This is a genomic window from Planococcus sp. TJ-201 (genome assembly GCF_058268495.1).
On the sequence record NZ_JBZDOG010000003.1, the window covers coordinates 115,343 to 171,110 of the forward strand.

The following is a 55,768-nucleotide window of genomic DNA, read 5'->3' on the forward strand; positions in this document are numbered from 1 at the left end:
AAAGGGGTTGAAGCCATCATTGTCGGTGCCGATCGCATTGCAGCCAATGGCGACACGGCAAATAAAATTGGAACTTATAATTTGGCCTTACTGGCTGCCGCCTTCAGCATTCCGTTTTACGTGGCAGCACCGGCTTCAACTTTCGATCTGTCGATAGAAGACGGAAGCGCGATTCCCATTGAAGAGCGCAACCCGGAAGAGATTACCCATATGAACGGACAACCGGTAGCGCCGCTTGGCACAAAAGTATTTAACCCGGCTTTTGATGTAACACCGGGACACTTGATTACCGCGATCATTACTGAAAAAGGCATTATCCAATCCGATTATCAAAAAAACATCCCTGATTTGCTCGGTGCATCTGCAGGAAAAGGAGAAAGATTATGAAAAAACAATCCATCTGGCTGCTAGCCGCATTATTATTTATCAGTATGTTTTTGGCCGCATGCCAACCGCAAGGGGACGTCAGTGAAGAAGAAACTTCTTCGGATACAGAAGGCGAAGCCTCTGATCATCCGCTTGCCGGCAAGGAAATTGCATTGATCATGCAAATCAACTTGGGTACATTTTCTGCTCAGTACATTGCGGGAGTAGAAGAGCAAGTTGAGAGTTTCGGTGGGAAAGCGACCGTTTTCACTTCAGAAGGCGATTTGGCGAAAATGGCATCTAACTTGGATGCAGCGATTAATCAAGGCGTCGACGGCATTTTGATTGACCATGGAACAAAAGAAGCGCTGAACCAAGGAGTTGAAAAAGCGCTGGAAGCTGGAATTCCGGTAGTGGCGTTTGATACGGGCATTGATGTGGAAGGCGTTGTTTCTTTAGAGCAGGGAGACCAGCAGATGGCGGAAATGACATTGGAAAAACTGGCCGAAGATAATGGCGGCGAAGCTAATATTGTCAAAATTTGGACAGCTGGCTTTGCACCAATGGAAAGACGCCAGATTGCTTACGAGAAATTCATGACGGACAATCCGGGCATCCAGGAAGTTACAGCATTTGGAGCTGCTACTGACAACACGGCATTGGATACACAATCACAGATGGAAGCTGTTTTGAAGCAATACCCGAACGAAGGAGAGATTACAGCGGTCTGGGCTTCTTGGGATGAGTTTGCAAAAGGTGCTGTCCGTGCCATTGAACAGGCAGGGCGTACCGATATCAAGGTCTACGGCATTGACATGAGCGATGAAGATTTGCAATTGATGCAAAAAGATGGCAGCCCGTGGGTAGCTTCTGCAGCTGTCGATCCAGCAGATATTGGACGCATTCAAGTGCGTTACCTCTATCAGTTGTTGAATGGTGAGGAGCCGGAAGAAAAAGTAGTCTTGGAGCCGGTGTTTATTGAGACGGAGAACTTGCCTGAAGAAACGGTGACAACAGATGAGTTGAGTGAATTTGTAGAAGGCTGGGGAGCAAGCGACCAAGGTTATACAGATGACCTGCGCGAATTGGAAGGCCAATAATCTTTACCAGTTCGAGCTGTCCTGAAAGATGGGGACAGCTCTTTTATCAGAAAGGGGCATTTCTATGGTAGAACCGTTGCTTTCGATGAATGCTATCGGAAAGAAATTCGGTGCAGTTACGGCGCTTCAAGGAGCAGAGTTTCAATTGAAAAAAGGCGAAGTCCATGCCATTCTCGGTGTTAACGGTGCAGGAAAAAGTACCTTAATCAAAATTTTGTCAGGCGTCTATCAACAGGATGAAGGATCGATTTATCTGGACGGTGCAGCCATTCGGCTGGAATCACCGAAAGCCGCCAAGCAGCAAGGGATCTATTGTGTTTACCAGGAAGTGGATACCGCCATTGTGTCCGAGTTGACCGTGGCGGAAAATATTCTCCTGGATACCTTTGCAGAAAAAGGAAAGCTGTTTGTTTCCAAGCAGAAAATCAATGAACAGGCTCGCTCGGTGCTGCATGAGCTGCAGGCAGAAAACATCAATGTTCAACAGAAAGCGGCACTCCTAACCTTGGCAGAAAAGCAGATGATACTGATTGCCAGAGCATTGGTTCATTCGGCAAAAATTATTATTTTCGATGAACCAACAGCACCTCTATCGATTCATGAATCGGAAAAGTTGTATACGGTGATTGCAAAACTAAAAGCACAAGGTGTCGGCTGTGTTTTCATTTCGCATCGCCTGCCTGAAGTATTTGAAATCAGCGACCGGATCACCGTCATGCGCGAAGGGACGCTTGTCCAAACTTACGATACGGCTCAGGCCGATCAGGACGGGGTCATCGAAGCGATGCTCGGTGCGGCGCTCAGCCATGAATTGGAGCCGCGTGCGCATGACATCGGAACCGGCTTGCTAGAAGTTGCTAATTTATCGGATGGCCAAAAGCTTAAAGACCTGTCGCTGACAGTAGCAGCAGGAGAAGTGGTGGGCGTTGTCGGGCTGGTAGGTGCGGGAAAAACGGAGCTGGCAAAAGCGCTGTTTGGCGGAACGCCTTTAACATCCGGAACAATTAAGCTTGCCGGGAAAAACGCTCTAATCAAACATCCAGCAGACGCCATCAAAGCAGGAATGGCGTTGATTCCTGAGGAGCGGCGAAAAGAAGGGTTGTTTGTTCAGGAATCACTGGAAGCCAACGCATCATTTCCTAACTTGAAAAAATTCTCTAAGCGCCTATTGATGGACCGGAAAGCCGAAAAGCGTTTTGCCAATGAAATCATTGAGCGGCTGCGCATCAAAACCGGCAGTACAGAAACACCGCTTGTTCATTTAAGTGGAGGAAATCAGCAGAAAGTGGCTATTGGCAAATGGATCTCACTCAATTCCTCCCTGTATTTGTTTGATGAGCCGACCAAAGGTGTCGATATTGGAGCAAAAGTTGATATTTTTAGGTTGATCCGCCAATTAGCCGAAAGCGGCAAAGGGTGTTTGTATTTTTCAAGCGAAATTCATGAAGCCATCGGGATTTCCGATCGCATTCTCGTAATGTACAATGGTCAAATCGTGAAAGAATTATCACGACAAGAAGCGACCCAAGAAAGGATTTTATTGTATGCAAGTGGCGGAAAAGAAGAGCTTGGGGAAAAACAAGAACTCAGTGAAGGAAAACGCGATTCAGTTTCTATTTAAATACGGCGCCATCGCTCTCCTTATTTTCATTATTTTTTATTTTAGTACCATTAGCGACTCTTTTTTCACATACGGCAACTTCTCAGACATTCTGCGCTCAATTTCCATTGTTACCTTACTTGCTCTGGGAGTGACATTCACGCTGGTGGTGGATGGCTTTGATTTATCTGTTGGTTCAACCATGTCGTTATCGACTGTTGTGTCCGCTTCGTTGATGGTCTGGTACGATATGCCACTATGGCTGGTACTGGTTTTGCCGCTATTGATCGGCGTTGTGGTCGGGGCGGTCAACAGCTTCCTCATTGTGGTTATCGGCATTCCGGATCTGTTGGCGACCTTGAGTATGATGTACATTGTGGCCGGACTGCACCGGACCTATACGGAAGGCTATTCAATCTACAACAACATGCCGTTGACTTCTGGTGGAACTGCACCCGGGCAATTATCGGAAGCCTTTTTGTGGATTGGCCAAGGACAAATGCTGGGTCTTCCGGTTCCGGTCTGGATCATGCTTGTTATGGTGCTCGCTTCTTACGTCGTGCTTAACCACACGCGTTGGGGAAGAGTGTTGTATATGACAGGCGGAAATGCTGAAGCGGCTACCTTGTCAGGTGTTAGCGTCAAAAAAGTGAAATTCACGGCGTATGTCATATCCGGTGTTTTTGCTTCAATGGCCGGCATCTTGTTCACGGCACGCGTTGGTTCAGGGCAGATTGATGCAGGAGCTCCATTGATGATGGAAGCAGTGGCAGCTGTATTTGTCGGCTACTCGGTTTTAGGAGCAGGCAAGCCGAATGCACTAGGTACATTTTTCGGCGCTGCAGTTATCGGCATCCTGTTGAACGGATTGACGATCCTGAATCTTCCTTATTATGCTTTTGATATTATCAAAGGCAGTGTTTTGGTTGCTGCACTGGCAGTTACGTATGTTTACGCCAAAAAGAAATTTTCTAAAGCATAAAGGCAAAACAAAAGGCTTCCAGATGGGAGCCTTTTGTTTTTGCCGTTATTTGTCTGGAGTGTAGCTGGCGATGAGGACCCCTGAGTCGGTTGAGCGAATTTCTTTTAGATTGAACATTTTCTGATCGGCATTTTCCTTGAACAGCCGTTTGCCTTCGCCTAAAATGAGCGGAAATGTCATCAAATGCAGTTCATCGATTAAATCATGCTTTAATAGAGTTTCAATAAGCTCTGCACTGCCGTAAACCAATAGCCGCTGACCGGTTTTTTTCAGCTTTGCCACTTCCTGTGCTGCATTGTCAGTAATCAAGCGTGCGTTCCATTCTGTACGCTTCAGGCTGGTGGAAACAACATACTTTGGCAGTTGGTTCATTCGGTCGGCAAAACCCTCTTCATCTTCAGCTGCTGGCCATGCTGCAGCGAATCCTTCGTATGTCACCCTTCCAAGCAGCAACGCGTCACTGCGAAACAATAAATCGAGTTGAAATTTGGCTATTTCATCATCCCAGTAGGGTGCAGTCCAGGATGGTTCTTCCATAACCCCATCAAGTGTCAAATACATTGCTACAATGATTTTTCCCATAACTATTCCCCTTTCTTTTAAGAGAGGCGTTGTTGAATCATATGCTTCAAAGTTAGAAAAAATAATAGTACAATGGTCCTTTTTTAGACGTGCTTCGATTTAGTAGCTCTCTAGAATTAATTCTAGCTTGAAAGAAAATATCCTTTAATTAAAAAAGATAACTGAATATTAGTATATGAAAAGGGTACAAAGTTAAAGAATGAAAAAAAATATTAATTTTTTGTCAAAAGACTAACAGTTCTTATTACTTATAAAGTAAACTATAAATACCAGAAAAGGAGGAGATGAAATATATGCAGTGTAATAATTGCTCAGTTACAGATATCAAATTTGAAATCCGGTTGGAAGGTGAAACGAATCTTTCAGCGTTACAGATAGTTATAGATCATTTGGAGAGAAGAGAAATCGAGGTCATCACCAAAGGAAATAAGTTGCAGATGAACGAGAAAGGTGCCAGAGAATTCCTGGACTTTTGCAGTGATTTATTGGATGTGGAACGAGTTGTGTTTCGCATTGATCAAGAAGCATGGCAGCCATTAAAAGGGATGGCGAATGTGTTCGCAACGGAATGGATAGACGACGTAATAAAAAATGAACGGCTTACGTGCCATTATCAGCCAATTGTGGATGCAAACGAAAGCATCTTTGCGTACGAAATGCTGGCGCGTTTCCAGAACGAAGACGGGTCGATGATTTACCCAAACGAAATTTTTCCAGCTGCTAAATCCCGAGGACGCTTGTATGCACTGGACCGGGTCTGCAGAATGACGGCTGTAAAATATTCCGCTGCGTTAAAAGGAGAAAAGGCATTCATCAACTTTATTCCGACTTCCATTTATTCACCTGAATTTTGCTTGCGCTCGACAATCGATTTATCTGAGCAATTAGGGGTAAATCCAAAATCATTGGTATTTGAAGTTGTGGAAACGGAAAAAGTAGATGATGTGGATCATTTGAGAGAAATTCTGACTTATTATCGAGAAAGAGGATTTGATTATGCACTGGACGATGTGGGTGAAGGGTACAGCACAATTGAACTTTTGGCGGATTTAAAACCAAAATACATGAAGCTGGACATGAAGTATGTCCAGAATGTCGTGAATGATGAAGAAAAACAGAGAATTGCCAATAGATTTTTAGAAAAGGCGTTGGAAGTCGGTTCGATCCCATTAGCGGAGGGCATCGAAACACGCGAAGACTTTAATTGGTTGAAAGAGCGCGGGTATCAATTATTCCAAGGCTATTATTTCGGGAAACCAGCATCCTCTCCTTTGTACGATCATCATATAGGAGCGTAAATCGGAATTCTCGTTTTTATATAAGAGGAACATCGTCAAATCATGCTTCCTCAAAAAAACACAGTAAGCTCCGAAGGGAAGCTTACTGTGTTTTTGTCTGTCATTTTTTTAACAACAAATAAATAAAATAAGGCGCTCCAATCAGTGCGGCCATAATGCCTGCGGGAATTCCAGCAGGTTCAAGCAAGTTCCGGCCGACGGTGTCTGCCAGCAGCAAGAGCCAGCCACCAATCAAGATAGCAAGCGGCAAGAACATTTGGTGGCGCGGACCGACGATGGCTTTTGCAATATGCGGAGCCATCAGTCCAATAAATGCAATTCCGCCGGTAACCGAGACAGCGGCAGCAGCAAGCGCAACAGCGGCCAGCAACAGCACGATGCGCTCTTTTTCAATGGAAACGCCGATGCCTACAGCGACAGAGTCACTAAGGCCAAGCACGTTCATGCGATTGGCTTTGTACATAGCAAATGGAATCAGCACCAACAGCCAAGGAAGAATGGCCACAATGAACGGCCAATCCGCTCCCCAAATATTGCCGGCCAGCCAGTTGGCGATAAAATCAACTTTTTCCGGTTCAGCAGAAGAAATTAAAACAATCATAACGCCCGACAATGCCATCGAAAACCCAATTCCGACGAGCACTAGGCGAATAGGCTGCAAACCGGTAACACGGGAATAGGAAAATGCGTAAATGAGTGCTGCAGTCGCCAGCGCTCCGCCAAACGCGACAAGTGGCAATAAATAAACAAAAGCGCCTGCTTCCACAGGAATGAACAAAAAGAAAACGGAGATCGCAACACCAGCACCTGAGTTGATGCCGATAATCCCTGGATCAGCCAAGTCATTACGCGTCACACTTTGCAAAATAGCGCCGGACAAAGCCAAAGCCATACCGGCCAATACAGTAATTAAAATTCGCGGCAAACGGATGGAAAACAGGATAAACTCTTCTTTAAATGTTCCTTGGCCAAAAATGGCCGGAATTAGTCTGTCGTAGGAGATAGGTGAATAGCCTAAACCCATGCTGGTGATTGCTGTCAGCAAGATCAAAGCAAGTAAGGAATAATACGATATTCGTTGTTTTTTGCGTAAACTTGAATGGATCATGCGAATGCTTTGCCTCCTTTACGGACAATAATCAGGAAGAACGGCAATCCGATGATCGCGATGATTGCTGCTACGGGTGTTTCAAAAGGTGAATTAATGGTACGGCCGATGAGGTCAGCCAGCAGCATGAAAATGGCTCCAGCAACAGCAGACATTGGAATGATAAAGCGGTAATCGGTCCCGACAACAGAACGGACAACATGGGGAATCATCAAACCGATAAAGGCCATATTGCCTGCAAGTGCAACGGCGGCTCCTGCAAGAAGCGTAATGACTACAAACAGAACGGCTTTGATTTGTGCCGTTTTTTGGCCAAGGCCAATTGCAGCTTCTTCACTTAAGCTGAGAATGGTCAATTGGCGTGACAGCATCAATGCAATCAGCAGTGAAACGGCGATAAACGGCACAACCACCTGCAGCTGTCCCCAGGAAGTGCCGATCAACCCGCCAGCTGTCCATTGGGAGACGTTTTTTGAGATATTGAAATACAGGCCAATCCCTTCAGCAATCGCTGTCAGAAAGGCTGAGATGGCGGCTCCGGCAAGGACGATCCGAAACGGCGAAAAGCCGCCTTTTTTGGCAGCACCGATGCCGAAAACCAATGCAGCACCAGCTGCTGCTCCGATAAAGCAGGCAATCATAATCCCGAAATAATTGGCAGCAGGAACAAAAGCTAACGTGAAAGCAAGCGCCGCATTGGCACCGGCGGTCAAACCAAGAAGACCCGGATCAGCCAGCGGATTGCGGGTCATGCCCTGCATCATTGCTCCGGACACTGCAAGTGCAGCGCCGACAAAAATAGCAGCAATTTCACGCGGCAGCCGGATTTCCCGAATAACCCCGATACCATCGCTGGAACTGGTTGAAAACAACGCCAGCCCGACTTCTTTTAAGCTAATATCCGCCGCTCCGAAAATCAGCGAGACGATGAGTGTCAGCACCAGCAGAAGCAGGCTTAAGATAAATTTAATTGGAAAGGAAACTTTAGGGCTCATTAATCATCATCTTTTCCTGAGAATAAAAGAGGAATTCTAAAATCAGAATTCCTCTTTTTTAGTATACAAGTTGAATGGAATTATTCGTTATATAAGTTGAACTACTGAATCGTACGCAGCAGATACTTCATTAAACATCGCTAATGAAGCAATTTCTCAGCGCTGGCGCGTCATAGGCTAGGCGAGAGCCATGCCCGAAGCGGCCGAGCGGTTTATAAAAGGATAATTCTAAAGCAATCTTACTGGCCTAAAAAGTTTTCGATAAAGAATTCCAATTGGTATTCCAAGGAAATTGGATCGTTAAAGTAAAATTCTTTGGCATCAGCTTCAAAGATTTGCCCGTTTTGAGCAGCAGGAGTGTTTTGGTACAGGTCCGTTTCCTGGAATGAGTTGTCTTGTGTGCTGTCTTTGCTGAAGATAACGTAATCACCCATGTATTCCGGCAGCACTTCCTGAGAAAGCATATAGTAACCGTCTGCTAAAGCCATTTCTTCCACTTTTGCAGGCATTTTCAATTTCATTTCCTGGTAAAGAATTTCTGTTCCGCGTCCCCAGTTGTCTCCGAATACATAGATTTGCTTATCGAAGTTTTCGATAACGGAAACAGTTGCGTCTTCGCCGATTTCAGCGCGAATTTCTTCGCCGGCTTGCTGTGCCCGTTCCTGGAAGTCGGTAATCCAAGCTTGTGCTTCATCTTCTTTGTTTAATACTTTGCCGATTTCCAAATGTTGCTCCAAATAGCCGACATTGCCGTAAGTGAATGTGACAGTCGGTGCGATTTCACTCAATTTATCGATATTGGGTGTAGTTGAAGCGCCAATGATTAAGTCTGGTTCCAATTCGATGATTTTCTCTAAATCTGTTTCTGCTACTTCTTCAATGTCTGCCAGCTCTTCTTCAAAACGCGGATTGTTTTTTGCCCAAGAAGTTACTCCTACCATAGGAACGTCTAAAGACATTGCGTCACCGGTGTATGAAGTGAGCATGACTACACGCTGTGGATCTGCAGGAACTTCGATAGGTCCGCTTTCCGATTCATATGTAATGGTATCAGAAGTTTGATCAGCCGTTGCACTTTCTGTTTCCTCAGTAGTTGACTCGGAATTGCAGGCGCCAAGAATCAGCAGCAAAGTAAATAAGAATAGAGGCAAAAATAATTTTTTCATGTCGGTTAGACTCCTTTGATTAAGTTATATGTGGTGCACATCGGTTTTTGTGTTCGCGGATCCAGCCCGATTTCAGCATCGATTCGGAATACTTCTTTTAAAACAGGTTGCGTAATAACTTCGTGGCAGTTGCCAGCTTTGACGATTTGGCCATCTTTCATGGCAATGATGTGATCGGCAAAACGCGCCGCTTGGTTCAGGTCATGGAGCACCATAATGATGGTCCGCTCCTGTTCACGATTTAGTTGCTGCAGCAGTTCCAAAATTTCCAGTTGATGGGCCATGTCCAAGTAAGTAGTCGGCTCATCAAGGAAGATCATTTCGGTTTCCTGCGCCAGCGCCATCGCAATCCAAACGCGTTGGCGTTGACCGCCGGACAAGGCGTCAACCGGATGGTATTTGAAGAATTGAGTGCCGGTGACGTCAAGTGCCCAGTTGATAATTTCGTAATCCCTTTTTGACAGTCGGCCAAAACCTTTCTGATAAGGAAAGCGGCCGTAAGAAACCAGCTCGCCAACCGTTAAACCAGCGGCACTGTCAGGTGTTTGCGGAAGAATGGCCATCTTTTTTGCCAGGGACTTTGTGTTTTCCTGGGCAATATTGCTGCCATCCAATACCACAGTTCCGGATTGATGCGAAATCACACGAGTTATCGCTTTTAGCAGCGTTGATTTGCCGCAGCCGTTAGAACCAATGATTGTCGTAATTTTTTTGTCTGGAATTTGGACGGTCAAATCTTTGACAATCAAGCGGTCTCCATAGCTGATATTTAGCTCCTCGGTGAACAAACGCACCATCCCAAAAACCTCCTTTTCTAAATTAAATATCTTTTTCGTTGATAATGATTCTCAATTTCAGTACAATCAATACTATAAGACTAATTTCAAGCATTGTCAATACGTAATATAGAGGGATAGGAGTGAAAATAAATGGTGAAAAACGAGCTTTTTGATGTAACGATTATAGGTGGGGGTCCTGCGGGGCTTTATTCGGCTTTTTACAGCGGTTTGCGGGAAATGAAAACGAAGATTATCGAATTCCAACCGCAATTGGGTGGCAAAATTCACGTCTATCCAGAGAAGATGATTTGGGATGTAGGAGGACAGCCGCCAATCCAAGGGGCAAAGCTTATCGATCAATTGGTTGCACAAGGGCTGACATTTCACCCGGAAGTTGTATTGAATGAAAAGGTAGAGTCGGTAGCGAAAAATGAAGAAGGACTATTTGAATTAATCGGTTCGTCTGGCCGCGTGCATTTATCGAAAACGGTCATCGTCGCAGTTGGCGGCGGCATCTTGAATCCGCAAAAGCTGAAAATTGAAGGCGCAGAACGTTTCGAAGTATCCAACCTGAATTACACAGTCAAATCACTAGGGCGTTTTAAAGACAAGACGGTCCTGATCTCCGGCGGCGGAAATTCAGCGATCGATTGGGCCAACGAACTTGAGCCAATTGCCAAGCAAGTTTATGTGACGTACCGTAAACCGGAACTGGCGGGTCACGAAGCACAAGTATCGCAATTGTTGAACGGTTCGGCTATTTGCTGCCTGAATACCAACATTACACGCCTGATTGCTTCAGACGATCGGGATGCTATTGAGTTTGTCGAACTGACTCATCAGGAAACAAGAGAAATCCAAGTGTTGCCGATTGATGAAATGATCATTAATCACGGCTATGAACGCGACATCAGTTTGCTTGGAAACAGCCCATTGGCTATTGAAATTGCGGATGACTATTACATTGCCGGTACGCCGAGCAGTGAATCTTCAGTGGCTGGCCTTTTTGCAGCCGGAGACATTCTCCAGCATGAAGGAAAATTGAATTTGATTGCCGGAACTTTCCAAGATGCGGCCAATGCAGTTAACAAAGCCAAGCATTATATACAGCCGGACGCCCACAAAATCGCGATGGTGTCTTCCCACAATGAAGTATTCAAAAAGCGCAACAAGGAATTGGTTAAACAATTATTGGTGTAGGCAAAATCTGTGCCGGATTGTTTGAAGCAGCCTAAACAGAGGTATAGAAGGCTGTTAAGAAAATTCGGAGGAGGAATTGGCAATGGAATTAAAAGATTATGGAGCAGAATCGTTCGTAGTAAATATTGAAGAAGCGACGAAACAAAATGATACATTCCGCACCGCATTATGGACAGGGAAAAACCTTCAGGTAACCGTGATGAGCATTGAAGCAGGGGATGACATCGGCCTGGAAGTCCATGAAGAAGGCGATCAATTCCTTCGGGTTGAAGCTGGAAAAGGATTTGTCCAAATGGGCGACAGCGAAGAAAACCTGACATTTGAAGAAAACGCCGAAGACGACTATGCCATCATGATTCCAGCAGGAAAATGGCATAACGTCACAAATACGGGCGATAAGCCATTAAAAATCTATTCAATTTACGCGCCGCCTGAACATCCACACGGCACGGTCCATAAAACCAAAGCGATTGCTGACAAAGCAGAAGAAGAGGAAGAATAAAAGCCATTGTAGCAAAGGAACTCCGCTTCCCATCGCAAGAGTTAATAATGTATACCAACTAACACTTCACACTGTAAAAAACTTCTGGTAACTCAGAGTTTCTGCGGTTGAAGTGTTTTTTTAATTTACAATGGATTTGGATTTTATTTGGAAAAAATGTATAATTTAATTAATGTAATATTTCGGTTTTTAAATAAGGAGTGTTTGGATGGCACGTTGTACTAATTGTAATCATAAATGGAAAGCGAAAGATATTTGGAAACTTGGAATTTCTAAGAACGGGAAAGAATGTCCAACCTGTAAAACTCAACAATATGTTTCCTTTCAAAATGGAGGACTTTTGATGGGGCTTGGATATTTGAGTGGAGTTGTGGGTCTTTTGCTAATCATCTTTTTCCCTTTCTACATTAAGCTAAGTGATACGAACGAAGCGCCGTTAGGATAACTGATCGGTGTTTTATTGGAAAGGAGAGAAGATAATGCCAACCTGTCAAAACTGCAATCACAAATGGAATTGGTCCAGTGCAGTCCTAATTGGTTTTAAAAACAATAAAAGTTGTCCGAACTGCGGAGAGCGGCAATATGTCATGCCAAAAACGCAATTAAGGATTTCTTTATTTCCCTTTCTTCCCTTGTTCTTACTTGTATGTTTAAATTCCTTTTTCGATTTAAATAATCTCTTGTTCGTATCTTTTGCGACTGTATTTATTCTTGGTATGTTTGTCTTTATTCCTTTTACAATCAAGCTATCAAATGAACAAAAACCGCTTTGGTGACATCGAACAATTAAAAACGCCCAACCGTAGAAATTCAGAATTTCTACGGTTGGGCGTTTTTGGTAAGAAGGCATTTCTATACAGATTGAACTAATGATTTTGACTTGCTTGGAATCTACTCCAACTCTTAGCATCCGCGCTTTCTTTTTTGCCGTGCAGCATATAGTACAGGAACGCGATTGCCAGTACTGCAAAACCGAGAATCCCATACAGCGAACTATAGCCGATCAGCGGAATCACGAAGCCCAAAAGATAAGGGCCAAAGCCGAGTCCGGCATCCATCGAAATGAAAAATGTTGAAGTGGCAAGCCCCATCCGGTGCGGAGGGGTCAGCTTGACCGCCACGGCTTGTGCAGTCGATTGCATATTGCCGAAGCCCAAGCCAATCAAAGCCCCGGCAACGAGCAAGCCGGTGCTGCTGCTCGACAGGTTCAGCAAGAACAACCCGGCTGCGAAAACGGCGAAGGCTGGATACATAATAAAGTTGGCGCCTTTCAAATCCATCAGTCGACCGGTGAAAGGCCGGGAAACCAATATTGCCAAAGCATAAACCAGGAAGAAATAGCTTGCGGCTTCCACTAAATTTTCTTCCATTGCATAGAAGTTGATAAAGGAAAGCACGCTGGAATAACAAAGGGCAACCGCTAGACAAACAAGTGCGATTGGAACAGCTTTTGGTTCAATGTAATCGGAAATTTTAAATCCTTTTGTTTCGGTAGAGAAAGGAGGCGCCTCAATAGGCGGTACATATAAAAATAAAGACACAATTAAGCTGATCGTCCCTAAAGCTAAGCACAGTGCGAAAATCATTTCATAGCTGCTGTGCTGGCTCATCATCAACCCAATAAACGGACCAAAAGCAGTTGCCAATGTCGCACTGAGACTGAAGTAGCCAATGCCCTCACCTTTGCGCCTCATCGGAATAATTTGGGCAACAATGGTTCCGGCTGCGGTGCTTGCCATACCTAAAGTCATGCCGTGCAGAAAGCGGTTAAGCAGCAGAAACGACAGTCCCAGGTTCAGGAAATAGAAGAACGTGGTCAATGTAAACAAAGCAAGGCCGATGATCAATGTTCGTTTGCGTCCAATTTTATCAATTGTACGTCCGATGACCAGCCTCCCAGCCAAAGCACCCAGGATGAAAATTCCGGTAACCAGTCCAGCTTCACTTGTCGAGGCGTTATATTCTTCGACGGCGTATACAGCGATGGTAACCATCAAGAGATAGAAAATAAGGACTAAGAAAAAGTTCACTAAAGCGGTCACAATAAAATCTTTTGTCCATAAAGCGGGTTTTGAGTTGTTCAATAGAAATGCTCCTTGCCAAGTAATGTGATTCGAAAGACAGAGAAATGGATGGGCACAAAAGAAACAGACAGCCCATACCAGGCTATCTGTCTATTTTCATTAGTTTGAAGTTTTCGCTTCAATCAAAGCAGCGATTTTGGTGATAACCAATTCACTGCCAAGCATCGGTGATTCTTTTTTGGGTTCGTTGCTGTCTTCTTTTGCTTCTGGACGCTTGTGCGCTTCTTTAAAAATATCGCTGGTTTTCCAGGCTTCAAAATTTTCAAGCGTCTCCCAGTACATATTAACGTTCAATTCATCGTACTCCGTCAAGTCCTGTGTGACTGTCACTTCAACTTTGACGAAGCCTTCCATTTCCTGCAAAGCACCCGGACGGGCAAAGTTAGGTGCCATTTTTTCTGCAAAGCCTGGTTTCATTTTAATGCGGTTGGTTACGATATACATCAAGAATCTCTCCTTTTTCATTTAAATTTATGTTGCTCACTGGTATTCACTTTATCACATTCTGTAAATTGATGTGCATTCTACCGTACCCGTCATCTTTTCCTATTCAATTAGTAAACGGTGAATTATAATTGTAAGAATATTGGAAACGAGGAGATAGCGATGCATCAACTAAAAGATTTTCGTTGGATTGGAAGCGACAACGCATATGTCGATCAACCAAAGGTTCTGCAAATCGATCAATTGGTAATTGGGCGATTTGGCGGCAACTCTGCTGCTGGCCAGACGAAGAATGAAGATGGCTGCCTGATGTGGGTGCATGAAAAAGACGAGTGGGAGTTCATCATGCTTCTGGATGCGCACAATACAGCTCAAAGCGCTGAGCTGGTTGTTGAACAAGTAGAAAATTATCAAAAAGCGCTCACTTCTCTACTGTCAAGTAAGGTGAGTGTTGGGTTTTTCAGCAGTATTGAGACGTGTCTGCTGCAGTTGTTCCAGGAAGAGCAGTTTAAGGAAGCGTGCCGAAATGTGCAAGGGGAGACGGCGTGCCTGATAGCAGTTAGAAAAGAAAACTACCTATACTGGTTTTCCATCGGTGATTGCTTGCTGTACGTTTTTCACCCCGAATTGGCTGCTTTTGGCCAGTACCAGATCAATCAGCGCCAGTTTTACGAATGGGTTGGGCAAGTAAATACCTTCGAGCAACAGGTTCCATGTTTCAGCAGCGGGGTGAGAGAATTACGGCAAGGAGAAAATCAGCTCCTGCTGACAACAGACGGACTGGTGGAGTGTCCAGGTGCAGTATTGGCTGAACCTGATAGCATTTGGCAGCAATGCAAGAACAGAACAACAATTGAGGGAGTGGCTGCATTACTAGACACCATACAAAAAAACCACGTTCGCGACAGCACGACCGTGGTTTCATGGAAAGTAAATGTACAGGAGCAAGCAAGCTATGCCAGCAATCAATAACTTTCGCTTTTGTTCAGATGTACTGTGCAATTATAGAGCGTGCAATCCCATCGGCTTTCAGCGTTTTTCAAAATTGTAATGGATGTATTGTCCATGGAAGTTTCTGTGAACTTTTCAGGCAGAAGTTTTTGCAGCGTAAGGCCGATCAAAGCCCCGTGGCTGACAAGCAGTACGCGTTGGCCCTTGAAGTTTTTTAGTATGTCCTCAAGACAAGCGACTCCTCGCTCCGCTGCTTTGTCCAAGTTCTCCATTGCCAAATCATGTTCGCGCCAGTTTGCACCCCATTTTTCAAGGCGCTCGGCTTCGGTCGTGCCTTCGATTTTGCCGCCGCTTCTTTCACGCAGCCGCGCATCAAAATGGTTGACTGGCAAAAAGAGTTTTCGGCCGATGATTTCAGCCGTTTCTTTTGCGCGGGACAGATCACTGGAGATGATCAAGTCCCAATGTTCTTCTGCAGCCAAACGGTTTGCAAGCGACTCCGCCTGCTGCCGGCCCGTTTCGTTCAACGGGACATCCGAAGATCCTTGTGCAATGCCTTGAATGTTCCAATCTGTAATGCCATGCCGTACGAAACCAACTGTAGTCAATAAAGCCATCTCCTTTGGTGTTACTTAATAGAATAACTGAAATGAAACTTTAAGAAAAGAGGGTGACAATCCATGAAGAATCTACAGACAGTCTACCGAGAACTGCCGAGAATCGAAACAGGACGGTTGCTTCTTAGGAAAATAACAATGGAAGACGCTGCAGATCTTTTTGCTTATGCTTCACATCCAGAAGTGTCCAAATATTTGCCGTGGCAAATGCATCAATCGATAACAGATTCTAAGGCATTCTTATCTTTTATTCTAGAAGGCTATGATCGGCAGTCTAAATTAACGTGGGCTATCGAATTGAAAGCAAACGGCAAGATGATTGGCACCATTGATTTTATCAGCTGGAGTCCGAAACGCCACAAAGCGGAAATTGCTTATGTGCTATCGCCTGAGTACTGGGGGCAAGGGCTGATGGCTGAGGCCGCAAAATCCTTGCTTTCTTTCGGTTTTAAAAGTATGGCGCTGAACAAAGTAGAAGCGCCCATTATGCTGGAAAACAACCAATCCCAGCGTCTGGCTGAAAAACTGGGCATGAAGCGGGAAGGAATCGCCCGGCAGCATATGATCATTAAAGGTGAATTTGTGGACCTCGCAATGTATGCGGTGCTAAAGAGCGAATTCAAACCGGTTGATTAATGGTAGAAAGTAAAAGAAGCTACCAAAAGGCAGCCTCTTTTACCAGATTATGCAGTTTTCCGTTTCTTTTCATTTTTATCAATAACGGTGCTCCCGACCAGGTCGCCGGTAACGTTCAGTGCCGTGCAGCCCATGCCGACCAATGCGTCAATGGATACCAGCAAGGCAACAGCCTCCATTGGCAAGCCCAGTTGGACAAACACCGTGGAAATCATAACAATTCCAGCACCTGGAACACCAGCAGTTCCGATGGACGCCAAAGTTCCGATTAGCACGACCAGCAGCATTTCGGAAAGACTTAACGGATCGCCGACTAGATTCGCTGCAAAGACGGCAGAAACAGCAATCCGGATGGCGGCTCCGTCCATATTGATGGTCGCGCCAAGCGGCAGGCTGAATCCGTACAGGCTTTTCGAAAGCCCCAGATTTTTAGCAGCGTCCAAGGTCAACGGCAAAGTTCCTGAACTGCTTTGTGTGACAAATGCAGTCAGCATCGGTGTACGCGCCTGTTTGAAAAACTCTCCCGGTTTTACTTTGAATACGAGTAAAAGCAAAGTGTAAAGAATAAGCTGGACGATTAGAGCAATGTACAAGACGAGCACCATTTCACCCAGTGATAAAAGTGTGTTGAACCCTTGGCTCCCCACAGTTTCGGCTATGATGGCGAAAATTCCAATTGGCACGTACTGCAGCACAGCTTTCAACACCAGCATGGTCATTTCGTTCAGCGCATTGATGGTTTTATACAAATGTTCGCCTAAGCTTTCCAATTCATTAGACTGGCGCATATAAGACAGTGCGATGCCGAAAGCAAAGGCCGTGAAAATGATGCCAAGCAAGTTAAGCTCTGTAAAAGCGGTGAAAATATTGGAAGGCACGATGTTCAATAGGACACTAACGATTCCAGGATTTTCCGGAACGTCAAAGGTTTCATTGCCCTGCAGCTGCATGCCCGTTCCAGGCTGGAAAAAACTAGCTACAGCTAATCCAACAATTATGGCAAATGCGGAACTGAAAGCGTAGTAGATAAACACCTTGCCGCCCATTCGTCCAAGATCCCCCGTGGAAGATTGGTTGATGCCGACCATCATGGTAAAGAGAATCAGTGGAATGATCAGGAAAGTCAACAAGTTCAGCAGTAAATCACCAAGCGGGGCCAGCACAGCTGCCTGCTCCCCAAAGATCAAACCGACGGCAATGCCGAGTATAAGTGCAACGGAAATTTTAAAAATCAATGATGCGTTCAAATAGCTTCTCCATAAGGCTTTCATGGTCTCACTCCTTTTTTAAATGGATAATCCTTATAAATTCTATCGGAATTAACCCTACTAACTTATAACAGACTGAGCGGGACTGTCAAAATGTCTGCTTATCTTGCAAAGCTTTAGGATCATCTAAACAAATACCCCCAACCAGTCCTGTAAGGAGCTAATTGGGGGTATTTAGAATAATTTATTGGCTGAATTGAAAATGGCCTTTGCCATTCGCTTTTACTTCGTACATGGCTTTGTCCGCTTTTTTCATTAAATCCATCGGAGTTTTAGCATCTGATGGATAGATGGCAATGCCGATGCTTGGCGGACTGAAAATTTCATTGCCATTGATGATGTGGGCTTGTTTTAAAGAAGCTAAAATTTTCTCTGCAGTCTGTGCAACAGCTTCTGTACCGCTAATATGGCGCATGATTAACGTAAATTCGTCCCCGCCTTGCCGGGAAACGAGATCTTCACTATAAACGCAGTCAGTAATCCTGTTCGCAACAGAAATCAGCAGCCTATCTCCGATATCATGCCCTAGGGTATCATTGACTTCCTTGAAATGGTCCAAGTCGATAAACATAACCGCAAACATTTCGGTCAGCAATTCTGCTTCTGTCACGGCCTTTTTCAAAGATTCTCCAAAGTACAAGCGGTTTGCTAAGCCGGTTAATGGGTCGTGATAAGCTAAAAATTGAATTTTTTCTTCATTTTTCTTATTCTCTGTAATGTCTTTGCCGATCCCAAAAATACCGACAATATCGTTTCGCACCATAATCGGAATGTTGGTGACACTCAAGTAATGGAATTCCCCAAACCGGCTGCGCATGGGCACTTCATAGCTTTGAGGCTGTCCCCTCAGCGCATTTTCCAGGTACTTGGAAGCATGATGCTGCATATTTTTTTCAACGAATATTGAACTTTGAAGACCAATCAACTCGTTTTTTTCGTATCCGAAAAGTTGGGCGCTGGAAGGATTGGCGCTCTCGAAACGTCCAGTCACGTCAAGCGAATAGACAGCATCTGGATGATAGTCAAACAAGGATTTATAGCGTTGCTCACTGATATCAAGCTGCTCGGTTTTCTCTTGGTATTTTCGCAGCAATTGCTGATTTTCCAAAATAATCATGATCTGTCTAAGTATGACCAACAGGATAGAAATTCCTGAACCGACTGTCACGATATCAATGCTTGAAGATCGAGAAACCATGAAAACAAACAATATTAAGACGGTAATGTAAGGCAATGAAAGTCGAAGGAAACTCAATTGCTGTAAAGGATGTTCTTCCAACCATGCCGGTTGGGTATTGAATGTATTTTCTGTACGCAAAACTCCTGAAAAACCGATGAGCAGAATAGCCAGGATGAACAGGGGATCAATTAAGCTGCCAGACTTGTATTGGCCTAAAGAAATCAAATGCAAATAAGCAGAATCAGCAATTATTTGAAAAAAAAGTCCCGCTGAAAGGACAAGCAAGCTGCTTGTGAGGGTGGATTTCTTTGCGCTGAGATAAATGCCGACCACTCCTAGCAAAAGGACTAAGTCCCCCACTGGATATGCCAGGGATATCATCAGTGCATACATAGAAATATCCCCAACTTCAATAATCGGGCTGAGCAAAAAATGCCAGCTGAAGGTAGAGGCAACGACCATAACAATCAGAACATCAAAAAGGAAAGTGATAAACTGATGTTTTTTGGTTTCTTTAACCAACTTAAATGAAAAAGCTGCCAAGTAAAAACCAAATTGAAGCAAGTAAAAAAAGTCAGGAGGTCCTGGAAAAGGTACTTCACTCAATAGAAGGTTTTCATAAATTACCCATAAAATCTCGGCCACGAAGTAACTCGAGGTCCCGATTGTAAGCAGCAGCCAAAAGATCTTTTCGTTGCCTGTACTTTTTCTTGAAGTTTGGAAAAGCCAGACGGAAGCAACCAGGCAGCCGATGCTGGACAGGATATTCCCGCCTAATGTCAAAACAGCTTCATTGTCTGCCCAGACACTCAACCAGACGAAATACAGCAGTATGGAACATATAATGAAACTCAGAGCCAGTCTTTTTTTATTTTTGGATTTCATTGGGTAAACCTCCCTGTTCAAAAAATCGAAATTAGTTAAGCTCCTGAACAGAGAGTTAACGGAGCATTTCCTGAAAAGTGCTTGTTATCATAGTACGTTATATCTACTGTAAATATAATGCTTTTTTTTATTATTTTAAGAAAAAATTATAAAAAATATGATTTCTCAATATTGCCACTGAATTGTCCAACCAGATACTGTTAATTGCAGAAAAAAGCCTCCTTCTTTTAGTCAAGAGGAGGCTTTAAAGAATTAAAAATCAAAGTTGTCCGGATCTGGACCGACTCGGCGATTTTCGTTCAATTGCGAAATCCGTTCCATGTCTTCATCGGTCAATTGGAAATCGAAAACCTGTGAATTTTGAATAATCCGCACTTCTTTGGTAGATTTCGGGATGGTCACGACACCATTTTGCAGATCCCAGCGAAGAATGACCTGTGCCACTGTTTTTTCGGTCTTAGCCGCAATTTCCACAAGCAAAGGATGATCCAGCAGTTCGCCCTGCATTAAAGGCGACCAAGCTTCCAGTTGAATGTTGTGCGCTTTGCAGAACTCGTGAAGCTCTTGTTGGGCTAAGCGCGGATGGTATTCCACCTGATTGACCATGGGCATGATTTCCGCGTCTTTCATCAATTCCTCCAGGTGATGGATGTGGAAGTTGCTGACGCCAATTGCTTTGACTCGCTCTTCTTTGTATAGGGTTTCCAATGCGCGCCACGCGTCTTTAAATTTTCCTTCTACAGGCCAGTGGATCAAGTACAAATCCAAGTAGTCCAATCCCAGTTTTTTCAGACTGGTTTCGTAGGCAGCGATAGTTTCTTCATAGCCTAGATCCGAATTCCATACTTTCGAAGTGACAAACAGCTCTTCTCTTGAAATGCCCGCTTTTTCCAAACCTTCGCGAATTCCTTGGCCAACGCCTTCTTCATTGCCATAAGCTGCCGCTGTATCAATGCTGCGGTAGCCGTTAGCAATCGCAGCACGAACCGAATCGATAACTTCTGATCCTTCGTTGACTTTAAATACGCCCAGACCGAGCCAAGGCATGTTAACGCCGTTGTGCAAAGTAGTAGTGTCCTGCAAGTTTTTCATGTTCATCATCCTCCAGTTAGTTGATTGGTGTTTCGTGCAATTGGTGTGGAACAGGTTGGGTATGTGTTTCTTTGTTTTCCAAGTGGCGGCTCCAAGCGCTCAGCAAAACAGCGCCGAAAACCATGATGGCGCCAATCCACGATGTGTGGATAAGGCCAATCGAGTCAGCCACTATGCCTCCTAAAAATGCACCAATGGCAATGCCGGCATTAAACGCAGAGATGTTGATGGCTGATGCTACGTCTACCGCACTCGGTACATAGCGTTCCGCAAGCATTACCGCATAAACCTGCAGTCCCGGAACATTCATAAAAGCGAACAGTCCCATAATGATGATGGTGATAAGACCTGCGACTTTGAACGGTGCGGTCAAGGCCAGCACGAGCAAAATGACGGACTGGATCAGGAACATATAGAACAAGGCTTTGATCGGATTTTGGTTGGCCAGCTTGCCGCCAACTGTATTGCCGATCGCGATGGCAATGCCGTAAATGACCAGAATGAGTGTGACCGTTCCTGCCTCAAATCCGGTCACTTCCTGCAGCAAAGGGGACAAGTAAGTGAATACGACAAATGTGCCGCCGTAGCCGAGAGCTGTAATGGCAAAAACCAGCAGCAACCGGCCGTTCGTGACCAGTTTGACTTGGTCACGGAAAGAAGTGCGGACGGCTTTTTTCAAGTCAGACGGAATCCAGACGCTGTTTCCGATAAAGGCGATGATGCCGATGACGACAATGGCCATAAATGCCGCACGCCAGCCAAATTGTTGCCCAAGGAATGTCCCGAAAGGAACGCCGGTGACTGTAGCAACTGTTAATCCGGTAAACATGATAGCGATGGCGCTGGCCCGTTTGTTTTCTGGAACCAAGTCAGCGGCAATGGTAGCCCCGATAGCCATGAATACCCCGTGGGCAAGAGCTGAAACCACTCGCGCCATCAGCAACACTCCGACCGTCGTGGCGGTTGCAGCAAGCAAGTTGCCGAGTATGAATACCACCATGATCCACAGCAACAGGGATTTGCGGGACATATTGGCTGTTAGTGATGTCAGGACAGGCGCGCCGAACATGACGCCTAACGCGTAAAGTGAAACCGTCAAGCCAGCGGTTGTCACGCTGATGGTCAAATCCTCCGCAATCATCGGCAATAAGCCAACGCTGATGAATTCGGTCGTGCCGATGGCAAATGCACTGAGTGCCAATGCCAACAATTCCAAATAGGTTTTCGTCGATCAATTCGGGTCGATAGATGATAGTATGTGGTATGGAGTAATTAAAAGGAAGTACGCACTTTGAAGTGCTGTAGATACTTTTTAGTGCCTATAAGAAAGGAAGAAGTGCAATGGAGAAGAAATACAACATATCGGTAGAGGCAACTTTGGAAGTGATCGGGGGCAAATGGAAAACCGTCATTCTTTGTCATTTGATGCGCGGCAAAAAACGGACCAGTGAACTGAAACGGCTGATGCCGGAGATTACCCAGAAAATGTTGACGCAGCAACTGCGTGAACTTGAAAGCGATGGCGTCATCAACCGCATTGTCTACAACCAAGTTCCGCCAAAAGTGGAATACGAGCTGAGCGCATACGGCATCAGCTTGGAAGGAATTTTGAATTCCCTTTGCTCATGGGGCGATATGCATTTAACAAAAGTATACGGGGACAAATCTGAAGTATTGCGTGAAGGCATTTTAAATGAATAAAAGGATGGGAAATACATTTACATGCAATGCGATAAAATGCTAGGATATACAAAACAAAATGCCTTGAAGAGAAGAGTAGGTCAGTCCATTCTTTCCAGAGAGTTCCGCCAGCTGAAAAGGAACAAGGGTGGATGATTGAAACAAAACTCTGAGCAGCACATCGGAACCGTTTTAAGGGGATGGTGTGACAGGAGCTCCTGTTACAGAGCTAAAGTATAAGCAGGAATTCTGCCGTACTTGATGAGTTCGATGTGGCGACATGTCGAAACAACTGGAGTGGCACCGCGAAACCGAATCTCGCCTCCAAGACAATGGTCTTGGAGGTGGGATTTTTTGTTTTTCAAAAAAGGTGGAGTGGGGGAATAGAAGATGGCTTATTGGAAAGCGCCATTCATTATGTTGATGGCCATTGGAATAGCGAATATCGGAGCGTGGGTGTATCTGATCGCAATGAATGTCCTGGTTTTGGAAGTGACGGGAGGTTCCGTGTTGGCGGTATCGGTTCTCTACTTAATGCAGCCAGCAGCATCTGTCCTGACAAATGTATGGGGAGGAACTTTAATCGACCGGATGAACAAAAGGTCGATTCTGATTACTTTGGATATTTTTCGGGCATTGTTGATCGGTTTCTTGCCTTTTGTCACTTCGCTGCCTGTGATTTATGCGATCGTTTTTGCGGTTGGGATCGGAAGCTCTATTTTTCAACCCGCTTCTATGGTCTACATTACGATGCTGCTGGACTCAACGCAGCGGAAGAGATTTAATGCTTTTAGAAGTCTTGTTGATTCAGGCGCATTTTTGGTGGGGCCTGCCGCAGCTGGTTTGCTGCTGTTATTCGGGCCGCCAAGCTTAGCACTTTATATAAATGCAGGTGCACTGCTCATTTCAGCCTTGTTGACGATGATGCTGCCAAATCTAGGGAAAGAAACCTCTGGTGTGGGTACTTTTTCGCTTCGCTTATTGCGGAGTGACTGGCATATTGTGAAAGATTTCAGTTTTCAAAACCTTGACGTTATGAGAGTGTACTTTGTTTTCAGCAGCATCCTTGTGCTTGCAGCGGCCTTGGATTCACTGGAAGCCGCTTTTTCCATAACCGTTTTGGGTCTGTCCGACCAACGCTATGGATTATTGGTCAGCACCGCTGGACTTGGAATCATTGCCGGTTCAATCATCGTTTCGATATGGGCCAATCAACTTTCTGTGGCATTTTTGATAGCAAGTGGTGCGGTATTCACCGCTGTCGGGTATTTGTTCTATTCGGTATCTATCGGCTTTGAAGGAGCGGCTGCCGGATTCCTAATTTTGGCGTTTTCCTTAGCTTTCGCCAACGCCGGATTCCAGACCTATGTACAGGACCATATTCCGGTTGCGGTGATGGGCAGAGTCCTCAGTATTTATGGCTTGGCAGAAGCTTTAGCCGTCATCCTGCTAACCTTGTTAGTAGGAGCAGCAGCAGAACTTTTTTCCATACGGCCAGTAATCGTTAGCGGATCAGTGTGGATGTTGCTGATGAGCATTCTAGTAGTTTTTACATTGTTGAACAACAGGAGTAAATATCTCGATCCCGCAGCTAATTCACCAGCAGGACTTGAACGGAGTAAGCTATCAAAATGATAAAAGGCGGGTCCTTTAAAACAGGAACGGCCTTTTATGCTATAAGCGTTTATGCGACATCGCTTCACGCATATCCTGAAGGGCTTTTTTGCCTTCATTGCCACGGGCGATCATCAAATTGGTGTAAAGCGCATCGATCAAACTTAATTGGCCGATTCGAGATGACAAGGCTTCAGAACGAAAATCGGTTTCTTCAGAAACTGTGTACAGTGCAATGTCCGCGTCTTTTGATAAAGGGGACTTGGCAAAGTTGGTGACGGAGATGATGGTGACGCCTTTTTCCTTTAAAACCCGCAGGACGTCAAGAACATCAGTGGTCGTACCAGAATGGGAAATGACAATCGCCACATCGTCTGATCGAAGTTGGGACGCGGCCATCAACTGCATATGAGAGTCGAGGTTCATGGAAACTTGCAGTCCGAGACGGACAAATTTGTGGTAGCCGTCCATGGCCACCATAGCGGAACCGCCGTTGCCATAGAAGTCAATTTTTCGGGCCGTCATCAGTTTTTCTGTGGCTTGCGCCATTGCTTCCGCATCCACAATCTGAAGCGTATCTTCCAATGTCTTGATATTGGACCGGAATACTTTTTCTGTGACTGCGCTGATGCTGTCGCCTTCTTCAATTTTTTCGTGAATGTCTTTTAATGGCGCCACTACTTCTGCGGCAAGCGAAATTTTAAAGGCTTGAAATCCTTTAAACCCGATTCGTTGGCAAAAACGGAAAACCGTCGACTCGGCCAATCCCAGTTCATCGGCGATTTGATTGATGGTCAAATGAATAATATTCTTTGGATCGTTTAATACATAATCGGCAATTTTTTTTTCTTTTTCACTGAAATGGCGGTAACTACCGCGTATGGCAGCCAGCGCAAATTGCTGTTCTTTCATGAACCGCGCCTCGTTTCTATAAAAGTATTTTCATCTATTATAGAATAACATGTTGCGTGTGGAAAAATATTTGATAAAATGAGTTTATTAAGGAAAAATATTCTTTTATTCTTGAGGAGGATTTTACAATGGAAATTGGAATCATTGGTTTAGGGAAAATGGGATTGAACTTGGCGCTTAACTTGGCCGATCACAATCATACAGTAGTTGGATATGATAGCCATGCGACAATCGAGGAAAGCGGTTTCAGTCAAGTTTCTTCTATCGAAGAAATGGTTAAGGAACTTAAAGCACCTCGTACATTTTGGTTGATGGTGCCAGCGGGTGAAATTACAGAATCGGTTATCACTCAATTGGCGCCATTGCTTGAAAAAGGAGATTCCATTATTGATGGCGGAAACTCGAACTACAAGGATACGGTACGCCGTGCAGCAACCTTAAAAGAACAGGGTATCTACTTTTTTGATTGCGGAACAAGCGGCGGAACAGAAGGGGCACGCCACGGAATTTGTTCGATGATCGGCGGCGATGCAGAGAAGTTCAAAACCATTGAACCATTATTAAAAGATATCTCTGTAGAAGATGGCTATTTGTATACAGGAGAAGCAGGAAGTGGACATTTCTTAAAAATGATCCATAACGGAATCGAATACGGCATGATGCAGTCAATCGCAGAAGGCTTTGATATTTTGAACAAAAGCCCATTTGATTATAACTTTGAAAAAGTGGCTGGCGTTTGGAACAATGGATCGATCATTAGTTCTTATTTGATGGAAATGACGAAAAATGCATTTTCAAAAGATGCTAAACTCGACGGCATCAAAGGCGTCATGAATTCTTCAGGCGAAGGAAAATGGACCGTGGAAACGGCGCTTGATTTGAATGTACCGGCTCCGGTTATTACGTTATCGTTAATGATGCGCTACCGCTCATTGGAAGACGATACTTTCGCAGGAAAAGTTGTGGCCGCACAGCGCAATGAATTTGGCGGGCATGCAGTAGAGAAGAAATAAGAGAGATTGTTAGAGGGTCACCTATATAGAAAGTGCAGAAATTCGCTGGCGTTCCGAGGGATGGGCGCCAGCTAAGCTCAAAGCAGAGCATAATGGCTAATTTCAACTTCAGTAGAATGAGCTGAAGTTGCACATTGAGGGGGAAAAAAATTGTCAGGTTCAACGTTAATTATGGTCGCGCTTGCAGGCATATTCTTATTATTATTCTTAGTTATTCGCACTAAATTGCATGCATTTGTAGCATTATTGCTTGTCAGTTTATTAGTTGGTATTGCTGCTGGCATGCCGCTTAACGAAGTTATTACATCCATTCAAAACGGTATGGGAGGCACACTCGGCTTTGTCGCTGTTGTCGTTGGCCTTGGCGCCATGTTTGGTAAAATGCTGGAAGTATCGGGTGGTGCAGAACGTTTAGCCGCTACGATGATCAGCAAATTTGGAGAAGACAAAGCACAATGGGCTTTGGGTGTTACCGGATTTATTGTTGCCATTCCTGTATTTTTTGATGTTGGCTTCATTATTTTAGTACCGATTGTGTACGGCTTGGCAAGAAAAACAGGCAAGTCGCTCTTGCATTACGGAATTCCGTTACTAGCTGGGCTTGCCGTTACGCATAGTTTTATCCCACCGACTCCGGGACCAATCGCAGTTGCTGAATTGGTCGGAGCAGAGCTTGGATGGGTTATTCTATTCGGGGTAATCGCAGGGATTCCAGCCATGATTTTAGCAGGACCCGTGTTCGGTCGTTTTATTGGTAAGCGGATTCATATTGAAATCCCGGATTACATGGAACTTGAACAAAAGGAATACGACAAGGATCTGCCGAGCTTTGGAATGATCACATCGTTGATCTTGATTCCACTTGTTTTGATTCTATTGAATACTTTGTCAGGCGTATTGCTGGAAGAAGGCAATATGCTGCGTGAAATTTTAACATTCCTTGGTCACCCATTTGTGGCATTGACCATTGCAACATTACTGACGTTCTACTTGCTGGGCACAAAGCGCGGCTATTCGCGCCAGGAAGTACAAGATATTGCGACCAAAGCGCTTGAACCTGCCGGGATTATCATTCTGGTAACAGGAGCAGGTGGTGTCTTCAAACAAGTCTTGATCGACTCTGGTGTCGGCGACGTACTTGGTGATATGATGGGCGACTCGGCTTTGCCGCCAATCGTTCTGGCGTTCTTGATTGCCACTGCGGTACGTGTTGCGCAAGGTTCTGCAACCGTTGCCATGGTTACAGCAGCAGGACTCATTACGCCGCTTCTAGAAATGATTGGCATGACTGGACCTGCTTTGGGCTTGATCGTTATTTCCATTGCATCAGGTGCGACTGTTCTTTCCCACGTCAACGACTCAGGTTTCTGGCTGGTTAACCGTTATTTTGGAATGGATGTCAAAGATACTTTGAAATCCTGGACGGTCATGGAAACCATTATCGGCCTCACCGGTTTCGTGGTAGTCTTGATCATAAGCTTTTTTATCTAAATCAAACTTGAAAAGAAAAAGGGCAGTTTCCTTTTTCTTTTTCTTGTATATAGAGGAGGGCTCCTATGCCTGAGCAGTCGTATTATTTAGGAGTGGACATTGGTACCACTTCGACAAAAGCAGTTTTATTCAATAAATTTGGAAAAGTAATTGAAGCCGATACCGTTTTTTACGCATTGGAGACGCCGAGCCCGCTTATCGCCGAGCAGGATCCTGAAGAGATTTTCCGTGCCGTGCTAACTTCTATCCGAAAAACAATCCGTAAAAGCGGGATCGATCCGCAGCAGCTGAAACTTGTATCATTCAGTTCAGCCATGCACAGCCTGATTGCAGTGGATGCTGAAGGAAGCCTGCTGACGCAAAGCATCACTTGGGCCGATACCAGAAGTTCGAAACACGCCAAGTACATAAAAGAACAGCTGAATGGCCATGAGATTTATTTGCGTACAGGCACGCCGATCCATGCCATGTCACCTTTGGCAAAACTGGTTTGGCTGAAAGATGAAAAGCCGGAAGTCTGCAGGCAAGCAGCGAAGTATATTGGCATTAAGGAATATGTTTTTCATGAATTATTCGGAGAATATGTGGTCGACCATTCTATCGCTTCGGCGACAGGACTTTTCAATTTGCAGGATTTGGATTGGGACAAAGAAGCATTGGCTGTAGCAGGTGTTGCGGCTGAGCAATTATCGCGTCCGATTCCAACTACATTCAAGCTGACAGGAATCCTTCCGGAACACGCTCTGTTTATGGGCATTCCTGAAGACGTTCCATTTATCATCGGCGCAAGCGACGGCGTATTGGCAAATCTGGGAGCTGACGCGATTGAACCCGGCGTTCTTGCAGTGACAATTGGTACAAGTGGGGCCATTCGCACGGTTACGGCAGAGCCAAAAACAGATCCAAAAGGCCGGACATTCTGCTATGCGTTGACTGAAAATCACTGGGTTATCGGTGGACCCGTCAACAATGGCGGTATTGTCCTGCGCTGGCTGCGGGATGAGTTTGCGTCATCTGAAGTGGAAACTGCGAAGCGCCTGGGCATTGATTCGTATGACGTACTGACGAAAACCGCTGAGACGGTTAACCCGGGTTCAGACGGGCTGCTGTTCCATCCTTATTTGACAGGAGAACGCGCACCATTGTGGGATGCCAATGCCCGGGGGTCGTTTTTTGGACTCAGCATCCACCACAAAAAGCAGCACATGATCCGTTCCGTGCTGGAAGGCATCGTTTATAACTTGTATACGGTGCTGCTGGCCGTCGAAGAACTGGCCGGCGAACCTGTTCGCATTCAGGCTTCAGGCGGCTTTGCCCGTTCGGAAATGTGGCGACAGCTATTGGCTGATGTTTTCGGCAAACCAGTGATCGTTCCAGAGAGTTTTGAAAGTTCGTGCCTTGGCGCTGTCGTTCTTGGCATGTACGCCACAGGGGAAATCGAGGATTTCAGCATCGTCTCCGAAATGATTGGGCAGACGCATACGCATGAGCCCGACGAAGCAGCGGCCGGCGTCTATCGTGAATTGCTGCCGATTTATATCCGCTTATCACGCTTGCTGACAGAAGAATACGAAAGCATTTCAAATTTCCAACGAAAGCATTTGGAGTGATGTGCGACACCCGGGACCAGAACGCTGGTTTCGGGTGTTTTTTTTGCGGGAATTTCTTGGAAATATTTTCTTTCTAAACTTTCATAAAATCTATAGGATACTTCTGGCTAAGCTTATGCACGCTTAAAAAAATTTATGCACGTTCAGCATGAAATATGCACGTTCAGTAAAAGATATGAACGCTTAGAATAAAATATGCACGTTCAACAGGATTTTTCTAAGAATAAATCAAACAATCAGAAAATTGATGAAAATATCTATAATTTTCCAATCCTCCATGATACGATAAAGAGAAACTTCAATTTGGATCTCACGCTTGCAGAAGCGAAAGTTTTACTGAACGTTATAGCGGGGGGAAAGCGGTACTTAAATCATTCAACATCAAGGGGGATGTACGGATGGAATTCGATGCAATTGTTGTAGGGGCAGGTCTTGCGGGGCTGGTGGCGGCAGCGGAAATTGCTGACGCAGGCAAGAAGGTGTTGCTGCTCGATCAGGAACCGGAAGCCTCTTTTGGCGGACAGGCGTGGTGGTCGTTCGGCGGTTTGTTTCTGGTCGATTCGCCCGAGCAGCGGCGTATGGGCATTAACGACTCGAAAGAATTAGCATGGCAGGATTGGCTTGGGGCAGCTGGTTTCGACCGGGAAGAGGACGAAGATTATTGGGGACGAAAATGGGCAGAAGCCTATGTCGAGTTTGCGGCGAATGAAAAGCGGAGCTGGCTCGCAGGAATGGGCGTCAAGTTTTTTCCGGTCGTTGGCTGGGCAGAACGCGGCGGTTATTTGGCGGAAGGGCACGGCAATTCGGTGCCGCGCTTCCACATTGTTTGGGGAACTGGACCTGGCATCGTTGCGCCTTTCGAGCGGCGCGTGCGTGACCATATGAAGAATGGGCTCGTGGATTATCGGCCAAGGCATCAAGTGGATGAGTTGCTGACTGCAGGAGGAGTGGTGACAGGTGTTTCTGGTTCACTGCTGGAACCGAGTGATGCTAAACGGGGAGAAGCCAGTTCGCGGCAAACAGTCGCCAACTTCCGGTGTGAAGCAAAGGCGGTCGTCGTGACGAGTGGCGGAATCGGAGGCAATCATGAACTGATTCGGAAAAATTGGCCGAGCCGCATGGGGAAGGCACCGGAAACAATGTTATCTGGAGTGCCTGCGCATGTCGACGGCAGAATGCTCGCCATTACGGAAAAAGCAGGTGGCCGAATCGTCAACCGCGACCGGATGTGGCATTACACCGAAGGCATCAAAAACTGGAGGCCAGTTTGGAGCAAGCACGGCATCCGGATTTTGCCGGGGCCCTCTTCGATGTGGTTCGATGCCACAGGTGAACGTTTTCCAGCACCCAATTTTCCAGGCTTCGATACACTCGGAACATTGGAAACCATACAGAAGACCGGCTACAGCTATTCCTGGTTCATCTTGACACAGAATATCATCGAGAAGGAATTCGCGTTGTCAGGTTCCGAGCAAAATCCAGATTTGACTGGTAAAAGCATTCCGCAAGTATTGTCCCGCATCCGTCCTGGGGCAACGGCACCCGTGCAGGCGTTTATGGATAAGGGAGAGGACTTTGTTGTCGCCGATACATTGGAGAGCTTGGTAGCTGGAATGAACAAACTGACTGGCGAAAATCTAGTGGATTTTTCAAAGATTAAGGAGCAGATAGAAGCGCGTGACCGGCAGCTCAACAATCCTTTTTCAAAAGATTTGCAGATTACTGCGATGCGCGGCGCACGGAATTACCGGGGCGACCGGCTGATTCGGGTAGCGAAGCCGCATAAAATGCTGGACCGGAAAAAAGGACCGCTCATCGCCGTTCGCTTGAACATCGTCAGCCGAAAAACCTTAGGCGGCTTGCAGACAGATTTATCTGCGAGAGTGCTCGACGACAAGAGGCAGCCAGTTCCAGGCCTTTACGCGGCTGGAGAAGTGTCCGGGTTTGGTGGCGGGGGTGTCCACGGCTATCGTTCGCTGGAAGGAACCTTTCTTGGCGGTTGCCTGTTCTCTGGAAGAGTAGCCGGCAGAGCGGTAGCGGGCGGAGGTGGTTCTGCAGATGATTTTTGATGGAGTGGGCTGGCGGGTCATCCTTTTTATACTGGGGGTCGGAGCCAGTAGTTTTTTAGTGAACACGCTATTGCGCAGAATTTTTGGCGTGGAAAGAAAGCCGTTTTTTGCAAAAAGTGAAGAATACGAAGGCCAGAAAAAATGGGACAGAATATTAGGCGGGATGTCTGCCCTTGTTGCATTTTCTGTACCGCTGCTGATTCATGAATACGGAAATTCGACTCTTTATTTGCTGCTGATTTCCGCTGCTATTGGAATTGTCCAACTATGCATTCGTGCAAGTTTTGAAAAAAAATACGCTGAAAATGAAAACGATTATTTGTATACGTTAATGGAATCCTTAACGACGATCATTATTGTCATTACTTTTGGATTGAGTTTATTTCCAGACTTTCTGGCGTATGCGTTCGGTATTTAACACAAAGGAGGAGAAAAGGATAGGAAATATCATTGCAGCATTCGCTGTTTTAATACCGATTTTCATTGCTGAGATGGGTTAGGCTGATTCGGCTTAATTCAAAAAGCAGATCGAGCAAAATCAAGAAATTATCGGATTGCTAAAAGAAAGCATGAAGGAGAATCATCAATGAAAATACAAGAAGCGTTGATAATACGCCCATATCAAAAAACAGATTTTTCAACTATCCACCGTTTAAATAAACAGGAACAGTGGAGCAACTTGGTGGAGAAAGAGCAGGATACAAAACAAGCTTGGGCCAATTCTTCTGTGGCTGTGGTCGCAGAACTCGACAGAAAGGTAATTGGTTGTTTGCGGGGGTTGACCGACGGATTCGTTTCCCTTTACGTTTGTGAACTGCTGGTCAGTCCAACTCACCGGAAATTAGGAATTGGAAAGAAACTGATGCAATTTGTGCATAGTCAGTATCCGAAAACCCGAATGGAATTGTTGGCAAGCGGCAGCTCCCGAAGTTTTTACGAAGCACAGGGCTACCGGCCTTTTTTTGGATTTCGCAAAACTTTGGGAGAATAGGGGCTGTTTCACGTGGAACGTTTTAATGCAAAGGGGTGATGTTGAAATGAAAGGCGAGCGAATAAATATCAGGTTTTTTCGTCCGGCAGATGCCGTGGAAAAGTTACAGTTAGAAGTGGAAAATCGTGATTTTTTTGAAGCTTACTCTACGACACGCTATCCGGATTTTTATACGTTGCTGATTCAGCGGGAATTGATTGAAATTTACGCGGAGCAAAAAGAAAATGATCAGGGCTACAGCTTTGGGATTTTTGAAAATGAGACCGGTCTATTAGTCGGGACGATTAGCTTGGTTCAAGTGATGAGAGGCCCTCTGCAAAGCGCTGTGCTGGGGTACGCCTTAGACAAAAAGCATAACAATAAAGGTTATGCAACAGAAGCTATCCAGTTGATTATCTCCTACGCTTTTCGAAAGCTTGCTTTGCATCGCATTGAAGCCGGTGTGATGCCAGGAAATGATGCATCTATTCGGGTCTTGGAAAAAGCGGGTTTCCACAAAGAAGGACTCGCCATTCAAAATGTCCAGATCAACGGCCAATGGCAGGACCATCAAATGCTGGCCATTATCAATCCGCGTGATCTTCCAACACATTGAAAGGGGCGGTAGCATGTACCTTCAATCTGACAGGCTTGAATTTCGACCTTATAAGGATGAGGATTTTCATTTTTTATGGTCACTGCTGTCTGATCCTGAAATGATTCGCTATATTGGCAAAGGACAAACGCGAAATCGAAGTGAAGCTTTGGAGTTCCTATACTGGATCTATCGCTCTTATCAGCAGCATCCACACCACGGACTCTTGTTGCTTGTCCGAAAATCGGATGGCCGGCGGATTGGCCATGCAGGTTTGGTGGTTCAAACCATAGAAGGGATTGCGGAATTAGAGGTTGGCTACTGGGTTGCCAAAGAATTTTGGGGACAGGGATACGCCAAAGAAGCGGCAGTGACTTTGCGCGACTATGGCTTGCATCAACTAGGGCGAAGCCGGCTCATTTCGCTGATTCAACAGGAGAATAGAGCTTCACAAAAAGTAGCGCAGTATATCGGGATGGCCATGGAAAAAGAAATTGACTTGGCTGGAAAAAAGGTGTACGTGTACGCGATTGAAAAGGAGGATACAGATGGAATTTCCCGTTTTTGAAACCGCAAGGCTGCGCCTAGAGAATGTTGAAGAAAAGGACGCAGCAGCATTTTTTGATATCATGTCGCGAACCGAAGTAACGGCCTATTATGGAATGGACGCTTTGGTGTATCAAGAAGAGGCGGTTGAAATCATCCGCTCATTTGATGCGGTTTTTCATGCAAATCGGGGGATGCGATGGGCGATTCGGCTTAAAGAAACCGATTGTTTTATCGGAACCATTGGCTTGAACAATCTAAATCTGAAAGCGAAAAAAGCAGAAATCGGCTATGAATTGCATCCGGATTATTGGCGCCGCCAATTGATGCAAGAAGCCATCCATGGTGTGCTAAAGCATGCTTTCACAGAACTCGATCTGTATAGAATAGGTGCTGTGACGTTCCTGGAAAACACGTCGTCAAACCGACTGTTGGAAAAACTGGGCTTTACAAAAGAAGGGCGGTTGCGCGTCTATTTGCACCAGCAAAACCAATCCCACGATGCTTTTGTTTTTTCCATCTTGAGAACAGAATGGCTGGGAAAAGACTCCAATGACTAGTGAAAAGGAGGCGGGAAAAGCTTGATAGCTAAGGCGCTCTTGCTTTGTTTGTTTTACATTGGTGCAAACCTTGTTGTGGGACAGTACGTCAGAAAGCGCTGGGAAATTTCAAAGCGCAAAGAACTATTGTACTGGCCTTTAAACCGGAACCATGCGTTAATGGAAGCATTCTTGATGATTGGTTTTCTTGTTGGGGCTGTGGCTTTTGGAAATCAGTTGATGGGAACGATCAATTGGGTCTATTATCTCTTTTTTTATTTCTTTATTAATTCCATCAGCCGTGCTTTTATGGAATGGAAACATGCCAAAAATGAAAATATTTGGATCACTCAGCTGACGGAAGCTGCTGTTGCTGCAGTCCTTCTATTGAGCTTCTTTGTGTTGCAATAAGGGTGTAATTTCTTTTGCTAAACAAAAGTTTATGGGTGTTTTGCCTGCAGACCTGTTTATCTCCTGGTAATATTAGCACGATTAAATTCTTGGAGGATTACGTGTTTCTATTTAGGGGAATAGCATCAGCAATAAACTTTGCATCACTTAAAGGAGAAGCAGCCATGAACAAGGAAGAAACCATAGAAGCGCAAGTGGAGGGGTATATCTCAAACCTCTTGTGCACTCATTTTGGAAAAGGGCCAGCTTCTGTCATTGCGGAAGTTCATAAACCGTTCGTCACCATTCATTTACATGAATTTCTTGCTTCAACTGAAAAGGTGCTAATGGATCAGAATGAATTGTCCCGGATCCAGGAAATAAGAGACTTGCTGATGCACGAACTGAAGGACGAAATAAAGCTCGATTTGTTAAAAACGACTGACTTAGATATCAAAGAAGTTTACGCAGACTGGAATGTAGAAAATAGAACCGGCTTGCTGATTCTGGTCTTAACTGAAGAAGCCAATGAGCAAATTAGTGAATGGCCAGAAGGTGTAGATAAAAACGCTTTTTACCAGGAAGTGGCTAAGATCAGCAAGATGGCTAAAAAAGAACCTGAGACAACAGCTGTTTTTTGGATGGCTGAAGAGACTGTGTTGATACGGAGAACGGGAGTTTTAGTAGAAATTGAGAGGGCGATGATCGCAAGCAATTTTACAGGTGCGCTCAAACTTGCAAAGCGGCCATTGGAATCAAAGTTTATTGCTCAATCTTTGCTGAAACAGATTTTAACAAGAAACATTGTTGAGGTATTTTCCGACTGGAACTTTCAAAAAGACATCGGGTATATGGTATTGATACTCGAACCCAAAAGGTAAAAGACAAGCAAGAAGCGCCAAAATTAGGCGATTTTTGCTTGTCTTTCTTATGTTTGCATCATTTTTTGCATCAATGGCATCGTTTGCTCGCGATCGGCAACATGTTCCTCTATCCAATGGGCTTCTCTAGTTAACAATTGGCGGATTTGCGAAGCGGCTTGTGGATGAGCTGCCGGCGTCATAAGGCCAGAGATGCTCTCAATTTCTGAGAAGACGGGCTCTGGAAGCGAACGGCTTATGGTTTTCAGGCCCAATTGCGCCCGTTCCGGTGCATACCGGTACAGCAAGATCCGTGCCAAATGCTCCAGAACATGCGACAGCATCTTCACTGCCCAGACATCGTTTCCTCTGGCACTCGCTTTACGATACTGGAATAAAAACCAAGCCACATCAATAACATGGTCTTTATATTCTTCTTTGCTGAGTATCAGGCTTTGGGAAGCTTCAAATTGTGCCAGCAAGTTTTCTGGATCGTAAACAACCTTGAAAAAATCTTTTGGCGTGAAGGATTCCACAGTTACTGTAAACAGGTCTATATGGAGCAAGTTATCAAAGACCGCGATAAGCTGCGGGGCAATGATGAAGATATCGTCCTGAAACAGCACCGGCCGGTAAGTCTGAAGATGCGTGATGCGCTCCGCGAGAAACAATTCTTCCTGTTCTTTTTCAACCAGGCAATACAGATCGATATCGGAATGTTCGTCATGTTCATTTCTGCCCATCGAGCCTTTCAAAAAAATAGCACGGACATGGGGGCTCTGAATTAAACTGGCTGTAATTTTTTCTACGGCAACTTCTTGTACAAGCATAACAATCCTCCGATGGCTAAATTTGTTTTTATTACTATAGCATAGAAGGATAAACCTTCCAATTTGAAGAATAAATAGAAATACGAAATTATGGAGAGTGAAAAATATGCGCCAAATCATTGCAATGGGCGGTGGCGGATTTTCAATGGAACCCGACAATCCGTTATTGGACCAATACATACTAGCGCAGGCAAACAAATCGCTGCCAAAAATCTGCTTTATTCCCACAGCAAGCGGAGATGCCGATAGTTATATTGAAAGGTTCTACAGCTTTTTTAACCAGCAGGAATGTGTACCGAGCCATTTGTCCTTATTCAAACCGCCGACGCGGGATTTGGAACGATTCGTGCTGGAGCAGGATATTATTTACGTGGGCGGCGGCAATACTAAAAACCTGTTGGTGCTATGGAAAGAATGGGGATTGGATGGCATTCTGAGAAAAGCATGGGAGCAGGGAATTATCCTTGCAGGACTTAGCGCTGGCTCAATTTGCTGGTACGAGGAAGGCGTTACGGACTCATATGGTGATAAACTCGAACCGCTCCAAGCGCTTGGATTCCTAAAGGGCAGCCATTGTCCGCATTACGATGGAGAAGCAGAAAGAAGACCGACGTATCGTCAGTTTGTGGACTTGGGTACATTGCAGGCAGGCATTGCAGCAGACGACGGCGCGGCTGTTCATTATATCGAAGAGGACATCAAACGCATCGTCAGTTCAAGGCCGACTGCTAAAGCGTATTGTGTGACTAGTGGTGGAGAAGAAGAGTTGGCAACGGAGTATTTAGGGGAACTTGAGAGATAGAGTAGGATGACGATGCTGGCTGTTTTTTCAATGATGATAAAAGCTTTTCAATAAGAGCGAAGCATTCAAGTATATTTGCCTTGGTTTATATGCACGATGGACAGAATGTTTTCGGAAAAATGAGGTGCTAGGATGAAAATTAAATTGGAAAAAGCTGCAGTTTCTGATGCAGCCGCTATTTTGGCTATGCAAAAATCTGCCTTTTTGCCGTTGTTGGAGAAATACCAGGACAGCACTACCAATCCGGCAAATGAAACAGTGGAGCGAGTACGCGGCAGAATAGAAAGTCCAGGCTCGTTCTATTACAAAATTATGGCGCAAGAAATAATGGTGGGTGCGATACGCATTAAGCAAGACGAAGGCAACCGGTTTTGGGTCAGTCCGTTATTTGTCGATCCGCGTTTTCAAGGGCATGGTGCAGCTGCGGAAGCAATGATGCAGGCAGAACAGCTCTATTCAGAAGCTGATACATGGGAACTTGCGACCATTTTGGAGGAAGAAAGGAATTGCCGGTTTTACGAAAAATTAGGCTACCGGGCAACAGGCGTCCTTAAGCAATTGAATGACAGAGCCACTTTGGGGTATTTTATAAAACAGCAAAGGATGTAGAGTAAATGAAGCTGACTGCAGAACTTTCGAGATTCAAAGTGAAAGAGGAAAAAAATGAAGCGGTAGAACAATGGATGGATTTTCTAAATGAGCACATGGAGAAAGTTTTACTGACGCTCAACGATGAAAAAATGTTTGTCGAAACAATTTTTAAAGAAGAGGTCGGCGGCATAACATATCTGTACTGGTATTCGGTACAGGGAGAAGGTGGAGCCGAACTAGAAAGCTCCAGCCATGAAGTGGATAAAAGGCATATGGAATACTGGAATGAATGCATTGACTCAAGCTACGATTCAGTGGATATGGATGCGAAGGTTGTTATGATTCAGCATCAGGTAAGAAATGCTATGGAATGAAATAAGTGAAGAGGAAGGAAGAAACCAAATGCTTGAAACAGCTCGGTTTTTTTTGCGCGAATTTGTTCAGGAGGATTGTGAAGCAGTCCATGCCTATGCCTCTCAGGAAATTGTTTCCCAGTATCAGCCTTGGGGACCGAACTCACCAAAAGAAACCCGGCAATACATAACGGATGTGCTTCAAGAACAGCTTCAACAACCGCGCACCCACTTCACTTTTGGGGTGGTCTGGAAAGATACTGCAACAGTCATTGGAGCGGGGGAGTTATCCGCAGTAGACAGCATTAACCAGTCTGGTGAGATTGGTTATATTCTTCATCCCGATTATTGGGGGCAAGGAATTGCTTCAGATTTAGCTGCATTGCTTATGGAGTTCGGCTTTAAAGAGCAGGGGCTTCATCGAATAGAGGCGCGTTGTGATCCTCAAAATATAGGGTCACAAAAAGTTCTTGAAAAAGTGGGAATGAAAAAAGAAGGACAGCTCCGGCAAAATTTGCGCATAAACAATGGATGGCGCGACTCATTACTTTATGGAATTCTTGAAGATGAGTGGCAGAGTTCTCTGAATGGTCGAGTCCATTAGTGCATCCAGCAAACTTTCAAAAATGTAGGGATGCAAAATTTTCAGCATGCTATTTAAAAGAAAAAGCACACTTCTTCTGCTATAGTGGCATTAAGGGCGGTATCATTATTGAACTGCACCTGTGTAAAAAATTCTAAAACTAAATAGTTCTGCCTTGATCTTACATCGACAGGGACGGAGAAACCATTAATAAACTTACCGCCCGTCTGTCCAAATTTGGAACCGATGGGCTTTATTTCGGTTTTCCTCCCAAAAGGAGAGAAAAAAATGAAGAATACAGCATCTCTTATCAAAATGAAAAAAGAAAACGAAAAAATTGCCATGTTGACTGCTTATGATTACCCATCAGCGAAGCTTGCGGAGCAGGCCGGTGTGGATGTGATTCTAGTAGGCGATTCGCTCGGAATGGTCGTTTTGGGATACGATTCTACCGTAAAAGTGACGGTCGATGACATGATCCATCACGGCAAAGCAGCCCGACGCGGAGCCCCAGGTACTTTTTTGGTAGTGGATATGCCATTTGCTTCGTTTCATGGAAGCGCAGAACGGACACTCGACAATGCAGTGCGGATTGTACAGGAAACGGGAGCCGAGGCAGTGAAAGTCGAAGGTGCTGACGAAGTAGTAGATGTCATAAAAATGCTGACGCGCACCGGAATCCCGGTTGTTGCTCACTTAGGGCTGCTTCCGCAATCAGCAGGTGTTCTCGGCGGTTACAAAGTCCAAGGCAAAACAGCGCATGCTGCACAAAAACTGATCGACGACGCGCGCGCCTGTGAAGCAGCAGGGGCCTGCATGCTTGTACTGGAATGCATCCCGTATCAGTTGGCGCAAAAAGTGACAGCGGTTCTAAACATTCCGGTGATTGGCATCGGTGCAGGCAGTGAAACAGATGGACAGGTTTTGGTCTATCACGATACCTTAAAGTACGGATCGCATCACTTGCCGAAGTTTGTCCGGTCCTACGCCGAAGCAGGAGATATCATGAAGGATGGTTTGATTCAATATGTAAATGAAGTGAAAACAGGGGCTTTTCCAGCGGAAGAACATCGGTTTACGATGAAAGAAGAAGAACTTCAGCAGCTTTACGGAGGAAAAGAATAGAGAGAAGGGAAAATACGGCATCTCAAAAGGTGCCGTGTTTTTTCATGCTATCGGGCGGAAAGCGGCGATTTTTTTGATGAATCTTAATCCGACAAGGAAATAGAGGGGACAATTAACAACATATTTTTTACTGCTTGCAGACGCACCGGCATGCTTAAAGAAAGATGAAACTTGAGAATAGTTTATTCGTATGTATACTAATCAAAAATTTAAGGGGGTAGAAGCATGTTTGGTAATAAAGAATTGGAAAATCAACGCTTTTATATAAAATCGTCAGAGAATGTACCTAGCTTAGGCAGAATAATAATTTTAGTCGACCGTCATACTGGGGTGAATTATATTCAAACATGGGTAGGTGCAGGCAGTGGAATTACCCCTTTAGTGGATAAGAACGGACAAGTTGTTGTGGAAGAATAACCTTGAATTTATGCATGTTGCAGTCGTGAAGTTATTTTGTAAAAGTATTTGGATTTTAAACTGATTGATAAGTACATTAATCACAAGTGGTACAGCATTTGTTGTGCAAGTATCGCTGACCCGTGAGAGGCTAAAGGTTGCCAGGCATATGTCTGGCAATCTTTGATCTTTAATTGTACTCATTTAAACAGAGCCTCCTAACAGTGGGCGGCCCACTATAAAGGCGCATCAGCAAAAGAGTAATGGATTGCGCTGAGTGGTGTAAAAAACCTACTTTATCTGAAATGGTACAAAAATTACTGGTTCAAGCAAATCAAGCTGTTTCTTTCTGACTGTTAAGGGTTACAATTAATGCCAGGATTCTTATCTTTTTGAGTATAGGAGGCACGTATGAATATTCAAGCAGTGATGGTAAATGGCCAAAAGATAATCCCTTCTGTTGAACTCAAGCTGCAAAAACATAAGATCATCGGCATTCAAACAAATGTCCGGCGCAAAAAAATCCTTCTCTCCCAATTGGTAGAGCGGGAGGATACTTACCTGTCCCTAGCGGAGCAGGGGGAGTACTCGCGCCTCACGGTACAAGAACTGCTGCGTTTTTTGAAATCGGTCAGCGGCCATGAAAAATCGGTTGAGGCAATGCTCAGCTTGTTCCAGTTGACAGAGCTGCAAAAAACAAAGATTGCCCATTTGCCCTCATCAAAAAAAATCTACTTATCCCTGTTGCGGGTTTACTACGCACAGCAAAAAACAATCGTCCTCGAAGAGCCTTATTTTCAACTGGAAGAACAAGATCAGCTAATGTTTGCGCGCTTGCTGGAAGAGCTGTCGGCAGAAAAAGAAATTATCGTTTTGACTTCCAATCTGGAAGATGCGCTTATCAGCTGCGACGAAGTGTATCGTTTGGATGATGCTGGGTTGCAATTATTGGATATCGCAGATGTGGAAGAAGATGGACAAATCCAAAGCGAGGTAGAGGAAGCGAATTTCAAGGTTCAGAAAATCCCGACCAAGAAGAACGACAAAGTCATTTTGTTCAATCCGCCCGAAATCGATTATATTGAGAGCATCAACAGCTCGGCTATAGTCCATGTCGCAGGGGAGACCTATACTTGTGCGATGACATTGGCAGAACTCGAGCAGCGGCTGCAGCACTACGGCTTTTTCCGCTGTCACCGTTCGTACATCGTCAATCTGCAAAAAGTCCGGGAATTAATTACTTGGACAAAAAATAGCTATAGCCTGCGTTTAACGACTGGAAAAGATTCGGTCGTGCCGTTGTCGCGCAGCAAATTAGTCGAATTAAAAGAACTGTTGAACATTTAATTTCCCGGGAAATAATCGTCTATAGATGCTTAATAGGTACAATTCGGTTGGAAAATGGTACAGATCAGCGGAATGTGAAAGCACAGAGTCCCTTTTCTTTATATGATTACACCATCAAAGAAAAGGAGTGGCGCCATATGAATGCAATATCCGTACAAAATATCCAAAAGTCATTTGCCAGCAACCCGGCATTAAAAGATGTCTCATTTGATGTTCCCAAAGGTGAAATTTTCGGTTTTCTGGGGCCTAGTGGTTCGGGAAAAACAACCTTGCTTAAAATTTTGACTGCGCAATTGGAAATGACAAGCGGCCAGGCATCGGTGATGGACATGCCCGCCAAGACGATGCAGAAAACGGAGCAGAAAAGACGCTTCGGAATTTTGACCGACAACAGCGGTTTGTACGAGCGTTTAACCATTGAAGAAAATCTCGATGTATTCCGCCGCCTGTATGATTTGCCAAAAAGTGCCATTGATAAAGTGCTCGACTTTGTCAATTTGAATGCAGACCGCAAAAAGAGAGTCAGCGTGCTGTCAAAAGGCATGCGCCAGCGCGTCACATTGGCATGTGCGATTATCCATGAGCCGGAATTGCTGTTTTTGGATGAGCCAACTTCCGCGCTCGATCCGGTAAATACAGCGCACATCCATAAAGGCTTGCGCTACTTGAACGAACGGGGCACAACGATTTTTCTGACCACACATGACATGACTGAAGCAGAATCACTGTGTGAACGCGTAGCCATTTTACACAAAGGGGAAATCCGCGCAATTGGTTCGCCCGATGAGCTGAAAAAAGCACACCGGGATGGCACGTTGACGGTGGAATTGACGTCGGGCAAGACCGAGCGTTTGAAGATGAACGAAGATTCTGCTGCTGCGGTGGCGAGTTGGATGAGCTTGGGGCAAATTGACCGCATGTACACAAATGAGCTAAGTTTGGGCGACATTTTTATTAAACTGACGGGGAGTGAATTGGTATGAACGTATCATTAAAACGCATCCAAGCCATTTTCATCAAAGATTATAAAGAGTTTTCCAGAAACTATGCGATTTCGGTTATGTTGCTGTTTCCAATCATCTTTGCTCTGCTTTACCGGACAGATAGCGGCGAACAAGCTTTCATGTATGCATTCATTATGAACTTTTCGCTGGCCATGCTGACCAGCTATATTCAAGCCTGCTTGATAGCCGAGGAAAAAGAGCGCAATACGCTGCGTTCACTGATGATGACTCCAGCATCGATGCTCGATGTCCTGATTGGGAAAAGCGCACTCGTCTTTATCATTTCCGCAGTGATTCTTGCGTTTTCGACGTATCTGTTCGGTTTTGAGTCCACGAATATGCTCGTATTGGCAGCGGCGCTGGGCATTTCCATCTTGCTTTACACAGCAATCGGAACCATTTGCGGGTTGTATTCGAAAACCTTGCTTGAAGCATCCCTGTCGGTATTTCCAGTCTTGATCATTTTCACGGCCGGGCCATTTGCTTTGGCATTCGAAGACGATTTTCCGTTTTTGCAAGTGCTGCGCTATTTGCCGAGCAGCCAATTGAGCGACCTGCTTATCACATTGGAAACCGGAGGAACCAACAACGATATTCTTATGCCGCTTGTCATTATTTCCATATGGACAATCGTCTTGACCGTTATCTCGTTTGTCTTGTATAAAAAACGTTTGATGGATTCATAAAAAACAGCTCTTCTTTTATTTCGAATTCTTAAAAGGAAGGCCTATTTCTTCGAATTAGTTGTGGCGACTTAATTCTGCAAGAAAAAGCCTTCCTTTTTTACTTTCCATTGTTGCTTAATAAGATAGATATAAGCGGAAAAAGAGGGGATTTAGCTCTGCATCAGTCAAAACTTCCGATTTTGTTAGTCTTATGAACATCTTCCGTACCAGCTTCTAAGGCGACTTTGTAATAAGAACATTTGTGTTCAATAATTTCCATCGTTTTTTTTAGTTCTTCCATTTGCGCTTCTACCGTGGCTTTTCGTTCCATGAACATGTCATATCGTTGCTGCAAAGTGGAATCCCCGTCAGAACACCAATCGATGAAGTTTTTAATTTCTTTAATGGGCATGCCGCTTGCTTTCAAGCATTCCACGATTTTTAATGCGCTGATATCAGTTTCTTTAAACAAGCGTGTTCCGCTTGGTGTCCGTTCTACAAAGGGCATAAGTCCTTCTTTATCGTAATAGCGCAAAGTATATACAGTCAAATCCAATTCTTTTGCAACTTCACTGATGGAAAAAGTCTTCATAATGTATCTCCTTTTTTATAAGCTATACCTCGAGTCAACTCTAGGATTTAAAAACTTTATCATTTGATTTGTTGAATGTCAAAGCGTGCTTATATAAAAAGTAGGTATCTGGACTTCCGACTTGACCTAGAGTTAACTATAGCCCTTAAAATTAGATAGGAAGGAGAATAGGTATTGTATAGGACACTAGCAGGGAAGTAAGGAATGTTTTTGCTAATAGTCAATGCGTGCAGATTCTCTAAAAATATACAGGAGGTTTTTTAATGATTACAGTTAAATCACGAGCGGTCAACGGTCCGGATACACCTTTCGAAAAAACGGAAATTAAGCGACGCGACCTGGATACGCAAGACGTCCTGATTGAAATCAAATATTCAGGGATCTGCCATTCAGACATTCACACTGCACACGGTGAATGGGGACCTGTAAATTATCCTCTAGTGCCTGGCCATGAAATTGCAGGAATTGTTACAGAAGTTGGATCAGAGGTTACTAAATACAAAGTTGGAGATCGTGTAGGCGTAGGCTGTATGGTTGATTCCTGCGGCGAGTGCGAGAATTGTGAAAAAGGCGAAGAACAGTATTGCCTGAAAGGGAATGTTCCGACCTATGCCGGCATCGACAAATACGGCGAACCAACTCAAGGCGGTTATTCCACTCACATCGTCGTAACAGAAGGCTTTGTGGTTCGAATTCCAGATAATATCGGACTGGATGCCGCGGCGCCATTGCTTTGTGCGGGTATTACGACATTTTCACCGCTGAACCATTGGAATGCGGGTCCAGGCAAAAAAGTAGCAGTTGTGGGCATGGGCGGTCTTGGGCACATGGCTGTTAAAATTGCACATGCTATGGGCGCTGAAGTTACCGTCTTGTCACAAACCTTGAACAAGAAAGACGACAGCTTGAAATTCGGTGCAAAAGACCACTATGCGACCAGCGATTCTGAAACATTCGAAAAACTTGCCGGCACTTTTGATTTGATCATTAATACGGTCAGCGCCAAGCTCGACATGGACTCGTACTTCTCATTGCTGTCATTGAATGGATCTCTCGTAAATGTGGGTGCGCCTGCAGAGCCGTTATCCGTAAATGTATTTTCTCTCATTGGCCACCGCCGTTCGTTTGCGGGTTCAATGATCGGGGGAATTCGTGAAACTCAGGAAATGTTGGACTTCTGTTCAGAACACAACATTGTTCCGAGCATCGAAGTCATTTCAGCGGATCAAATTGACGAAGCTTACGATCGCGTATTAGCTTCAGATGTGAAATACCGATTTGTTATTGACGTCAGTACAATCTAAGCAGGACCTATTGGATTTGAACAGTATGCTTAAGAGAAATTACAAAAATTAAAAAGGGAAAGAAGATGCTAATCTTAGCACATCTTCTTTCCCTTTTTGTGTTGTATTCTGCATGTCCTGTTCGGACTCAGCTGCTTCTATTAATCTTCGGTTGTTTCTTTCCAGCTGTCGTCCATGACCATCTTGCCCGGCCATGTATAAGCGGTAATGCCGCCATCTACTACGATATCTTGTCCTGTCAGGTAGGAGCTGTCGGTAGAAACCAGAAACAAGACAGTAGTCGCAATTTCTTTAGGAGCTCCAAGGCGTCCTAGAGGTGCCAGCCACTTGTTTGTTTCTCTGAACTGTTTGCCGCTTTCTTCTTCTTTTGATCCGGCTAAATGGTCGATCAGCGGTGTTTCAATAGTACCCGGAGAAACCGAGTTGGCGCGGATTCCAGATCTTCCGTACTCAATTGCAAGAGATTTGGTGAAATTGATGATGCCGCCTTTTGCCGCATTGTAACCCGAGCGGTTTAAGTCAGCAAAACTTCCAGACATGGAAGCGTTATTGACAATGGCTCCACCACTTTCTAGCATGAGGGGAACAAAATACTTGCTCATGAGAAACGTACCGCGCAAATCGGTTTCGATAATTTCGTCAAACAAGTCAACGGGGTATTCGTGTACTTTTCCGCCTTCTTGATCGATTCCGGCATTGTTAAATAAAGCGTAGATCGCTCCGTATTCTTCTTTTACTTGGTTGGCGAATGCTTGGACTTCCTCTTCTTTCCCAACATTTACTTGAAAGCCTTTTGCATTTCCACCGTTTTTCTTTATTTGGTCGATTGTTGCGTTTAGCTCTTTCTGCTTAATATCCGCAACCAGTACAATTGCGCCTTCTGCTGCAAATAGTTCAGCAGTAGCTTTCCCGATTCCAGTTGCTCCACCTGTAATAACAGTAATTTTGTCTTGTAGTCTACCCATTTGTTTTCCTCCTCTAATAGTAGTGATTATCCACTTTGGAATATGGTTGAACTTTTTATTTGTGCGTCCTTTTCTAACTACCACTTACAGGTTCTGGTAAACCGCTTTTTAAAATGTAATCGCTTTATCCATTTTCTTTTTTTGTTTTGCAGCATTTTTTAGCTGATAGCAGTCAAACCTCGCCAAAGCGAAAAAAAACCGGCTTCTCCTAAGAGAAACCGGTTTTTGCTATTATCGTACGTATGGAGAAGGGTTAACGGCGTTTGAACGTGCACCGTTCCAAGGCCCTACGTGAATTTCAAAGTGAAGATGCGTGCCGGTTGAACGGCCTGTGTTGCCCATTCCGCCGACTTGTTGACCCTGTGATACAGATTGGCCAACTGATACGTTGATCGAATTCATATGTGCGTAAACAGTCGCATGTGTTTGGCCGTTAATAGAATGTGTAAGGATGACCACATTTCCATATCCGCCCATGCTGCCTGCGTGTGAAACCATCCCGCTGGCTGCAGCGACAATTGGTGTTCCAGGCGAGTTTGCAATGTCCATTCCAAGATGCGATTCTGCTCCGTCACCAATGTCACGGCCGCCAAAACCAGAAGTGAACCGTCCCGTTGAAGGCAAGATGAATGTTGAACTGCCGACATTGGAAGCTACTGAAGCTTGTGTAACTTGTGTGACAGGAGCAGCTGGTGCTGAAGCTTGTGAAGCTTTTGAAGCGGCCGCTGCTGCTGCAGAGGCTGCCGCTTGACGCTCAGCTTCTGCCTTACGTGCTGCTGCTTCTCTGGCTAGACGTGCTTCTTCTGCTTTACGTGCGATTTCTGCAAGACGTGCTTGCTCTTCGCCAATTTTTTTCTCAAGGTCTGCACTGATGTTCATTGTTTTGTTATGTTCTGATTCAAGTGTTGATTTTTCTTTCGCTAAACGCGATTGTTCAGCTTTTAAGTCACTTTCGAGTTGAGCTTGTTCATTTTTTTGTGCATCAAGTGAATTTTTCAAATCGACTAATTCTGCTTTTTTGGCTTCTTGTTCAGCCAGTTTCGTTTCAACTTCAGCTTTTTGTTCAGCTAAAAGCTTTTTGTCAGCTGCTTGCTCGCGCATAATTTCACGGTCTGCTTCGATTAAGATGTTGACTGCTGAAAAGCGGTCAATGAAATCAACGAAGCTGTTTGCTCCAAGAAGTACATCTATGTAGTCAACTGAGCCTCCGCTTAACTGAATCGCACGTGCTCGTTCTTTCAACAGTTCTTCGCGTTCTGCGATTTTTCTTTCCAATTCTTCAATAGACTTTTTCAACTCATCGATTTCAACTTTTGTTTGGTCGATTTCGGCTTGAGCAACGTCAATTTTAGTTTGGGTTTCGATGATTTGGTTATCCAACTCGCGGATTTTTGCGATGATTTTTTCGAGTGTGGTTTGGTTTTGAGAGATTTCGCTTGTTTTTTGCTGAATCCCGGAGTTTAATTCGTTTTGCTTTTGTTGAACTTCTTGTTTTTGTTTCTCTAAATCGCTTAATTTGTCAGCGTTTGCGCTAGGCAAAAACATTGTTAAAGCCAGTACAGCTGATAAAGCAATCATTAGAAATTTTGATAATGGTTTCAAACTCTTTTGCCCCTTTCATTTTCCGTGGCTATCTATAGGTTGTCTTGAAAAGTTAGATCAATAGTAACGATTTTTCCTAGTGGTTTTATCGCAATAGGAAAAATCCAGCAGAATTATTGTACCACCGTATAAACCTATTTATTATTACAGTTTCTTATCAATTTGACTGCGAACATGACAAAGAGTCAGATAACTGTATAAGTCGTGGAAGAAAACTGTACCAGTATCTGACAAAAAAAGATCAAAAAAAAAGCCCATTCCCAATATTTATGGGATGAGCTCTTCAGCTTGTTGAAAAGGCATCACAAATTCATTTCGCTTCAGTCGGACGCGTTCCACGGGCACGGCTTCTGCCGCTTCCCTCGCTCTGCTCAGTCCAGTGGCTCCAGCTCGTGTCGCTCTGCTCCGCCGCTGTTCCCGTAGGAGTCGCTGCCTTCCGCTGCATTCAAAAAGTGAGTCTTTACTAAGTGGCTTGGACGCGAGCCCGCGGAAAGCGAACGGTAAGCTTCGGAAACCCACGGACTTGTTAGAAGTTTCCCGACAGCTTGAAGAGCCCATTCCCAATATTTATGAGAATGGGCTTTTTCAATTAGTCGTCTGCTAATACGTCGGCTTGTTCTCTTCGTACAACCAGTACATCGCATTTAGCAGTGCGAACAATTCGCTCGGAAACACTGCCCATAATAAATCGTTCAGCAGCATTCAATCCAGTCGCCCCGCACACGATAACGTCAACATTTAGTTTAGGAGCCAATTCTTTTGGAATGGCAATTTTGGGAACACCATATTCAATGATGATATTTACATTTTCTACGCCGGCTGCCAAGGCTTCTTCTTTATACTTGGTCAACAGCTCTGTGGATGTCTTTTTTGTGCGGTCAGCAATGGTACGATCATAGGCTTCAATGGAACCAAAGGACCGATTATCAATTATGTGTGCCAAGTGCAAGGTGGCGTGGTTGCGAGCAGCAGCAGCAGCTGCTTTTTTAAATGCCAATTCAGATTCTTTGGAGCCGTCTACTGCTACTAAAATATTTGAGTATTTTAAAGTCATCCAGCATTCCTCCTCAGTCGTTATAGTAAGGAAATTCGCTGCCGAGCTATGGAGTTCCTTCTAATATTTACACAATCTTTTGGAAACTGGTGTCAGTATGGTGAAATTTACATATTATTGCAGAGCTTTCGTGGTAAAATAGAAGAAAGAAATAGTTCGGAAAGCACAGGGAAGGGTGGGACCGATTTGAAGGCTGATATAGGAAGTGCAGAAGCATTAACAGTAATGGAAGAATTGCTCACCATACGCCATCAAGTCAAGGAATTAAAAAAAGATCATTATTTATTCCGCGAAGGTGATGCTATTGGCGGTGTTTTCATCATTCGTTCGGGGAAGATTCGGATCGAAAAAGTAACGCCAAACGGCAGGGAGCTGACGTTAAAGATTTGTGGTCCCGGCCAGTTGGTTGGGGAAGTAACCATTTTTTCCGAAGCGCCTAAGTACATGCTGGATGCACGCGCCATCGAAGATACGATCTTTGTCCATATTTCGATCAAGGATTTAGAAGAGTCGCTGGTGTCAAACGGTCGCTTGTCGGTGGCTTTTATGAAATGGATGGGCATCGATCAGCAGAAAACGCAGACGAAATTCAGGGATTTGTTGCTGCATGGGAAAAAAGGGGCCTTGTATTCAACCTTGATCCGGCTTTCCAACAGCTACGGGGTCCAAACTGAAAAGGGAATTTTGATTGATATGGTGCTGACAAATCAGGATCTCGCAAACTTTTGCGGAATGACGAGAGAAGTGGTCAATCGGATGCTGAATGATTTGAAAAAGCGTGGCTTATTGACTGTGAATGAAGGAAAAATACTACTGCACGATATTGATCATTTAAAGATAGAAACAAATTGTGAAAACTGTCCGATCTATTTATGTAAAATCGATTAAGCGAAGAGTTTGCCGATGAGGCAGGCTCTTTTTTTTGTCTGAAATTTGTCAATTTGTCAAAAATACAACCGGAGTGTGAGAAATGTCACAGTGGAAAATGATTGGATAGCATAGGCTGAAGGTAAGAATGATTCGCATAAGAGGTGAGAAAGAATGAGTCAGGAAAACCGGGAGCCGGAACCTAATCTAAAAGGTACGTTAGTCAGTGTGTTTATAGTAGGGCTGGTCATTGTCGTAATGTGGGTTGCTGTTTATTTACTGTATGTAGCGCGTTAAGACAGAGAGAAAGGAATGGATTGGAATGCATCTTCATAAATATGAAAAAATCTGGCTGGTATTTGGCATTGCTTCACTGATTGTTTTTTTAAGCGTGGTCGGGGTAAGCGCATTTTCTCAAGACCATACTCCTGCGGGAGGGATGGATACCGTCGATCCCAAGAAAGTGAACGAAACTGCCCCCTTCGACAATCCAGGCGTCACGCAATTGGACGACGGCACCTATCAAGTCGCCATTGTCGCCATGGCTTTTGGCTACACGGCTCCGGAATTAAAAGTGCCAGTTGGGAAAGAAATTGTTTTTAAAGTGACCAGCACCGATGTGGTCCACAGTTTCACGATCGACAATACAAAAGTCAATATGATGGTTGTTCCAGGCCGTATTACGACAAAATCTTATACATTTGAAAAACCCGGGACGTATTTAATTCTTTGCAATGAATACTGCGGAACGGGACATCACATGATGTATACAGAGATCGAGGTGTACGAAGAATGATTGCTGTGCAAGATCGAAAAATCGCTTTATGGAATATTGGCGTCGCTTATGCTGCCTTTTTAATCGGTACCTTATGTGGACTGCTTCAAGTTTTTATCCGCAATGACGCCCTGCAGCTGCCGGCTTGGCTGGATTACTATCAAATTTTAACGGCACATGGCGTGCTGCTTGCACTTATTTTTACGACATTTTTCATTTTTGGCTTTTTTATTACCGGCATGAGCAAAAGCTTAGGAAGCTTTGGGCCGAAAGTTCGTTTATTTTCCTGGATTGGCTTTTGGGTAACCTTGCTCGGCACTGTGATGGCGACTGTTATGATCATTGCAGGAGAAGCTTCGGTCCTGTACACCTTTTATGCACCACTAAAAGCAAGTGGCTTTTATTACGTAGGACTTGCATTGGTGATCATTGGAACATGGATTAGCAGTTTTGCATTGGTTGGGCATTACCGCGTATGGCGAAAAAACAACAAAGGGCAATTAAGTCCGTTGTTCGCGTTTATGACCATCACGACCATCATCATGTGGATTATTGCCTGCCTGGGCGTAGTGGCGACAGTCGTGTTCCAATACATTCCATGGGCATTCGGTTGGACCGATACCATTGATGTAGAGCTCAGCCGTACCTTGTTCTGGTTTTTCGGACATCCTTTAGTGTATTTTTGGCTGCTGCCAGCGTATATGGCGTGGTACGTGATTGTGCCGAAAATCCTTGGCGTAAAAGTGTTCAGTGATTCGTTGGCACGTTTGTCTTTTGTTCTTTTTATCCTGTTTTCCATTCCAGTTGGCTTCCATCACCAGCTGACGGAACCCGGAATTTCAAACTTCTGGAAGTTCCTTCAAGTGGTCTTGACGTTTATGGTCATTGTTCCTTCTTTGATGACGGCGTTTTCGATGTTCGCGACCTTTGAAATTGCCGGGCGCAAAAACGGTGGGAAAGGACTTTTCGGCTGGTTTACAACGCTGCCTTGGAAAGACATCCGTTTTACATCCATTTTCATTGCCATGGCGTTTTTTATTCCAGGCGGAGCAGGCGGTATTATCAATGCCAGTTTCCAGTTGAACGAAGTCGTCCACAATACTTTATGGATCGTCGGACATTTTCATATCACGGTGGGAACGCCAGTGGCCATGACGTTTATGGGGCTGACGTTTTGGCTGATTCCTTATTTGACAGGAAGAAAGTTTACCAAGTCCATGAAAGTGCTTGGACTCGTCCAAATCATTACTTGGTCGATCGGGATGCTGTTAATGTCCACAGCACAGCATGTATTAGGCCTTCTCGGAGCGCCGCGGAGAACCGCTTATTCCGGCTACAACAATCACCCTTCCGCAATGGAATGGTTTGATGGCATCCTGACCAATCATGTAACGATGGCCGTCGGCGGAAGCATCCTCTTCGTTTCGGCCATGATTCTCATTTATATCGTTGTCATGACAATGTTCCTGTCGCCTAAAGCAGTTGAAGAGAAGGATTTCGTAGATTTTCCAATGGCGGAAAGCGACATGTCCCGCACACCGAAATGGCTGGAAAACTGGTGGATCTGGATCGGCCTTGCCGTTCTGCTTATTCTGATTGCTTATGCAATACCTTTAAGTCATATGATTCAACACGCACCACCAGGCTCAGAAGGATTTAAAACTTGGTAGGAGTTGAGGAATAATGTTCACGATGGTCATTTCATTGACGGTTGTCTTTATCGCATTTACAGCGATGCTGGTCGAAATATCTTCTGCGGAAGATTGAGCAGGAGCTATAAGCGCTGATTTATCAGAGCGATTGAGGAAATTGAAATAAAACCTTATGACAGAGCGCATTGCCGACTTGGCAATGCGCTCATAACTGTCTTTAGACCCCCAAACTGTAGAGTTTACGGTCGTTCAACGAAATTTAAAGTCGTCCAGCCAAAATTCCTCCAAAAAACTCATGCCTTCGAAGACGATGGCAAGGGATGGAAATTGTATTCCTTCAGAATGTCCGATAATATTGAAAGTAAAAGAACAGGAAGTTGGGGCTTACGCGATGACGATAATCGAAATAATTTTTACAGCGATCAGCTTGTTTTGGGTCAGCGAATTCCTGATTTTCCGCAATCGCGGCATTGGGCAAGGCGATCCGTTAGAAAAGCGTACATTTTTTTCGATTTTAGCTGCTTTGATCGGTACGATCCTTGCCGCAGCATTTCTGCAGGAACTAGCGCCATTTGGAAGCATTGCAATGATTAGTCAGCTAGTGGGAGTGGCTTTGCTAGCATCAGGTGTTTTTCTGCGATTCTGGGGAATTTTGCATTTGAAGTCCCAATTCACACGTTACGTCACAGTTCGAGAAGGGGATGAAATTGTCAGCACCGGCCCTTACCGGAAGCTGCGCCACCCCCTTTATACAGGTTTGCTGTTCATTACGCTTGGAATGGCGTTGTTTTTCACCAGTCCCATTGCCGCGGTTCTCGGCAGCCTTGCGATGGTATGGGCTTTGCTGCAGCGCATCAATTACGAGGAGCGGCTGCTGATTGAGAAGTTTGGACCGGATTACCAGCAATGGATGAAAGAACGGGCCCGGTTGATCCCATTCATCTATTAATAGGAACTAGTTAAAAGAATAAGCATGGCGCGACCAAAAGCTTTTATTTGCCAGTGCGGCTAATAAAAGCTTTTTTGTGAGCAATATTATTTACATCGCACACGATATAAATTAATATAGATCGTGTAAGATATAAATGGATGGAGGAATATAAAATGAAAACACTATTTGAAACAACAATGATTAATACAGGCGGAAGAGACGGGGCCGTTTATTCACCGGACAATATTTTCTATTTGGATGTCGCCAAACCACCGGCTCTTGGCGGTTCGGCCACAACAGCTACGAATCCTGAACAGCTTTTTGCAGCAGGCTACAGCGCGTGCTTTAACAGCGCATTGGAATTGGTGCTGGAAGCTGGTAAAGTGGAAATAGAGAAAAGTGAAGTCACAGCAACTGTTGCATTGATCGGCGATAAAGATAATGGCGGGGTGAAGCTAGCGGTGAAACTTGTTGTCGACATTACTGGCATTGAGGAAGAGCTAAAACACGAATACGTAGAAAAAGCACATCAATATTGCCCGTATTCAAAAGCGATCAAAGGGTCAGTGGATGTGGAAATCAGCGTTCTATAATCTGTAGTATAGGTGAGATGCAAATGGAAAAACCGACAAAACTTGAACAGCAATTATGCTTTGAAGTCTACAAAGCTTCCAGCAATTTTTCAAAAATGTATGCAAAAGCGCTCGAACCGTTCAACCTGACATTTTCGCAGTACCTCGTCCTTCTGGTTCTATGGGAGGAAGACAGGCTGCTAATGAAAAACATCGGTGAACGGCTCGGCCTTGGCACAGGGACCTTGAACCCCATCATCAACCGTATGATCGAACAAGGCCGGCTGACCAAGCAGCAATCCGAAAAGGATAAGCGGGCGTTTGTCATTTCACTGACTGAAAAAGCTCATGGCGAACAAGTAGAAGTTGAGAAAGCTGTTTTAGAAAAATTGATCAGCTGCGATTTTATGGGCGTCAATGCGATTGAATTGATGAAAAACCTGAAAGAACTGAATGCATCTTTTAAGACCATGAATCTGTAACAGCGCCGATTTTTGAGCAAAAATAAGGAGTGATGCCGGATGAATATTTATGATATTGCTGTAACCAAGCCAAACGGAGAAGATTATCAGTTGAGCGAGTATAAGGGAAAAGCGATGCTGATTGTCAACACGGCAACTAAATGCGGCTTGCGGGATCAATTTGACAGTCTGGAAAAAATGTACGAAGACTATAAAGACCAAGGGTTAGTTGTTTTGGGCTTCCCATCCAACCAATTTGGCCAGGAAAAAGCCACCGGGGAAGAAGCGGAGGAAGCTTGCCGGACCACTTATGGTGTGACGTTCCCAATGCATGACTTGATTAAGGTCAATGGCAAAGACGCACACCCGCTTTTCAACTATTTGACTGACAACACAAAAGGATTTTTATCAAGCGGCATCAAATGGAACTTCACGAAGTTTCTGATCGATCAAAATGGCAATATTGTTTCGCGATTTTCTCCAAAGGATAAACCTGAATCGTTTGAAAAGGATATTCAAAAAGTCTTGGCTGAGTAAGAACTGCCTGCCTATTTTATTCGGAAAGAGCTGTGAAAGGCTCGATTGGCAATGATATGAATGGGGATTTCCGGCATGCCGGCAGAACATTTCTGTATCACTCCAGCCCCTGATGTGATAAGCTGTACATCAGCGTAGCAGTAATGGAGTGATTAAAATGAGCAAAGCAAAAGCAAAAAGCGGTACAGGTCAGGGAACCGGCAAAAAAGGCTGGACTCGCTGGAAAGCAGGCGCCAACAAAGCCAAAAGTTTTAAGCCTTATACCAGCAAAAACAATAAAAAAGCCGACGAACCTAAAACAGAAAAAGAGCGAGCTTCTGAATCTGAATGGGTCGATGAATAAATAGAGAATTTGGTTGTCCAAAGGGGCAACTTTTTTTTATTCGATTTTAAGAGATGGGTAGATCCTGAAAGTTTTTCCACAAAAGTGTAAAATGGAAGAAGAGCCCGTTTTGAAGACGGAAGGAGTGAAAGAGAATGAAGAGTGTATCAGATCCGTTATTGAACATTCCGGAAAAAGAAGAATTGTATCAGCGCATCGCTGAATATTCGAATGAAACAACCATCATTCATTCTAAGCAAAAGGTCTTATACATAAATCAATCAGGCGCTGAGTTTTTAAAAGCCAGCCAAGCTGAACTTGTCGGGGCGAGTGTAGTAGACGTTTTTACGGAAGATTATAAAGAAATGATTGCTGAGCGAATCCGCAAAGGCATGGAGGACCGAACCATCGGAGAACTGATGGATACGACCGTTAAACGCTTTGACGGGACAATAGCAGAAGTTGAATTGTACTGCTACCCGGTTGAATATGGTGACACGACGGCTATCCAATCGATTATACGGGACGTTACCGTTCAGAAAAAAACCGAGCGCGAATTGCTGCAATTGAAAAATGAAGTTTCGACGCCGATTGTTCCGATTATCGATGGCCTGGCTGTTATGCCGCTTGTCGGTTCAGTCGATGGCGACCGAAGCACCCGACTGCTCGACCTCATTCCGCAGAAAATTCAAGGGCATGAACTGAACTACCTTATTGTTGATGTTTCGGGCATTTACAATATCGACAATGTAGTAGCAGAGTTTCTCTATAAAATAGACCAGATCATGCGCTTATTGGGCATTGGGTTGATTTTTACCGGAATTCGTCCGGAACTGGCAATGAAAGCTGTGGAAGCTCGTGTAGATTTCAGCAAATTGACGACAATGGGTACAGTCAAGCAAGCACTGAAAAAACACTTAACCGCAAATTAATAAATTCCTGTTCAGTTTTGAAAACCGCTTGTCAAATTGACGAAAGTGATTTATAGTTTAGAAATACAATATTTAGTGTTCATTATCGAATAAAAAACTATATATAGTAGATCCGATAACGAAGGTGCCTGAAAAGGCTTAATAGGGAATCCGGTAAATTCCGGAGCTGTTCCCGCAACTGTAAGTGCTGACGAGCCATCACAATCCACTGTCCAATGGACGGGAAGGAGATGGCAAGGAAGACGCACGAGCCAGGAGACCTGCCTTCGTTATAGTTTATGATCTTCTCCGGGAGTTGAGAGGGATAACGAAGGTATTTTGCATGGAACAGCTTGTTTTTCGCTGGTTTCATTCGATATTCTACGTTTTCAAACCCATCCTC

Annotated in this window: 61 protein-coding genes, 1 riboswitch and 1 other annotated feature (1 of these 63 only partly in view); of the genes, 43 read left to right on the plus strand and 18 right to left on the minus strand. The window is 44.6% G+C overall.

Features of this window, described 5'->3' with window-relative positions:
• From mtnA to AC4EG4_RS08910, 4 genes are all read left to right on the plus strand, one after another.
• On the plus strand, positions 1-387 hold the end of the coding sequence (gene mtnA, locus AC4EG4_RS08895; protein ID WP_490987570.1) for an S-methyl-5-thioribose-1-phosphate isomerase. The gene continues 675 nt to the left of window position 1, outside the view; 387 of the gene's 1,062 nt are visible here — the last part of the coding sequence; its start codon lies beyond the left edge, outside the window; its stop codon occupies positions 385-387.
• Positions 384-1,466, plus strand: coding sequence for a sugar ABC transporter substrate-binding protein (locus AC4EG4_RS08900; RefSeq protein ID WP_490987571.1), 1,083 nt, complete (start codon positions 384-386; stop codon positions 1,464-1,466). Before mtnA ends, AC4EG4_RS08900 begins: the two co-directional genes overlap by 4 nt.
• 64 nt (positions 1,467-1,530) lie before the next feature.
• Complete coding sequence (locus AC4EG4_RS08905; RefSeq protein ID WP_490976853.1) at positions 1,531-3,087, plus strand: sugar ABC transporter ATP-binding protein; 1,557 nt, start codon at positions 1,531-1,533, stop codon at positions 3,085-3,087.
• Positions 3,011-4,048, plus strand: coding sequence for an ABC transporter permease (locus AC4EG4_RS08910; RefSeq protein ID WP_490976854.1), 1,038 nt, complete (start codon positions 3,011-3,013; stop codon positions 4,046-4,048). Before AC4EG4_RS08905 ends, AC4EG4_RS08910 begins: the two co-directional genes overlap by 77 nt.
• 45 nt (positions 4,049-4,093) lie before the next feature.
• On the opposite strand, the gene AC4EG4_RS08915 is transcribed toward AC4EG4_RS08910, so the two are convergent.
• Complete coding sequence (locus AC4EG4_RS08915) at positions 4,094-4,630, minus strand: dihydrofolate reductase family protein (RefSeq protein ID WP_490976855.1); 537 nt, start codon at positions 4,628-4,630, stop codon at positions 4,094-4,096.
• 293 nt (positions 4,631-4,923) lie between these two features.
• Between AC4EG4_RS08915 and AC4EG4_RS08920 the strand changes: the two genes are divergently transcribed.
• Entirely contained in the window at positions 4,924-5,928 is a 1,005-nt protein-coding gene (locus AC4EG4_RS08920) for an EAL domain-containing protein (RefSeq protein WP_490976856.1), read from the plus strand.
• A gap of 100 nt (positions 5,929-6,028) precedes the next feature.
• On the opposite strand, the gene AC4EG4_RS08925 is transcribed toward AC4EG4_RS08920, so the two are convergent.
• From AC4EG4_RS08925 to AC4EG4_RS08940, 4 genes are all read right to left on the minus strand, one after another.
• Positions 6,029-7,036 carry a FecCD family ABC transporter permease gene (locus AC4EG4_RS08925; RefSeq protein WP_490987572.1) on the minus strand — a complete coding sequence of 336 codons (1,008 nt, stop codon included), beginning with the start codon at positions 7,034-7,036 and terminating at the stop codon, positions 6,029-6,031.
• On the minus strand, positions 7,033-8,031 hold the full coding sequence (locus AC4EG4_RS08930; RefSeq protein WP_490987573.1) for a FecCD family ABC transporter permease: 999 nt from the start codon (positions 8,029-8,031) through the stop codon (positions 7,033-7,035). The genes AC4EG4_RS08925 and AC4EG4_RS08930 overlap by 4 nt, the downstream gene beginning before the upstream one ends.
• Positions 8,032-8,270: 239 nt before the next feature.
• Positions 8,271-9,197: an iron-hydroxamate ABC transporter substrate-binding protein gene (locus tag AC4EG4_RS08935; protein ID WP_490987574.1), complete on the minus strand. Its 927-nt coding sequence runs from the start codon at positions 9,195-9,197 to the stop codon at positions 8,271-8,273.
• A gap of 5 nt (positions 9,198-9,202) precedes the next feature.
• Entirely contained in the window at positions 9,203-9,994 is a 792-nt protein-coding gene (locus AC4EG4_RS08940; protein ID WP_308787380.1) for an ABC transporter ATP-binding protein, read from the minus strand.
• Between the two features lie 132 nt (positions 9,995-10,126).
• Here AC4EG4_RS08940 and AC4EG4_RS08945 point away from each other — a divergent pair, with 132 nt between their 5' ends.
• From AC4EG4_RS08945 to AC4EG4_RS08960, 4 genes are all read left to right on the plus strand, one after another.
• Complete coding sequence (locus AC4EG4_RS08945) at positions 10,127-11,176, plus strand: NAD(P)/FAD-dependent oxidoreductase (protein WP_490976860.1); 1,050 nt, start codon at positions 10,127-10,129, stop codon at positions 11,174-11,176.
• Positions 11,177-11,258: 82 nt separating this feature from the next.
• Positions 11,259-11,678 (plus strand): cupin domain-containing protein, encoded by a 420-nt coding sequence (locus tag AC4EG4_RS08950; RefSeq protein ID WP_490976861.1) that lies wholly within the window; start codon positions 11,259-11,261, stop codon positions 11,676-11,678.
• Positions 11,679-11,886: 208 nt separating this feature from the next.
• On the plus strand, positions 11,887-12,123 hold the full coding sequence (locus AC4EG4_RS08955; RefSeq protein WP_490976862.1) for a hypothetical protein: 237 nt from the start codon (positions 11,887-11,889) through the stop codon (positions 12,121-12,123).
• Between the two features lie 34 nt (positions 12,124-12,157).
• Complete coding sequence (locus AC4EG4_RS08960; protein WP_490987575.1) at positions 12,158-12,454, plus strand: TIGR04104 family putative zinc finger protein; 297 nt, start codon at positions 12,158-12,160, stop codon at positions 12,452-12,454.
• A gap of 90 nt (positions 12,455-12,544) precedes the next feature.
• Here AC4EG4_RS08960 and AC4EG4_RS08965 read toward each other — a convergent pair whose 3' ends face one another.
• Both AC4EG4_RS08965 and AC4EG4_RS08970 read right to left on the minus strand, forming a co-directional pair.
• On the minus strand, positions 12,545-13,762 hold the full coding sequence (locus tag AC4EG4_RS08965; protein WP_490987576.1) for an MFS transporter: 1,218 nt from the start codon (positions 13,760-13,762) through the stop codon (positions 12,545-12,547).
• Between the two features lie 99 nt (positions 13,763-13,861).
• Complete coding sequence (locus tag AC4EG4_RS08970; protein WP_490987577.1) at positions 13,862-14,206, minus strand: heme oxygenase; 345 nt, start codon at positions 14,204-14,206, stop codon at positions 13,862-13,864.
• A 162-nt stretch (positions 14,207-14,368) separates the two neighbouring features.
• Between AC4EG4_RS08970 and AC4EG4_RS08975 the strand changes: the two genes are divergently transcribed.
• Positions 14,369-15,178, plus strand: a complete 810-nt coding sequence (locus AC4EG4_RS08975; RefSeq protein ID WP_490987578.1) for a PP2C family serine/threonine-protein phosphatase — start codon at positions 14,369-14,371, stop codon at positions 15,176-15,178.
• On the opposite strand, the gene AC4EG4_RS08980 is transcribed toward AC4EG4_RS08975, so the two are convergent.
• Complete coding sequence (locus AC4EG4_RS08980; protein ID WP_490987579.1) at positions 15,172-15,765, minus strand: histidine phosphatase family protein; 594 nt, start codon at positions 15,763-15,765, stop codon at positions 15,172-15,174. The genes AC4EG4_RS08975 and AC4EG4_RS08980 overlap by 7 nt on opposite strands.
• A gap of 72 nt (positions 15,766-15,837) precedes the next feature.
• Here AC4EG4_RS08980 and AC4EG4_RS08985 point away from each other — a divergent pair, with 72 nt between their 5' ends.
• Entirely contained in the window at positions 15,838-16,410 is a 573-nt protein-coding gene (locus AC4EG4_RS08985; RefSeq protein ID WP_490976867.1) for a GNAT family N-acetyltransferase, read from the plus strand.
• Positions 16,411-16,457: 47 nt separating this feature from the next.
• Here AC4EG4_RS08985 and AC4EG4_RS08990 read toward each other — a convergent pair whose 3' ends face one another.
• From AC4EG4_RS08990 to AC4EG4_RS09005, 4 genes are all read right to left on the minus strand, one after another.
• Positions 16,458-17,681 (minus strand): dicarboxylate/amino acid:cation symporter, encoded by a 1,224-nt coding sequence (locus AC4EG4_RS08990; protein WP_490987580.1) that lies wholly within the window; start codon positions 17,679-17,681, stop codon positions 16,458-16,460.
• 181 nt (positions 17,682-17,862) lie between these two features.
• Entirely contained in the window at positions 17,863-19,743 is a 1,881-nt protein-coding gene (locus tag AC4EG4_RS08995) for a DUF4084 domain-containing protein (protein WP_490987581.1), read from the minus strand.
• A gap of 252 nt (positions 19,744-19,995) precedes the next feature.
• Positions 19,996-20,841 carry an aldo/keto reductase gene (locus AC4EG4_RS09000; RefSeq protein ID WP_490987797.1) on the minus strand — a complete coding sequence of 282 codons (846 nt, stop codon included), beginning with the start codon at positions 20,839-20,841 and terminating at the stop codon, positions 19,996-19,998.
• A 10-nt stretch (positions 20,842-20,851) separates the two neighbouring features.
• Positions 20,852-22,051, minus strand: a complete 1,200-nt coding sequence (locus tag AC4EG4_RS09005) for an MFS transporter (RefSeq protein ID WP_490987582.1) — start codon at positions 22,049-22,051, stop codon at positions 20,852-20,854.
• Positions 22,052-22,176: 125 nt separating this feature from the next.
• Here AC4EG4_RS09005 and AC4EG4_RS09010 point away from each other — a divergent pair, with 125 nt between their 5' ends.
• On the plus strand, positions 22,177-22,536 hold the full coding sequence (locus tag AC4EG4_RS09010; protein ID WP_490987583.1) for a winged helix-turn-helix transcriptional regulator: 360 nt from the start codon (positions 22,177-22,179) through the stop codon (positions 22,534-22,536).
• A 54-nt stretch (positions 22,537-22,590) separates the two neighbouring features.
• Positions 22,591-22,844 (plus strand) — a binding site (T-box leader).
• A 61-nt stretch (positions 22,845-22,905) separates the two neighbouring features.
• Positions 22,906-24,150 (plus strand): MFS transporter, encoded by a 1,245-nt coding sequence (locus AC4EG4_RS09015; protein WP_490987584.1) that lies wholly within the window; start codon positions 22,906-22,908, stop codon positions 24,148-24,150.
• Positions 24,151-24,189: 39 nt separating this feature from the next.
• Here AC4EG4_RS09015 and AC4EG4_RS09020 read toward each other — a convergent pair whose 3' ends face one another.
• A complete protein-coding gene (locus AC4EG4_RS09020; RefSeq protein WP_490976873.1) occupies positions 24,190-25,041 on the minus strand; it encodes a MurR/RpiR family transcriptional regulator in 852 nt (283 codons plus the stop codon).
• A gap of 128 nt (positions 25,042-25,169) precedes the next feature.
• Between AC4EG4_RS09020 and gnd the strand changes: the two genes are divergently transcribed.
• From gnd to AC4EG4_RS09075, 11 genes are all read left to right on the plus strand, one after another.
• Positions 25,170-26,054: a phosphogluconate dehydrogenase (NAD(+)-dependent, decarboxylating) gene (gene gnd / locus AC4EG4_RS09025; protein ID WP_490976874.1), complete on the plus strand. Its 885-nt coding sequence runs from the start codon at positions 25,170-25,172 to the stop codon at positions 26,052-26,054.
• 150 nt (positions 26,055-26,204) lie between these two features.
• A complete protein-coding gene (locus tag AC4EG4_RS09030) occupies positions 26,205-27,545 on the plus strand; it encodes a GntT/GntP/DsdX family permease (RefSeq protein ID WP_490987585.1) in 1,341 nt (446 codons plus the stop codon).
• Between the two features lie 65 nt (positions 27,546-27,610).
• Positions 27,611-29,155 (plus strand): gluconokinase, encoded by a 1,545-nt coding sequence (gene gntK, locus AC4EG4_RS09035; RefSeq protein WP_490987586.1) that lies wholly within the window; start codon positions 27,611-27,613, stop codon positions 29,153-29,155.
• Between the two features lie 398 nt (positions 29,156-29,553).
• Complete coding sequence (locus AC4EG4_RS09040; RefSeq protein WP_490987587.1) at positions 29,554-31,224, plus strand: FAD-binding dehydrogenase; 1,671 nt, start codon at positions 29,554-29,556, stop codon at positions 31,222-31,224.
• Positions 31,214-31,642 (plus strand): DUF4181 domain-containing protein, encoded by a 429-nt coding sequence (locus tag AC4EG4_RS09045; protein ID WP_490976878.1) that lies wholly within the window; start codon positions 31,214-31,216, stop codon positions 31,640-31,642. The genes AC4EG4_RS09040 and AC4EG4_RS09045 overlap by 11 nt, the downstream gene beginning before the upstream one ends.
• A gap of 168 nt (positions 31,643-31,810) precedes the next feature.
• A complete protein-coding gene (locus AC4EG4_RS09050) occupies positions 31,811-32,215 on the plus strand; it encodes a GNAT family N-acetyltransferase (protein WP_490987588.1) in 405 nt (134 codons plus the stop codon).
• 46 nt (positions 32,216-32,261) lie between these two features.
• Positions 32,262-32,810 (plus strand): GNAT family N-acetyltransferase, encoded by a 549-nt coding sequence (locus AC4EG4_RS09055; RefSeq protein WP_490987589.1) that lies wholly within the window; start codon positions 32,262-32,264, stop codon positions 32,808-32,810.
• Positions 32,811-32,823: 13 nt separating this feature from the next.
• The gene (locus AC4EG4_RS09060; protein ID WP_490987590.1) at positions 32,824-33,357 is read left to right on the plus strand and encodes a GNAT family N-acetyltransferase; all 534 of its coding nucleotides are present in this window, start codon (positions 32,824-32,826) and stop codon (positions 33,355-33,357) included.
• On the plus strand, positions 33,338-33,895 hold the full coding sequence (locus AC4EG4_RS09065) for a GNAT family N-acetyltransferase (RefSeq protein ID WP_490987591.1): 558 nt from the start codon (positions 33,338-33,340) through the stop codon (positions 33,893-33,895). The genes AC4EG4_RS09060 and AC4EG4_RS09065 overlap by 20 nt, the downstream gene beginning before the upstream one ends.
• Positions 33,896-33,916: 21 nt before the next feature.
• Entirely contained in the window at positions 33,917-34,285 is a 369-nt protein-coding gene (locus tag AC4EG4_RS09070) for a DUF4181 domain-containing protein (protein WP_490976883.1), read from the plus strand.
• 164 nt (positions 34,286-34,449) lie between these two features.
• Positions 34,450-35,145, plus strand: a complete 696-nt coding sequence (locus AC4EG4_RS09075; RefSeq protein WP_490987592.1) for a Na-translocating system protein MpsC family protein — start codon at positions 34,450-34,452, stop codon at positions 35,143-35,145.
• 47 nt (positions 35,146-35,192) lie between these two features.
• Here AC4EG4_RS09075 and AC4EG4_RS09080 read toward each other — a convergent pair whose 3' ends face one another.
• Positions 35,193-35,954, minus strand: a complete 762-nt coding sequence (locus AC4EG4_RS09080; RefSeq protein WP_490987593.1) for a nucleotidyltransferase domain-containing protein — start codon at positions 35,952-35,954, stop codon at positions 35,193-35,195.
• Positions 35,955-36,060: 106 nt separating this feature from the next.
• Here AC4EG4_RS09080 and AC4EG4_RS09085 point away from each other — a divergent pair, with 106 nt between their 5' ends.
• From AC4EG4_RS09085 to AC4EG4_RS09125, 9 genes are all read left to right on the plus strand, one after another.
• Entirely contained in the window at positions 36,061-36,756 is a 696-nt protein-coding gene (locus tag AC4EG4_RS09085) for a Type 1 glutamine amidotransferase-like domain-containing protein (RefSeq protein ID WP_490987594.1), read from the plus strand.
• 132 nt (positions 36,757-36,888) lie between these two features.
• Positions 36,889-37,365: a GNAT family N-acetyltransferase gene (locus tag AC4EG4_RS09090; RefSeq protein ID WP_490987595.1), complete on the plus strand. Its 477-nt coding sequence runs from the start codon at positions 36,889-36,891 to the stop codon at positions 37,363-37,365.
• An 11-nt stretch (positions 37,366-37,376) separates the two neighbouring features.
• The gene (locus AC4EG4_RS09095; RefSeq protein WP_490987798.1) at positions 37,377-37,721 is read left to right on the plus strand and encodes a DUF6176 family protein; all 345 of its coding nucleotides are present in this window, start codon (positions 37,377-37,379) and stop codon (positions 37,719-37,721) included.
• A 28-nt stretch (positions 37,722-37,749) separates the two neighbouring features.
• Positions 37,750-38,304 carry a GNAT family N-acetyltransferase gene (locus AC4EG4_RS09100; protein WP_490987596.1) on the plus strand — a complete coding sequence of 185 codons (555 nt, stop codon included), beginning with the start codon at positions 37,750-37,752 and terminating at the stop codon, positions 38,302-38,304.
• A 267-nt stretch (positions 38,305-38,571) separates the two neighbouring features.
• Positions 38,572-39,408 (plus strand): 3-methyl-2-oxobutanoate hydroxymethyltransferase, encoded by an 837-nt coding sequence (gene panB, locus AC4EG4_RS09105; protein WP_490987597.1) that lies wholly within the window; start codon positions 38,572-38,574, stop codon positions 39,406-39,408.
• Between the two features lie 225 nt (positions 39,409-39,633).
• Positions 39,634-39,825, plus strand: a complete 192-nt coding sequence (locus AC4EG4_RS09110) for a DUF6440 family protein (protein ID WP_490987598.1) — start codon at positions 39,634-39,636, stop codon at positions 39,823-39,825.
• 390 nt (positions 39,826-40,215) lie between these two features.
• On the plus strand, positions 40,216-41,151 hold the full coding sequence (locus AC4EG4_RS09115) for a LytTR family DNA-binding domain-containing protein (RefSeq protein WP_490987599.1): 936 nt from the start codon (positions 40,216-40,218) through the stop codon (positions 41,149-41,151).
• Between the two features lie 137 nt (positions 41,152-41,288).
• Positions 41,289-42,134 (plus strand): ABC transporter ATP-binding protein, encoded by an 846-nt coding sequence (locus AC4EG4_RS09120; protein WP_490976891.1) that lies wholly within the window; start codon positions 41,289-41,291, stop codon positions 42,132-42,134.
• Positions 42,131-42,841 (plus strand): ABC transporter permease, encoded by a 711-nt coding sequence (locus tag AC4EG4_RS09125; protein WP_490976892.1) that lies wholly within the window; start codon positions 42,131-42,133, stop codon positions 42,839-42,841. The genes AC4EG4_RS09120 and AC4EG4_RS09125 overlap by 4 nt, the downstream gene beginning before the upstream one ends.
• A gap of 160 nt (positions 42,842-43,001) precedes the next feature.
• Here the strand turns inward: AC4EG4_RS09125 and AC4EG4_RS09130 are convergent, their stop codons facing one another.
• Positions 43,002-43,412 (minus strand): MerR family transcriptional regulator, encoded by a 411-nt coding sequence (locus AC4EG4_RS09130; RefSeq protein WP_490987600.1) that lies wholly within the window; start codon positions 43,410-43,412, stop codon positions 43,002-43,004.
• Positions 43,413-43,675: 263 nt separating this feature from the next.
• Here AC4EG4_RS09130 and AC4EG4_RS09135 point away from each other — a divergent pair, with 263 nt between their 5' ends.
• On the plus strand, positions 43,676-44,716 hold the full coding sequence (locus AC4EG4_RS09135; protein WP_490976894.1) for an NAD(P)-dependent alcohol dehydrogenase: 1,041 nt from the start codon (positions 43,676-43,678) through the stop codon (positions 44,714-44,716).
• 140 nt (positions 44,717-44,856) lie between these two features.
• On the opposite strand, the gene AC4EG4_RS09140 is transcribed toward AC4EG4_RS09135, so the two are convergent.
• From AC4EG4_RS09140 to AC4EG4_RS09150, 3 genes are all read right to left on the minus strand, one after another.
• Positions 44,857-45,681 (minus strand): SDR family oxidoreductase, encoded by an 825-nt coding sequence (locus AC4EG4_RS09140; protein WP_490987601.1) that lies wholly within the window; start codon positions 45,679-45,681, stop codon positions 44,857-44,859.
• A 231-nt stretch (positions 45,682-45,912) separates the two neighbouring features.
• On the minus strand, positions 45,913-47,283 hold the full coding sequence (locus AC4EG4_RS09145; RefSeq protein ID WP_490976896.1) for a murein hydrolase activator EnvC family protein: 1,371 nt from the start codon (positions 47,281-47,283) through the stop codon (positions 45,913-45,915).
• 589 nt (positions 47,284-47,872) lie between these two features.
• Entirely contained in the window at positions 47,873-48,337 is a 465-nt protein-coding gene (locus AC4EG4_RS09150) for a universal stress protein (RefSeq protein WP_490976898.1), read from the minus strand.
• Between the two features lie 225 nt (positions 48,338-48,562).
• Between AC4EG4_RS09150 and AC4EG4_RS09155 the strand changes: the two genes are divergently transcribed.
• The 9 genes from AC4EG4_RS09155 (at position 48,563) to AC4EG4_RS09195 (ending at position 55,386) form a co-directional block, all read left to right on the plus strand.
• Positions 48,563-49,225, plus strand: coding sequence for a Crp/Fnr family transcriptional regulator (locus AC4EG4_RS09155; protein WP_490977903.1), 663 nt, complete (start codon positions 48,563-48,565; stop codon positions 49,223-49,225).
• 301 nt (positions 49,226-49,526) lie between these two features.
• A complete protein-coding gene (locus AC4EG4_RS09160) occupies positions 49,527-50,000 on the plus strand; it encodes a cytochrome c oxidase subunit II (protein ID WP_490987602.1) in 474 nt (157 codons plus the stop codon).
• Positions 49,997-51,649, plus strand: a complete 1,653-nt coding sequence (locus tag AC4EG4_RS09165; RefSeq protein WP_490976900.1) for a b(o/a)3-type cytochrome-c oxidase subunit 1 — start codon at positions 49,997-49,999, stop codon at positions 51,647-51,649. Before AC4EG4_RS09160 ends, AC4EG4_RS09165 begins: the two co-directional genes overlap by 4 nt.
• Before the next feature lie 373 nt (positions 51,650-52,022).
• Positions 52,023-52,580: a methyltransferase family protein gene (locus AC4EG4_RS09170; RefSeq protein WP_490976901.1), complete on the plus strand. Its 558-nt coding sequence runs from the start codon at positions 52,023-52,025 to the stop codon at positions 52,578-52,580.
• Positions 52,581-52,735: 155 nt separating this feature from the next.
• Positions 52,736-53,155, plus strand: a complete 420-nt coding sequence (locus tag AC4EG4_RS09175; protein WP_490987603.1) for an organic hydroperoxide resistance protein — start codon at positions 52,736-52,738, stop codon at positions 53,153-53,155.
• 23 nt (positions 53,156-53,178) lie between these two features.
• A complete protein-coding gene (locus tag AC4EG4_RS09180; protein WP_490976903.1) occupies positions 53,179-53,616 on the plus strand; it encodes a MarR family winged helix-turn-helix transcriptional regulator in 438 nt (145 codons plus the stop codon).
• Positions 53,617-53,655: 39 nt separating this feature from the next.
• On the plus strand, positions 53,656-54,132 hold the full coding sequence (locus AC4EG4_RS09185) for a glutathione peroxidase (protein ID WP_490976904.1): 477 nt from the start codon (positions 53,656-53,658) through the stop codon (positions 54,130-54,132).
• 157 nt (positions 54,133-54,289) lie between these two features.
• Complete coding sequence (locus AC4EG4_RS09190; RefSeq protein WP_308787423.1) at positions 54,290-54,475, plus strand: DUF3934 family protein; 186 nt, start codon at positions 54,290-54,292, stop codon at positions 54,473-54,475.
• 134 nt (positions 54,476-54,609) lie between these two features.
• Positions 54,610-55,386 carry a PAS domain S-box protein gene (locus AC4EG4_RS09195; RefSeq protein ID WP_490976905.1) on the plus strand — a complete coding sequence of 259 codons (777 nt, stop codon included), beginning with the start codon at positions 54,610-54,612 and terminating at the stop codon, positions 55,384-55,386.
• Positions 55,387-55,491: 105 nt separating this feature from the next.
• Positions 55,492-55,668, plus strand: a riboswitch (cobalamin riboswitch).
• Positions 55,669-55,768: the final 100 nt, after the last annotated feature.

What these genes read in the sequence shown, in the direction of transcription:
- AC4EG4_RS09050 (WP_490987588.1), top strand. Translation starts at nt 31,811, where the DNA reads ATGAAAATACAAGAAGCGTTGATAATACGCCCATATCAAAAAACAGAT.
- AC4EG4_RS09010 (WP_490987583.1), top strand. Translation starts at nt 22,177, where the DNA reads ATGGAGAAGAAATACAACATATCGGTAGAGGCAACTTTGGAAGTGATC.
- AC4EG4_RS08985 (WP_490976867.1), top strand. Translation starts at nt 15,838, where the DNA reads ATGAAGAATCTACAGACAGTCTACCGAGAACTGCCGAGAATCGAAACA.
- AC4EG4_RS09085 (WP_490987594.1), top strand. Translation starts at nt 36,061, where the DNA reads ATGCGCCAAATCATTGCAATGGGCGGTGGCGGATTTTCAATGGAACCC.
- AC4EG4_RS08930 (WP_490987573.1), bottom strand. Translation starts at nt 8,031, where the DNA reads ATGAGCCCTAAAGTTTCCTTTCCAATTAAATTTATCTTAAGCCTGCTT.
- AC4EG4_RS09075 (WP_490987592.1), top strand. Translation starts at nt 34,450, where the DNA reads ATGAACAAGGAAGAAACCATAGAAGCGCAAGTGGAGGGGTATATCTCA.
- gntK (WP_490987586.1), top strand. Translation starts at nt 27,611, where the DNA reads ATGCCTGAGCAGTCGTATTATTTAGGAGTGGACATTGGTACCACTTCG.
- AC4EG4_RS08900 (WP_490987571.1), top strand. Translation starts at nt 384, where the DNA reads ATGAAAAAACAATCCATCTGGCTGCTAGCCGCATTATTATTTATCAGT.
- AC4EG4_RS09120 (WP_490976891.1), top strand. Translation starts at nt 41,289, where the DNA reads ATGAATGCAATATCCGTACAAAATATCCAAAAGTCATTTGCCAGCAAC.
- AC4EG4_RS09060 (WP_490987590.1), top strand. Translation starts at nt 32,824, where the DNA reads ATGTACCTTCAATCTGACAGGCTTGAATTTCGACCTTATAAGGATGAG.
- AC4EG4_RS09165 (WP_490976900.1), top strand. Translation starts at nt 49,997, where the DNA reads ATGATTGCTGTGCAAGATCGAAAAATCGCTTTATGGAATATTGGCGTC.
- AC4EG4_RS09160 (WP_490987602.1), top strand. Translation starts at nt 49,527, where the DNA reads ATGCATCTTCATAAATATGAAAAAATCTGGCTGGTATTTGGCATTGCT.
- AC4EG4_RS08905 (WP_490976853.1), top strand. Translation starts at nt 1,531, where the DNA reads ATGGTAGAACCGTTGCTTTCGATGAATGCTATCGGAAAGAAATTCGGT.
- AC4EG4_RS09040 (WP_490987587.1), top strand. Translation starts at nt 29,554, where the DNA reads ATGGAATTCGATGCAATTGTTGTAGGGGCAGGTCTTGCGGGGCTGGTG.
- AC4EG4_RS09150 (WP_490976898.1), bottom strand. Translation starts at nt 48,337, where the DNA reads ATGACTTTAAAATACTCAAATATTTTAGTAGCAGTAGACGGCTCCAAA.
- AC4EG4_RS08995 (WP_490987581.1), bottom strand. Translation starts at nt 19,743, where the DNA reads ATGAAATCCAAAAATAAAAAAAGACTGGCTCTGAGTTTCATTATATGT.
- AC4EG4_RS09175 (WP_490987603.1), top strand. Translation starts at nt 52,736, where the DNA reads ATGAAAACACTATTTGAAACAACAATGATTAATACAGGCGGAAGAGAC.
- AC4EG4_RS08915 (WP_490976855.1), bottom strand. Translation starts at nt 4,630, where the DNA reads ATGGGAAAAATCATTGTAGCAATGTATTTGACACTTGATGGGGTTATG.
- AC4EG4_RS09125 (WP_490976892.1), top strand. Translation starts at nt 42,131, where the DNA reads ATGAACGTATCATTAAAACGCATCCAAGCCATTTTCATCAAAGATTAT.
- panB (WP_490987597.1), top strand. Translation starts at nt 38,572, where the DNA reads ATGAAGAATACAGCATCTCTTATCAAAATGAAAAAAGAAAACGAAAAA.
- AC4EG4_RS09190 (WP_308787423.1), top strand. Translation starts at nt 54,290, where the DNA reads ATGAGCAAAGCAAAAGCAAAAAGCGGTACAGGTCAGGGAACCGGCAAA.
- AC4EG4_RS09000 (WP_490987797.1), bottom strand. Translation starts at nt 20,841, where the DNA reads ATGAACATGAAAAACTTGCAGGACACTACTACTTTGCACAACGGCGTT.
- AC4EG4_RS08970 (WP_490987577.1), bottom strand. Translation starts at nt 14,206, where the DNA reads ATGTATATCGTAACCAACCGCATTAAAATGAAACCAGGCTTTGCAGAA.
- AC4EG4_RS09130 (WP_490987600.1), bottom strand. Translation starts at nt 43,412, where the DNA reads ATGAAGACTTTTTCCATCAGTGAAGTTGCAAAAGAATTGGATTTGACT.
- AC4EG4_RS09195 (WP_490976905.1), top strand. Translation starts at nt 54,610, where the DNA reads ATGAAGAGTGTATCAGATCCGTTATTGAACATTCCGGAAAAAGAAGAA.
- AC4EG4_RS08945 (WP_490976860.1), top strand. Translation starts at nt 10,127, where the DNA reads ATGGTGAAAAACGAGCTTTTTGATGTAACGATTATAGGTGGGGGTCCT.
- AC4EG4_RS08960 (WP_490987575.1), top strand. Translation starts at nt 12,158, where the DNA reads ATGCCAACCTGTCAAAACTGCAATCACAAATGGAATTGGTCCAGTGCA.
- AC4EG4_RS08940 (WP_308787380.1), bottom strand. Translation starts at nt 9,994, where the DNA reads ATGGTGCGTTTGTTCACCGAGGAGCTAAATATCAGCTATGGAGACCGC.
- AC4EG4_RS08955 (WP_490976862.1), top strand. Translation starts at nt 11,887, where the DNA reads ATGGCACGTTGTACTAATTGTAATCATAAATGGAAAGCGAAAGATATT.
- AC4EG4_RS09135 (WP_490976894.1), top strand. Translation starts at nt 43,676, where the DNA reads ATGATTACAGTTAAATCACGAGCGGTCAACGGTCCGGATACACCTTTC.
- AC4EG4_RS09180 (WP_490976903.1), top strand. Translation starts at nt 53,179, where the DNA reads ATGGAAAAACCGACAAAACTTGAACAGCAATTATGCTTTGAAGTCTAC.
- gnd (WP_490976874.1), top strand. Translation starts at nt 25,170, where the DNA reads ATGGAAATTGGAATCATTGGTTTAGGGAAAATGGGATTGAACTTGGCG.
- AC4EG4_RS09185 (WP_490976904.1), top strand. Translation starts at nt 53,656, where the DNA reads ATGAATATTTATGATATTGCTGTAACCAAGCCAAACGGAGAAGATTAT.
- AC4EG4_RS08925 (WP_490987572.1), bottom strand. Translation starts at nt 7,036, where the DNA reads ATGATCCATTCAAGTTTACGCAAAAAACAACGAATATCGTATTATTCC.
- AC4EG4_RS08935 (WP_490987574.1), bottom strand. Translation starts at nt 9,197, where the DNA reads ATGAAAAAATTATTTTTGCCTCTATTCTTATTTACTTTGCTGCTGATT.
- AC4EG4_RS08950 (WP_490976861.1), top strand. Translation starts at nt 11,259, where the DNA reads ATGGAATTAAAAGATTATGGAGCAGAATCGTTCGTAGTAAATATTGAA.
- AC4EG4_RS09110 (WP_490987598.1), top strand. Translation starts at nt 39,634, where the DNA reads ATGTTTGGTAATAAAGAATTGGAAAATCAACGCTTTTATATAAAATCG.
- AC4EG4_RS09020 (WP_490976873.1), bottom strand. Translation starts at nt 25,041, where the DNA reads ATGAAAGAACAGCAATTTGCGCTGGCTGCCATACGCGGTAGTTACCGC.
- AC4EG4_RS08975 (WP_490987578.1), top strand. Translation starts at nt 14,369, where the DNA reads ATGCATCAACTAAAAGATTTTCGTTGGATTGGAAGCGACAACGCATAT.
- AC4EG4_RS09045 (WP_490976878.1), top strand. Translation starts at nt 31,214, where the DNA reads ATGATTTTTGATGGAGTGGGCTGGCGGGTCATCCTTTTTATACTGGGG.
- AC4EG4_RS09170 (WP_490976901.1), top strand. Translation starts at nt 52,023, where the DNA reads ATGACGATAATCGAAATAATTTTTACAGCGATCAGCTTGTTTTGGGTC.
- AC4EG4_RS09115 (WP_490987599.1), top strand. Translation starts at nt 40,216, where the DNA reads ATGAATATTCAAGCAGTGATGGTAAATGGCCAAAAGATAATCCCTTCT.
- AC4EG4_RS09100 (WP_490987596.1), top strand. Translation starts at nt 37,750, where the DNA reads ATGCTTGAAACAGCTCGGTTTTTTTTGCGCGAATTTGTTCAGGAGGAT.
- AC4EG4_RS09055 (WP_490987589.1), top strand. Translation starts at nt 32,262, where the DNA reads ATGAAAGGCGAGCGAATAAATATCAGGTTTTTTCGTCCGGCAGATGCC.
- AC4EG4_RS09080 (WP_490987593.1), bottom strand. Translation starts at nt 35,954, where the DNA reads ATGCTTGTACAAGAAGTTGCCGTAGAAAAAATTACAGCCAGTTTAATT.
- AC4EG4_RS08910 (WP_490976854.1), top strand. Translation starts at nt 3,011, where the DNA reads ATGCAAGTGGCGGAAAAGAAGAGCTTGGGGAAAAACAAGAACTCAGTG.
- AC4EG4_RS09155 (WP_490977903.1), top strand. Translation starts at nt 48,563, where the DNA reads ATGGAAGAATTGCTCACCATACGCCATCAAGTCAAGGAATTAAAAAAA.
- AC4EG4_RS08920 (WP_490976856.1), top strand. Translation starts at nt 4,924, where the DNA reads ATGCAGTGTAATAATTGCTCAGTTACAGATATCAAATTTGAAATCCGG.
- AC4EG4_RS09090 (WP_490987595.1), top strand. Translation starts at nt 36,889, where the DNA reads ATGAAAATTAAATTGGAAAAAGCTGCAGTTTCTGATGCAGCCGCTATT.
- AC4EG4_RS09065 (WP_490987591.1), top strand. Translation starts at nt 33,338, where the DNA reads ATGGAATTTCCCGTTTTTGAAACCGCAAGGCTGCGCCTAGAGAATGTT.
- AC4EG4_RS09140 (WP_490987601.1), bottom strand. Translation starts at nt 45,681, where the DNA reads ATGGGTAGACTACAAGACAAAATTACTGTTATTACAGGTGGAGCAACT.
- AC4EG4_RS08990 (WP_490987580.1), bottom strand. Translation starts at nt 17,681, where the DNA reads ATGAAAGCCTTATGGAGAAGCTATTTGAACGCATCATTGATTTTTAAA.
- AC4EG4_RS09015 (WP_490987584.1), top strand. Translation starts at nt 22,906, where the DNA reads ATGGCTTATTGGAAAGCGCCATTCATTATGTTGATGGCCATTGGAATA.